General features: G+C 64.4%; 52 protein-coding genes and 1 tRNA gene (1 of these 53 only partly in view). 30 read left to right on the plus strand and 23 right to left on the minus strand.

Going from position 1 to position 57363, the window contains the following annotated elements:
* Positions 1-192 precede the first annotated feature (192 nt).
* Positions 193-279, plus strand: a tRNA-Leu gene (locus AAEZ08_RS03075).
* Positions 280-448: 169 nt separating this feature from the next.
* Here the strand turns inward: AAEZ08_RS03075 and AAEZ08_RS03080 are convergent.
* The 11 genes from AAEZ08_RS03080 to AAEZ08_RS03130 form a co-directional block, all read right to left on the minus strand.
* The gene (locus AAEZ08_RS03080; RefSeq protein WP_500123694.1) at positions 449-1744 is read right to left on the minus strand and encodes an adenylosuccinate synthase; all 1296 of its coding nucleotides are present in this window, start codon (positions 1742-1744) and stop codon (positions 449-451) included.
* Positions 1745-1831: 87 nt separating this feature from the next.
* Positions 1832-3019 carry an ATP phosphoribosyltransferase regulatory subunit gene (locus AAEZ08_RS03085; protein WP_058065087.1) on the minus strand — a complete coding sequence of 396 codons (1188 nt, stop codon included), beginning with the start codon at positions 3017-3019 and terminating at the stop codon, positions 1832-1834.
* Positions 3020-3302: 283 nt separating this feature from the next.
* Positions 3303-4169 (minus strand): protease modulator HflC, encoded by an 867-nt coding sequence (hflC, locus tag AAEZ08_RS03090; RefSeq protein ID WP_003283101.1) that lies wholly within the window; start codon positions 4167-4169, stop codon positions 3303-3305.
* Positions 4169-5350 (minus strand): FtsH protease activity modulator HflK, encoded by a 1182-nt coding sequence (gene hflK, locus AAEZ08_RS03095; protein ID WP_482694406.1) that lies wholly within the window; start codon positions 5348-5350, stop codon positions 4169-4171. The genes hflC and hflK overlap by 1 nt, the downstream gene beginning before the upstream one ends.
* A gap of 98 nt (positions 5351-5448) precedes the next feature.
* The gene (gene hflX / locus AAEZ08_RS03100; RefSeq protein ID WP_003283099.1) at positions 5449-6750 is read right to left on the minus strand and encodes a ribosome rescue GTPase HflX; all 1302 of its coding nucleotides are present in this window, start codon (positions 6748-6750) and stop codon (positions 5449-5451) included.
* Between the two features lie 11 nt (positions 6751-6761).
* Positions 6762-7016, minus strand: coding sequence for an RNA chaperone Hfq (gene hfq / locus AAEZ08_RS03105; protein ID WP_003283098.1), 255 nt, complete (start codon positions 7014-7016; stop codon positions 6762-6764).
* A gap of 92 nt (positions 7017-7108) precedes the next feature.
* Positions 7109-8080 (minus strand): tRNA (adenosine(37)-N6)-dimethylallyltransferase MiaA, encoded by a 972-nt coding sequence (miaA, locus tag AAEZ08_RS03110; RefSeq protein ID WP_003283096.1) that lies wholly within the window; start codon positions 8078-8080, stop codon positions 7109-7111.
* An 82-nt stretch (positions 8081-8162) separates the two neighbouring features.
* Entirely contained in the window at positions 8163-10040 is a 1878-nt protein-coding gene (gene mutL, locus AAEZ08_RS03115; protein WP_427702073.1) for a DNA mismatch repair endonuclease MutL, read from the minus strand.
* On the minus strand, positions 10037-11464 hold the full coding sequence (locus AAEZ08_RS03120; RefSeq protein WP_202799056.1) for an N-acetylmuramoyl-L-alanine amidase: 1428 nt from the start codon (positions 11462-11464) through the stop codon (positions 10037-10039). Before AAEZ08_RS03120 ends, mutL begins: the two co-directional genes overlap by 4 nt.
* A gap of 5 nt (positions 11465-11469) precedes the next feature.
* Positions 11470-11940 carry a tRNA (adenosine(37)-N6)-threonylcarbamoyltransferase complex ATPase subunit type 1 TsaE gene (tsaE, locus tag AAEZ08_RS03125; protein ID WP_003283093.1) on the minus strand — a complete coding sequence of 157 codons (471 nt, stop codon included), beginning with the start codon at positions 11938-11940 and terminating at the stop codon, positions 11470-11472.
* Positions 11928-13418 (minus strand): NAD(P)H-hydrate dehydratase, encoded by a 1491-nt coding sequence (locus AAEZ08_RS03130; protein ID WP_500123695.1) that lies wholly within the window; start codon positions 13416-13418, stop codon positions 11928-11930. Before AAEZ08_RS03130 ends, tsaE begins: the two co-directional genes overlap by 13 nt.
* A gap of 74 nt (positions 13419-13492) precedes the next feature.
* On the opposite strand from AAEZ08_RS03130, the gene queG reads away from it, so the two are divergent.
* A complete protein-coding gene (queG, locus tag AAEZ08_RS03135; protein WP_500123696.1) occupies positions 13493-14566 on the plus strand; it encodes a tRNA epoxyqueuosine(34) reductase QueG in 1074 nt (357 codons plus the stop codon).
* Between the two features lie 21 nt (positions 14567-14587).
* Here queG and ftsH read toward each other — a convergent pair whose 3' ends face one another.
* The 4 genes from ftsH to mpl form a co-directional block, all read right to left on the minus strand.
* Positions 14588-16435 (minus strand): ATP-dependent zinc metalloprotease FtsH, encoded by a 1848-nt coding sequence (gene ftsH / locus AAEZ08_RS03140; RefSeq protein WP_313525425.1) that lies wholly within the window; start codon positions 16433-16435, stop codon positions 14588-14590.
* Positions 16436-16523: 88 nt separating this feature from the next.
* A complete protein-coding gene (locus AAEZ08_RS03145; RefSeq protein ID WP_102821352.1) occupies positions 16524-16814 on the minus strand; it encodes a YceK/YidQ family lipoprotein in 291 nt (96 codons plus the stop codon).
* A gap of 1 nt (position 16815) precedes the next feature.
* On the minus strand, positions 16816-17445 hold the full coding sequence (ubiX, locus tag AAEZ08_RS03150; RefSeq protein ID WP_102821353.1) for a flavin prenyltransferase UbiX: 630 nt from the start codon (positions 17443-17445) through the stop codon (positions 16816-16818).
* Positions 17446-17617: 172 nt separating this feature from the next.
* A complete protein-coding gene (mpl, locus tag AAEZ08_RS03155) occupies positions 17618-18967 on the minus strand; it encodes a UDP-N-acetylmuramate:L-alanyl-gamma-D-glutamyl-meso-diaminopimelate ligase (RefSeq protein WP_500123697.1) in 1350 nt (449 codons plus the stop codon).
* Positions 18968-19171: 204 nt separating this feature from the next.
* Here mpl and yiaY point away from each other — a divergent pair, with 204 nt between their 5' ends.
* The 5 genes from yiaY (at position 19172) to eutC (ending at position 25921) form a co-directional block, all read left to right on the plus strand.
* Entirely contained in the window at positions 19172-20320 is a 1149-nt protein-coding gene (gene yiaY / locus AAEZ08_RS03160; RefSeq protein WP_313477315.1) for an L-threonine dehydrogenase, read from the plus strand.
* A 153-nt stretch (positions 20321-20473) separates the two neighbouring features.
* Complete coding sequence (gene exaC / locus AAEZ08_RS03165) at positions 20474-21994, plus strand: acetaldehyde dehydrogenase ExaC (protein WP_500123698.1); 1521 nt, start codon at positions 20474-20476, stop codon at positions 21992-21994.
* A 197-nt stretch (positions 21995-22191) separates the two neighbouring features.
* Positions 22192-23640, plus strand: a complete 1449-nt coding sequence (gene eat / locus AAEZ08_RS03170; RefSeq protein WP_500123699.1) for an ethanolamine permease — start codon at positions 22192-22194, stop codon at positions 23638-23640.
* Between the two features lie 10 nt (positions 23641-23650).
* Complete coding sequence (locus tag AAEZ08_RS03175) at positions 23651-25042, plus strand: ethanolamine ammonia-lyase subunit EutB (protein WP_102821357.1); 1392 nt, start codon at positions 23651-23653, stop codon at positions 25040-25042.
* 84 nt (positions 25043-25126) lie between these two features.
* Positions 25127-25921: an ethanolamine ammonia-lyase subunit EutC gene (eutC, locus tag AAEZ08_RS03180; RefSeq protein WP_500123700.1), complete on the plus strand. Its 795-nt coding sequence runs from the start codon at positions 25127-25129 to the stop codon at positions 25919-25921.
* Between the two features lie 6 nt (positions 25922-25927).
* Here the strand turns inward: eutC and AAEZ08_RS03185 are convergent, their stop codons facing one another.
* Positions 25928-27481, minus strand: coding sequence for an alkaline phosphatase D family protein (locus AAEZ08_RS03185; protein WP_427702081.1), 1554 nt, complete (start codon positions 27479-27481; stop codon positions 25928-25930).
* A gap of 86 nt (positions 27482-27567) precedes the next feature.
* Positions 27568-27996 carry a RidA family protein gene (locus tag AAEZ08_RS03190; protein ID WP_350601583.1) on the minus strand — a complete coding sequence of 143 codons (429 nt, stop codon included), beginning with the start codon at positions 27994-27996 and terminating at the stop codon, positions 27568-27570.
* Between the two features lie 210 nt (positions 27997-28206).
* On the opposite strand from AAEZ08_RS03190, the gene AAEZ08_RS03195 reads away from it, so the two are divergent.
* Both AAEZ08_RS03195 and ppa read left to right on the plus strand, forming a co-directional pair.
* Positions 28207-29019: a M90 family metallopeptidase gene (locus AAEZ08_RS03195; protein WP_427702082.1), complete on the plus strand. Its 813-nt coding sequence runs from the start codon at positions 28207-28209 to the stop codon at positions 29017-29019.
* Positions 29020-29127: 108 nt separating this feature from the next.
* Complete coding sequence (ppa, locus tag AAEZ08_RS03200; protein WP_003283075.1) at positions 29128-29655, plus strand: inorganic diphosphatase; 528 nt, start codon at positions 29128-29130, stop codon at positions 29653-29655.
* Between the two features lie 105 nt (positions 29656-29760).
* Here ppa and AAEZ08_RS03205 read toward each other — a convergent pair whose 3' ends face one another.
* The gene (locus AAEZ08_RS03205) at positions 29761-31242 is read right to left on the minus strand and encodes a sensor domain-containing diguanylate cyclase (protein WP_170934325.1); all 1482 of its coding nucleotides are present in this window, start codon (positions 31240-31242) and stop codon (positions 29761-29763) included.
* A 295-nt stretch (positions 31243-31537) separates the two neighbouring features.
* Between AAEZ08_RS03205 and AAEZ08_RS03210 the strand changes: the two genes are divergently transcribed.
* From AAEZ08_RS03210 to dxs, 13 genes are all read left to right on the plus strand, one after another.
* Positions 31538-32473 (plus strand): ABC transporter substrate-binding protein, encoded by a 936-nt coding sequence (locus tag AAEZ08_RS03210; protein WP_088137657.1) that lies wholly within the window; start codon positions 31538-31540, stop codon positions 32471-32473.
* Positions 32467-34857 (plus strand): putative bifunctional diguanylate cyclase/phosphodiesterase, encoded by a 2391-nt coding sequence (locus tag AAEZ08_RS03215; protein ID WP_500123701.1) that lies wholly within the window; start codon positions 32467-32469, stop codon positions 34855-34857. The genes AAEZ08_RS03210 and AAEZ08_RS03215 overlap by 7 nt, the downstream gene beginning before the upstream one ends.
* A gap of 86 nt (positions 34858-34943) precedes the next feature.
* Complete coding sequence (locus tag AAEZ08_RS03220) at positions 34944-35441, plus strand: RNA polymerase sigma factor (protein WP_017246489.1); 498 nt, start codon at positions 34944-34946, stop codon at positions 35439-35441.
* Positions 35442-35638: 197 nt separating this feature from the next.
* On the plus strand, positions 35639-37165 hold the full coding sequence (locus AAEZ08_RS03225; RefSeq protein WP_049338947.1) for a pyridoxal phosphate-dependent decarboxylase family protein: 1527 nt from the start codon (positions 35639-35641) through the stop codon (positions 37163-37165).
* Complete coding sequence (locus AAEZ08_RS03230) at positions 37162-38481, plus strand: lysine N(6)-hydroxylase/L-ornithine N(5)-oxygenase family protein (protein ID WP_500123702.1); 1320 nt, start codon at positions 37162-37164, stop codon at positions 38479-38481. The genes AAEZ08_RS03225 and AAEZ08_RS03230 overlap by 4 nt, the downstream gene beginning before the upstream one ends.
* Complete coding sequence (locus AAEZ08_RS03235) at positions 38478-39632, plus strand: MFS transporter (protein ID WP_500123703.1); 1155 nt, start codon at positions 38478-38480, stop codon at positions 39630-39632. Before AAEZ08_RS03230 ends, AAEZ08_RS03235 begins: the two co-directional genes overlap by 4 nt.
* Positions 39629-40216 carry a GNAT family N-acetyltransferase gene (locus AAEZ08_RS03240; RefSeq protein ID WP_126525930.1) on the plus strand — a complete coding sequence of 196 codons (588 nt, stop codon included), beginning with the start codon at positions 39629-39631 and terminating at the stop codon, positions 40214-40216. Before AAEZ08_RS03235 ends, AAEZ08_RS03240 begins: the two co-directional genes overlap by 4 nt.
* Positions 40213-42021: an IucA/IucC family protein gene (locus AAEZ08_RS03245; protein ID WP_500123704.1), complete on the plus strand. Its 1809-nt coding sequence runs from the start codon at positions 40213-40215 to the stop codon at positions 42019-42021. The genes AAEZ08_RS03240 and AAEZ08_RS03245 overlap by 4 nt, the downstream gene beginning before the upstream one ends.
* Positions 42005-42763, plus strand: coding sequence for a siderophore ferric iron reductase (locus AAEZ08_RS03250; RefSeq protein WP_500123705.1), 759 nt, complete (start codon positions 42005-42007; stop codon positions 42761-42763). Before AAEZ08_RS03245 ends, AAEZ08_RS03250 begins: the two co-directional genes overlap by 17 nt.
* A 63-nt stretch (positions 42764-42826) precedes the next feature.
* A complete protein-coding gene (locus AAEZ08_RS03255; RefSeq protein WP_500123706.1) occupies positions 42827-43597 on the plus strand; it encodes a sulfite exporter TauE/SafE family protein in 771 nt (256 codons plus the stop codon).
* Positions 43598-43691: 94 nt separating this feature from the next.
* Positions 43692-43934: an exodeoxyribonuclease VII small subunit gene (locus AAEZ08_RS03260; protein ID WP_023445488.1), complete on the plus strand. Its 243-nt coding sequence runs from the start codon at positions 43692-43694 to the stop codon at positions 43932-43934.
* Positions 43934-44821, plus strand: coding sequence for a polyprenyl synthetase family protein (locus tag AAEZ08_RS03265; protein ID WP_500123866.1), 888 nt, complete (start codon positions 43934-43936; stop codon positions 44819-44821). Before AAEZ08_RS03260 ends, AAEZ08_RS03265 begins: the two co-directional genes overlap by 1 nt.
* 108 nt (positions 44822-44929) lie before the next feature.
* Positions 44930-46828, plus strand: a complete 1899-nt coding sequence (gene dxs / locus AAEZ08_RS03270) for a 1-deoxy-D-xylulose-5-phosphate synthase (RefSeq protein WP_058065063.1) — start codon at positions 44930-44932, stop codon at positions 46826-46828.
* A 201-nt stretch (positions 46829-47029) separates the two neighbouring features.
* Here the strand turns inward: dxs and AAEZ08_RS03275 are convergent, their stop codons facing one another.
* On the minus strand, positions 47030-47506 hold the full coding sequence (locus AAEZ08_RS03275; protein WP_003283053.1) for a LabA-like NYN domain-containing protein: 477 nt from the start codon (positions 47504-47506) through the stop codon (positions 47030-47032).
* A gap of 117 nt (positions 47507-47623) precedes the next feature.
* Between AAEZ08_RS03275 and AAEZ08_RS03280 the strand changes: the two genes are divergently transcribed.
* Both AAEZ08_RS03280 and AAEZ08_RS03285 read left to right on the plus strand, forming a co-directional pair.
* The gene (locus AAEZ08_RS03280) at positions 47624-48304 is read left to right on the plus strand and encodes a YciC family protein (protein ID WP_003283052.1); all 681 of its coding nucleotides are present in this window, start codon (positions 47624-47626) and stop codon (positions 48302-48304) included.
* A gap of 78 nt (positions 48305-48382) precedes the next feature.
* Complete coding sequence (locus AAEZ08_RS03285) at positions 48383-48811, plus strand: VOC family protein (protein ID WP_003283051.1); 429 nt, start codon at positions 48383-48385, stop codon at positions 48809-48811.
* A gap of 10 nt (positions 48812-48821) precedes the next feature.
* On the opposite strand, the gene AAEZ08_RS03290 is transcribed toward AAEZ08_RS03285, so the two are convergent.
* Positions 48822-49652: an SDR family oxidoreductase gene (locus AAEZ08_RS03290; RefSeq protein WP_003283050.1), complete on the minus strand. Its 831-nt coding sequence runs from the start codon at positions 49650-49652 to the stop codon at positions 48822-48824.
* A 119-nt stretch (positions 49653-49771) separates the two neighbouring features.
* Between AAEZ08_RS03290 and AAEZ08_RS03295 the strand changes: the two genes are divergently transcribed.
* Positions 49772-50551, plus strand: a complete 780-nt coding sequence (locus AAEZ08_RS03295; protein ID WP_500123707.1) for a substrate-binding periplasmic protein — start codon at positions 49772-49774, stop codon at positions 50549-50551.
* Between the two features lie 3 nt (positions 50552-50554).
* On the opposite strand, the gene hrpB is transcribed toward AAEZ08_RS03295, so the two are convergent.
* Positions 50555-53080 carry an ATP-dependent helicase HrpB gene (gene hrpB / locus AAEZ08_RS03300; protein ID WP_500123708.1) on the minus strand — a complete coding sequence of 842 codons (2526 nt, stop codon included), beginning with the start codon at positions 53078-53080 and terminating at the stop codon, positions 50555-50557.
* 59 nt (positions 53081-53139) lie between these two features.
* Entirely contained in the window at positions 53140-53640 is a 501-nt protein-coding gene (locus tag AAEZ08_RS03305; protein WP_256332457.1) for a hypothetical protein, read from the minus strand.
* 189 nt (positions 53641-53829) lie between these two features.
* Here AAEZ08_RS03305 and pmcY point away from each other — a divergent pair, with 189 nt between their 5' ends.
* The 5 genes from pmcY to AAEZ08_RS03330 all read left to right on the plus strand — a co-directional run bounded on the left by pmcY (position 53830) and on the right by AAEZ08_RS03330 (position 56943).
* Positions 53830-54246: a periplasmic Zn2+ metallochaperone PmcY gene (gene pmcY / locus AAEZ08_RS03310; RefSeq protein ID WP_106442383.1), complete on the plus strand. Its 417-nt coding sequence runs from the start codon at positions 53830-53832 to the stop codon at positions 54244-54246.
* Between the two features lie 24 nt (positions 54247-54270).
* Positions 54271-55161 carry a cation diffusion facilitator family transporter gene (locus tag AAEZ08_RS03315; RefSeq protein WP_011914730.1) on the plus strand — a complete coding sequence of 297 codons (891 nt, stop codon included), beginning with the start codon at positions 54271-54273 and terminating at the stop codon, positions 55159-55161.
* 367 nt (positions 55162-55528) lie between these two features.
* Positions 55529-56008 carry an Lrp/AsnC family transcriptional regulator gene (locus AAEZ08_RS03320; RefSeq protein ID WP_017246503.1) on the plus strand — a complete coding sequence of 160 codons (480 nt, stop codon included), beginning with the start codon at positions 55529-55531 and terminating at the stop codon, positions 56006-56008.
* A 148-nt stretch (positions 56009-56156) separates the two neighbouring features.
* A complete protein-coding gene (locus AAEZ08_RS03325) occupies positions 56157-56549 on the plus strand; it encodes a globin (protein ID WP_014597796.1) in 393 nt (130 codons plus the stop codon).
* A gap of 175 nt (positions 56550-56724) precedes the next feature.
* Complete coding sequence (locus AAEZ08_RS03330; RefSeq protein WP_003283042.1) at positions 56725-56943, plus strand: DUF2788 domain-containing protein; 219 nt, start codon at positions 56725-56727, stop codon at positions 56941-56943.
* Between the two features lie 21 nt (positions 56944-56964).
* Here AAEZ08_RS03330 and AAEZ08_RS03335 read toward each other — a convergent pair whose 3' ends face one another.
* Positions 56965-57363, minus strand: the 3' portion of a protein-coding gene (locus AAEZ08_RS03335) for a pseudouridine synthase (protein WP_500123709.1). It continues 168 nt past the right edge of the window; 399 of the gene's 567 nt are visible here — the last part of the coding sequence; the start codon falls outside the window, past its right edge — the gene reads right to left on this strand; the stop codon is at positions 56965-56967.

Raw genomic sequence — 57363 nt, forward strand, 5'->3', positions numbered from 1 at the left:
CGGAATTGGTAGACGCACTAGGTTCAGGTCCTAGCGGTGGCAACACCGTGGAAGTTCGAGTCTTCTCCTGGGCACCATTTTCAAATGAAACCCGTCACGCAGTGGCGAGTGTCATGCAAGACGAAGAATGCCAACTTCGACCGATCCAATCGGTGAAATGGCAAAAAAGTCGGTGAGCGATCATCGCAATGTGCCCAGGTGGCGGAATTGGTAGACGCACTAGGTTCAGGTCCTAGCGGTGGCAACACCGTGGAAGTTCGAGTCTTCTCCTGGGCACCACTCTTCAAGAAAAAACCGAGCCTCTGGCTCGGTTTTTTCGTTTCAGCAACACTGAAACGATCAACCGAGACGCTCGCCGACCTCTGCCGAGCTGGAACCTGCCCCTCGCGCTTTTTTATAGCAAAAGACCGCCCGAAGGCGGCCTTTTGTATATTCCGCTACCGCCCTGTCAGGCGTACGGATGACGCAGCACGATGGTTTCGTTGCGATCCGGGCCAGTGGAAATGATGTCCACCGGCGCCTGGACCAACTCCTCAAGACGCTTGATATAGGCGCGAGCATTGGCAGGCAACTCATCGAGCGTCTTCGCACCAACGGTCGACTCGCTCCAGCCCGGCATATCTTCGTACACAGGCTGCAGGCCGTCGTAGCTATCGGCATCGGTGGGCGCATCTACCAACACATCGCCATTGCGATCCTTGTAGCCCACGCAGATACGGATGGTTTCCAGTCCGTCGAGCACGTCCAGCTTCGTCAGGCAGATCCCGGAAATGCTGTTGATCTCGATGGCGCGACGCAGGATCACCGCATCGAACCAACCACAACGACGTGCACGACCGGTCGTCGAACCGAACTCGTGACCGCGCTCGGCCAGGCGAGCCCCGATGTCGTCAAACAGCTCAGTTGGGAACGGACCGGAACCTACGCGCGTGGTATACGCCTTGGTGATACCCAGGATGTAATCCAGATAGAGTGGACCGAAGCCAGAACCCGTAGCAGTGCCACCAGCGGTGGTGCTGGAGCTGGTCACGTACGGGTAAGTGCCGTGATCGATATCCAGCAGCGAGCCCTGGGCCCCCTCGAACATGATGCAGGCGCCCTGCTTGCGCAGCTCATGCAGACGAGCCGTGACATCAGTGATAAGAGTCTTGAGGATTTCCGCATAACCGAGCGCTTCGTCGAGGGTCTTCTGGAAATCAACCGGCTCGACCTTGTAGAAGTTCTCCAACACGAAGTTGTGGTACTCAAGCAGCTCACGCAGCTTGACCGCGAAACGCTCGGGATTGAAAAGGTCGGCGATACGCAGACCGCGGCGCGCCACCTTATCTTCGTAGGCCGGGCCGATACCACGCCCAGTGGTGCCGATCTTGCCCTCCGAGCGGGAAGCTTCGCGCGCCTGATCCAGCGCCACGTGATAAGGCAGGATCAAGGTGCAGGAAGGACTGATGCGCAAGCGCTCACGCACCGGCACACCTTTTTCTTCCAGCTTAGTGATTTCACGCATTAGCGCATCGGGAGCGACCACTACGCCGTTGCCGATCAAGCACTGCACGTTGTCGCGCAGAATGCCGGACGGAATCAGGTGCAGCACGGTCTTCTCACCGTCGATGACCAGAGTGTGACCGGCATTGTGGCCGCCCTGGTAACGGACGACCGCAGCCGCCTGATCGGTCAGCAGATCGACGATCTTGCCCTTGCCCTCATCACCCCATTGGGTGCCCAGGACCACGACATTCTTACCCATAACCCTTTGTCCTCTTCGGCGAAGCATACCGGTCGCAACCGGCGATAATCGAAACCAGGCCAGCACCGCGGCGCGGCACCGTAACCATCAGGAAGCCAGCGAGGCTACCGTCCAGACACCATTACTTAGCAACAACTGTCGATCACAACCTAGCTGCGCGGCGTCGCTGTGCGACTGCCCATCAAGGGCCTGCACTACACGCTCCCCCTCGCGGCGCAGCTGACGGACGGCGCACCACAAACCAGGCTCGTCACCCTGAGGCGCCCAGATACCCGATACAGGCGCCGACAAATCCGCATTACCCAGACTGACCAGTGTCTTCAGATCCGTGGAGAAGCCCGTCGCCGGCCGAGCACGCCCGAAATCGGCGCCGATGTCGTCGTAGCGACCACCTTGAGCGATCGACTGCCCCACACCCGGCACGAACACCGCAAACACCGCACCAGTATGGTAGTGATAACCACGCAGTTCACCCAAATCGAAATACAGCGGCACGCCTGGGTAGCGCATTGAGAGCTGGTCCGCGATTGCCGTCAGTTCTTCGAGCGCCTTCTGCACATCGAGAGGTGCCTTAGCCAATGCGGCACGCGCCTCATCGAGCACTTGGCGACCGCCGCACAGCCTTGCCAGCGCACGCAGCATGCCAGCCAGCGCCGGATCGAGCGCGGCGGTCAGCTCAGCAATTTCATCCATCGCCTTGCGCTGTAGCGCATCGAAGAGACGCTGCTCGGCTTCACGACCCAGCGCCGCAGCCTTGGCCAGCCCCCGATAGATTCCGACATGCCCCAGATCCATGTGCAAGTCCGGCACATCGGCTAGCTCGAGCATGTCCAACATCAGACTGATCACCTCAATGTCACTGGAGGTAGACGCATCGCCGTACAGCTCAGCGCCCAGCTGGATTGGACTGCGCGAGGTGGACAAGGCCTGCGGCTTTGCATGCAGCACGCTACCGGCGTAGCAAAGGCGGCTAGGCCCATCACGACGCAGGGTGTGAGCGTCTACTCGCGCCACTTGCGGGGTGATGTCCGCACGCAACCCCATCTGCCGACCGGAGAGCGGATCGATGACCTTGAAGGTACGCAAATCCAGATCTTGCCCAGAGCCTGTTAGCAGCGACTCGAGAAACTCCACATGCGGGGTGATGACCAGCTCGTAGCCCCAGCGCTGGAACAAGTCCAGCACGCGCCGGCGTGCCGTTTCGATACGCGCCGCCTCTGGCGGCAGCACCTCTTCGATGCCATCTGGCAATAGCCAGCGGTCTACCGTTGCCATTCGCGAAATCACCTCTCGTTCCGGTAAGCCCAGACGAAAACCGCAGCAGCAGCCTTAGCTGGCCATCGGTCGCGTGCAGTTGTATTCGAATCATGGCATCCGAGCCACGCCCCTAAGGGGATCGGCATGACCACTGCATGCCTGGGATCGCCTGCAACCTCTGGGGCACAGACGCAAAAAAGCCGGGATTTTCCCGGCTCGCGGATCATAGCAATCTTTTCCCTACCGGTCACCCGACGACACTCTCGTGTCACCGGGAAACCCGCTGGGTCGCCATGAAGCGCTACTTGCTGCTTTCCAGATAGCGGAAGAAGTCGCTCTTGGCGTCAAGTACCAACACGTCTTCTTTGCTGGAGAAGCTTTCTCGGTAGGCCTGCAGGCTGCGATGGAATGCGTAGAATTCCTGGTCCTGCCCATACGCCGCAGCGTAGATCGAGGCAGCACGCGCATCACCGTCACCGCGCAGCTCTTCAGCCTCACGGAATGCCTCAGCCAGCAGTACTCGACGCTGACGATCAGCATCGGCACGGATGCCCTCGGCAAGCTCCTTACCCTTGGCACGGTGCTCACGAGCTTCACGCTCACGCTCGGAGCTCATGCGCTCGAACACGCTACGATTCACCTCGCGCGGAAGATCAATGCCCTTGACGCGAACGTCGACGACTTCAACACCCAACTCCTGCTGAACGGCGCGATTCAGGCTGGTGGTGACCTGAGCCATCAGCTCATCACGCTGACCAGACACCGATTCGTGCAGCGTGCGCTTACCGAACTGGTCGCGCAGAGCCGCCTCAAGACGACGAGCCAGACGCTCGTCGGCAATCTGCTTCACACCTGAGGTTGCGGTGTAAAAACGCTCGGCATCATCCACACGCCACTTGGCATAGGAGTCGACCATCAGTGCTTTCTTCTCCAGCGTAAGGAAGCGTGAAGTGGTCGTATCAAGCGTCAACAGTCGTGCATCGAACTTGCGCACCGAGTTCACGTACGGAATCTTCATGTGCAGACCTGGCTTCACGTCAGGCTCGACGATCCGACCGAAGCGCAACATAACAGCACGCTCTGTCTGAGAAACAATGTAGAAACTGTTCCACAAGACGATTGCCAGCACCACGCCCACGATAAGGGCCGTAAGGGATTTATTGCTCATCAGCGACTCTCCCTCGTACGAACTTCACGCGGATCCAGCTCCGGCGGCAAGCGAGTGCCCTGGGTCGCCGCACCAGACGCCACCCCCGCAGGAGCCGGCGTGCTTGCACCACGACTGTTGATCATCTTGTCCAGCGGCAGATAGAGCAGGTTCTGTCCACCATCGCCACTAACCATGACCTTGCTGGTATTGCTCATGACTTCCTGCATGGTTTCCAGATACAGACGCTCACGCGTCACATCCGGCGCCTTGCGGTACTCGGAGACGAGCTTGCTGAAGCGGTCCGCCTCACCCTGGGCACGAGAAATAACTGCATCGCGATAACCGCTGGCCTCTTCCAGCATCCGCTGGGCCTGACCACGAGCCTCGGGAATGACACCGTTGGCGTAGGATTCGGCCTGATTCTTCTCACGCTGCTCGTCTTCACGCGCGCGGATCACGTCATCGAACGCTTCCTGCACTTCACGAGGCGCCGCCGCGCTCTGCAGGTTGACCTGCGTCACGACGATACCGGTGCTGTAGTTGTCAAGGAACCGCTGCAAACGCTCCTTGACCTCACTGGCCATGACTTCACGACCTTCGGTGAGCACCTGATCCATGGCGGTCGAACCCACCACGTGGCGAACAGCACTGTCGGTGGCATGTTGCAAGCTCACCTCAGGCTGATCGACATTGAGCACGAAGGACTGCAGATTGCTGACCTTGTATTGAACAGTTAGCGGCACCTCGATGATGTTCTCATCTTCGGTGAGCATCTGACCCTGCTTGCTGTAGGAGCGCTCGCGAGTGACGTTTTCCTGGAACTTGCGATCGATCGGCGGGAAATAGATATTCAGGCCCGGACCGACAGTCTCGTGATACTTGCCGAAGCGCAGAACCACTGCCTGCTCCTGCTCGTCAACGATATAAATGGCATTGAACAGCCATACGGCCAGCAACACGACCAAGGCGACCCAGACCAAGCCGAAACCGCCACGCTTGCCACTGCCGCCGAAGCTGCCGCCACTGCCACGCTTCTTGCCACCGAACATGCCGTTCAGACTGTCCTGCAGTTTGCGGAAAGCTTCATCGAGATCCGGTGGGCCTTTCTGGTCGCCACCGCCACCGCGACGACCACCGCCACCACCACTTCCCCAGGGATCCTGGTTGTTCGAGTTGCCACCCGGCTCATTCCAAGCCATAGCGCTCTCCATTCTAATAAAGCTAAAGGCGCGCCCACGGCGCGCCCGCCAATGCTACAGAAAGCCCCGAACGACCGGCGAAATTGCCGGCCGAGGCTTTATTGCAAAGTGTGTTGCGCGATGAACTCATCCACGCGCAACCCTTCGCGACTGATCAAACGATTCAATTCGATTCGCGGCAGACGCACTTCCAGCAGACTGCCACCTTCTTCATCATGTGTCTCGCGCTGGACCGCACTGAGCTCGAAGAACTGCGCACGCAGTCGGCCGAGCCGCTGCGGCAAGCACAGGGTACCGACAAATAGATCATTACCCAGCAGCTCGGAGATCGCCTGGCGGACCAGGTCAAGGCCCAGCCCATCACGGGCAGATACCCATACACGCTGCGGGCGACCATCAGCGTCACGCTGGATTTGCGGCTCGATGCCTTCCATGAGGTCGACCTTGTTGTAAATCTCCAGCATCGGCAGCTCGTGCGCGCCGATCTCGCCCAGCACTGCAAGCACCTGCTCGATCTGTTGATCCCGTTCAGGCTCGTGCGCGTCGATGACATGCAGCAGAAGATCGGCGTTGCTCGACTCCTCGAGCGTCGCCCGGAACGACTCCACCAGCTTGTGCGGTAGATGGCGGATGAAGCCCACCGTATCAGCCAGAATCACTGGGCCGATATCATCCAGCTCAAGCCGACGCAGTGTAGGATCGAGCGTCGCAAACAGCTGATTGGCTGCATACACATCGGACTCGGTCAGCGCATTGAACAGCGTGGACTTGCCGGCGTTGGTATAACCGACCAGAGAAACGGAAGGGATATCGGCCCGACGACGGCCACGTCTAGCCTGCTCGCGCTGCCCGCGAACCTTCTCCAGGCGCTGCTTGATCTGCCGGATGCGCACACGCAACAGACGGCGGTCGGTTTCCAGCTGGGTTTCACCAGGGCCGCGCAGACCAATACCGCCTTTCTGCCGCTCCAAGTGAGTCCAACCTCGGACCAGGCGCGTGCTCATATGCTCAAGCTGCGCCAGCTCGACCTGCAGTTTGCCCTCATGGGTACGGGCGCGCTGGGCGAAGATATCCAGAATCAGGCCAGTACGATCCAGCACGCGACACTCAAGAGCACGCTCGAGATTGCGCTCCTGACTGGGCGTCAGCGTGTGATTGAAGATCACCAGTTCGGCCTCGCCATCCTTGACGAGATCATGCAGCTCATCGACCTTGCCGCTACCGATCAGGAACTTGGCGGATGGCTGATGCCGGGGCACGTTGACGAAGCCAACCGCCTCGGCACCAGCCGAGCGCGCCAGCTCCTGGAATTCCTGAGGGTCCTCGCGCGCCGCGGGATCCTGGCCATCCAGGTGCACCAGGATAGCCCGCTCCCCACCACCGGGACGTTCGAAGAACAAAGAAACCTACCTCAGTCGTTGCCCGACTCGGATTGCTCGGCATCACCGGCGGTCGGCAGGCGCACTGGGCGGCCCGGAACCACGGTGGAGATGGCGTGCTTGTAGACCATCTGGCTGACGGTATTTTTCAGAAGAATGACGAACTGGTCGAAGGACTCGATCTGACCCTGCAGCTTGATGCCGTTGACCAGATAGATGGAAACCGGGACGCGTTCCTTACGCAGTGTGTTGAGGTAAGGGTCTTGTAGCGAATGCCCTTTTGACATGTGCCGCACTCCTTAGAGGATCTGTTTTCATTAGTGTTCTAAAAGTACAACCGACGATCCACGTGTTGAGAATAGACGGTCAATTCGCAGTGTCAGCTCAATATGGAGAGCGATTGCAGGTATTTCAATGCGCGCGGCAGATTGTCGCGGGACAAACTGTCCAGCCAGTGTACCTCCCCCCAACTGCGCAACCAGGTGAACTGCCGTTTGGCCAGCTGCCGAGTTGCGATTATGCCGCGCTCCACCATTTCCTCTCGGGTCGATGATCCGTCCAGATATTCCCAGACCTGACGATAACCGACCGCACGCATCGACGGCATTCCGGGATGCAGATCACCGCGGCGCATCAGGGCTTCGACCTCTTCGACGAATCCCTGTTCAACCATGTGCCGGAAACGGCTCTCGATACGCTCGTGCAGGATATGGCGTTGCGCAGGGGCGATGCACAGTTGCGCGACAGTATAAGGCAAGACTCCTGAGCCTGGAGCGTCTGCGACGGCTTTTTGCGACCTTTGTCGGGCGCGGTGCTCGCTCATGGTCAATCCGCTGACGCGATACACCTCTAACGCCCGCACCAAGCGTTGCGGATCGTTGCGATGAATGCGCGCGGCGGATTCGGGATCGACCTGCGCCAGCTGATCGTGCAGCACCTGCAAACCTTCCGCTGCGGCCAGCGCCTCAAGCTCGGCGCGCACCGACGGGTCAGCCGCCGGCATGTCAGCGAGACCTTCCTGCAACGCCTTGAAATACAACATGGTTCCGCCAACCAGTAACGGGATACGGCCACCGGCGCTGATCTCGGCCATGGCTTCAAGGGCATCAGCGCTGAACTGCGCAGCGGAATAGCTCTCAGCCGGATCGAGGATATCCACCAGACGGTGCGGAAACTCGGCCAACACCTCAGCCGACGGCTTCGCGGTACCGATATCCATGCCGCGATAGACCAGCGCTGAATCAACGCTGATTAGCTCGCAGGGCAGCACACGCGCCAACTCCAGTGCAAGATCGGTCTTGCCCGAGGCAGTTGGACCCATGAGAAAGATGGCAGAAGGAAGGGCAGACATCAGCGAGCTCGACTGGCTTGGCCGCATAGTTTCCGGCGGTAGCCCCCCGGCTGCAAGCATGGCATGCAGCCAGCGAAAGCGTTCAGCGACCGCGCAGGAACAGCTTGTCCAGCTCGTCCATGCCCAGCTGCGTCCAGGTCGGGCGGCCATGGTTGCATTGCCCGCTGCGCTCGGTGTGCTCCATGTCGCGCAACAAGGCATTCATCTCCGGCAGCGTCAGTCGCCGATTGGCACGCACGGCGCCGTGGCAGGCCATGGTCGCCAGCAGCTCGTTGAGATGCGCCTGAATGCGGTCACTGGTGCCGTACTCCAGCAGATCCGCGAGCACGTCACGCACCAGCTGGGTGGCTTGCGCCTGCTTTAGCAGCGAAGGCGTCTGCCGGATCGCTAACGTCTCTGGCCCCAACCGCTGCAGTTCAAAACCTAATTTTTGGAACCACTGGCCGTGCTCTTCGGCACAGTCGGCCTCACGCTGACTGACCGCGATGGATTCGGGTACCAGCAGCGGCTGACCGCGCAGACCTTCACTGGCCATTGCGGTCTTCAGTCTCTCGTAGGTGATGCGCTCGTGGGCGGCGTGCATATCCACCAGAACCATGCCCTGGGCGCTCTCGGCGAGGATATAGACCCCCTTGAGCTGAGCCAGGGCATACCCCAATGGCGGCACGTCATCCTGGCTTGCCGGCAATGCAGCAGGACCGTTTTCAGGTAGCGGCGTGAAGAACTCGCGATAGGCGCCCTGGGCCTCGGCGGTGTAGCCAGCAGACGCAGGCCTTGGCGCCTGATAGCCGGCCCCAGCGCCGCGCCAAGCCGCCGCCTCGCCCTGCGGGCGCTCCAGAACGCTCGCAGCCAGGCTCATTTCGTTTTGCCCAGCGAACTCGCCAGCAGCCTGTCCTGATACCCGGGTCATTGGCGTGACATTGGCCGGCGCAGCCAGCTGATCTTCCGGTCGAACATCCCCTAAGGCGCGATGCAGCGTGCCGTAGAGGAAGTCATGCACCATGCGGCTGTCGCGGAAACGCACTTCGTGCTTGGTGGGGTGCACATTAACGTCCACCACCGCCGGATCAACATCGAGGAACAACACGAAGGTCGGGTGCCGGCCATTGAACAGCACATCGCGATAAGCCTGGCGCACGGCATGGGCTACCAGCTTGTCGCGCACCATGCGGCCGTTGACGTAGAAATATTGCAGATCTGCCTGGCTACGCGAGAAGGTTGGCAGTCCGACCCAGCCCCACAACCGCAACCCATTGCGCTCGATCTCAATGGGCAGTGCCTGCTCAAGAAACGCCGAGCCGCAAACCGCAGCCACCCGTCGTGCGCGCGCCGCGTCGTCGCCGGCCTGATGCAGCGCCAGCACCGCCTTGCCGTTATGCCGCAGATGGAAAGCGACGTCGAAACGCGCCAGCGCCAGGCGCTTGATCACTTCCTGCAAGTGATCGAATTCGGTCTTCTCGGTGCGCAGAAACTTGCGCCGCGCCGGTGTATTGAAGAACAGGTCGCGAACCTCCACGGAGGTGCCGACCGGATGCGCTGCAGGCTGCACGCGCGCTTCCATTTCACGGCCTTCGGTTTCCACCTGCCAGGCTTCGCTGGCGTCGGCGGTGCGCGAGGTCATGGTCAGACGCGAGACGGAACTGATTGAGGCCAGCGCCTCGCCACGAAAGCCGAGACTCATGACCCGCTCGAGATCCTCCAGGTCGCGAATCTTGCTGGTGGCATGACGAGCCAGGGCCAGCGGCAGATCGTCCGGCGGAATGCCGCAGCCATCGTCGCGCACGCGCAGCAGCTTGACCCCGCCCTGCTCGATATCCACGTCGATTCGCGTCGCCCCCGAATCGAGGCTGTTTTCCAACAGCTCCTTGATCACTGACGCTGGGCGCTCGACCACCTCCCCTGCGGCAATCTGGTTTGCCAGCCGCGGGCTGAGCAGCTGGATGCGTGGTGCGCCGGTCATGGCTGGGAGGCCAGCGTAGTCGCTGGAATGTTCAAGGTTTGACCGACTTTTATCACGTCGTTGCTCAGTTTGTTGGCACTGCGCAGCGCCGCGAGACTGACCTGATAGCGCTGGGCAAGCAGCGCCAGACTCTCTCCGGAGCGTACGACATGCTCACGTGGGCCGTTGGCAATCTTGCCCGAGTCACGCAGCCAGGCGATGTAAGTCCCTGGCGGCGGGTTTTCATGGAAGAACTGCCGCACGCCGCTATGTACGGAGCGCGCCAGAGCTTGCTGATGGCTGGCGGTCTGCAGCTTCTTGGCCTCGGAGGGGTTCGAAATGAAGCCCGTCTCCACCAGGATCGACGGGATGTCAGGCGACTTCAGCACCATGAACCCGGCTTGCTCCACACGGCTTTTATGAAGTCGAGTGATGCGCCCCATGTTGCTGAGCACCTTCTGCCCGACGTTGAGGCTGGAGGACAATGAGGCGGTCATCGACAAGTCCAGCAGCACTCCAGCGAGCATCTGGTCCTTGTCGCCCAGGCTGAGATTGCCCGCGCCACCGATCAGGTCCGAGCGGTTTTCGCTGTCGGCCAGCCAACGCGCAGTTTCCGAGGTAGCGCCGCGGTCGGACAGGGCAAACACCGAAGCGCCATACGCTGCAGTACGCGGCGCCGCATCCGCATGGATCGAAACAAACAGATCAGCGCCTTTCTTACGGGCAATCTCGGTACGCTTGCGTAACGGAATGAAGTAATCGCCCGTACGCACAAGCTCAGCACGGAAGCCTTTCTCGGCGTTGATCTGACGCTGCAGCTCCTTGGAAATCTGCAGTACCACATGTTTCTCGTAAACCTTGCCTGGCCCGATAGCACCGGGGTCCTCGCCACCATGTCCGGCGTCGATCGCGATCACGATGTCACGTTTTCCGCCAGGCGTTGCGGGCAGCTTTACTGCCGGCAGGGTGGGTGAGACCGGCGCGACCGGCGTGGACGGTGTAGCGGTGGCCGGCGGCAGGGTTGCTGTACGAGCAGCGGTGGCCTGATCGAACAGATCGACAACCAGGCGATGGCCGTACTGCTGATTGGGCGCAAGGCTGAAGCTCTTCGGCGAAACGGGCGCGTGCAGATCGACGACCACGCGCAGCGTATTGGCATCATGCTGGCCAGCGCGCAGGGCAGCGACCGGGGTGTTCTTCAGCGCAAGCTGGTCCAGTTGGGCCTTGAGGTTGGCACCGGTCACATCGATGACCAGCCGATCGGGCGCGGTGAGCGTGAAGATCTTGTGCTCGACCGGGCCGGACAGATCGAACACCAGGCGGGTGTTATCCGGCGCGCGCCATAGACGCACACTCTGCACATCGCTGGCCGCGAAAAGGTCCGCTGCCACGAGCAACAGCGCCAAGCCGCCAATCAGGGTGCGAATGCGCATACCCAAACCCATGTTATTCATAGTTCTCCGTCGGTCAGGGCGGCACACCAAGCTTCGCCCCGCACAGTGTGGGGCGACAGGCGCAGCGTACGGCCGGCCTCATGCGGCGTAATGGTAATGTCCATGTCGGCCTTTGGCAAAACGCCGGCACCGCGCTCCGGCCACTCGATGAGACACAAGGCGCTGCCTTCGAAATAGTCGCGAATGCCAAGAAACTCCAACTCCTCGGGATCGACCAGGCGATAGAGGTCGAAATGGAAAACCTGCACCTCACCCAGCTCGTAAGGCTCGACCAGGGTGAAGGTTGGGCTCTTGACCTTCCCTTCATGCCCGAAGCCGCGAATCAGCCCCCGCGACAGCGTGGTCTTGCCCGCACCGAGATCACCATGCAAATAAATGATGCCGCGCCCGCCGGTGGCCAGGGCAATGCGTGCGCCTACCTCCAGCATGGCAGCCTCGTCCGCGGCGTAGAGGTTCACTTCAGGCATGGAGACTGCTCCTCAAGCAACTGACGGATCACGGGAATCAGATCGCCGGCGGCTAGCCCCCGGCCTTGCTGGCCGATACGTTCGCCAGCGGCGGCATGCAGCCAGGCGCCCAGGCAGGCTGCATCGAATGGCGCAAGCCCCTGCGCCAGCACGGCACCGATCACCCCTGCCAGCACGTCACCGAGGCCGGCACTCGCCATCGCCGGATGGCCGCGATCACAGAGCGCCAGTCGGCCATTTGAATCGGCGATCAACGTACCCGCGCCCTTGAGCAGCGCCACACAAGCGTAGCGACGGGCCAGCGCACGCGCCGCAGCGGGGCGATCAGCCTGTATCTCGGCCACCGAGCATTGCAACAGACGCGCAGCCTCGCCCGGGTGCGGCGTGATTACGCCCGCTGCCGGCAATTCGATGCTGCCAGCCGCCAGCAGGTTAAGCGCATCGGCATCCCACACTTGGGGCGACTCATGTTGGGCCGCCAACGACAGCAGGCTACGCCCCCAGGGCGCCTGACCCATTCCAGGGCCGACCACCAATACATCGGCGCGCTCGACCAGCGCCGTCAGCGCATAAGTCGATTCGACGCCACTGCACATGATTTCCGGGCGGCGCACCAGCGAAGCGGTGACATGCTCTGGGCGTGTTGCCAGCGTCACCATGCCCGCACCGCAGCGCAATGCCGCCTCGGCGCTAAGCAGTGCGGCGCCGCCAGTTCCCAGATCGCCGCCAATCACCAGCACCTGTCCGAAGCTGCCCTTGTGCGCTACTGGCGAGCGCGGCGCGACACGTATGAGCGAGCCGTGGTCCAGGCGCACGGCCTCGCTCGCCACCTGCGCGACGATCGCCGGATCGGCCTGCAGATCGTCGAACACCAGGGTGCCGACGCGATCAGGACCGTCGGCGGTAAACAGGCCGAGCTTGAGGCCGGTAAAGGTAACACTGATGTCGGCACGCACCGCATGGCCCAGCACCCGCCCGCTGTTCGCACACAGACCGGACGGCAGATCGATGGCCAGCACCGGCAATTCGCTGGCATTGATCGCCTCGATCGCGGCGACATAGGGCTCGCGCACGTCACCGGCAATGCCGGTGCCCAGCAGCGCATCCACCAGCACGCCCTGCAGCGGCGCCTCGGAGTGCCAGCGCTCGACGGCCACGCCGCTTGCCCGTGCCTCGGCCAGGGCCTGCGCGGCATCGCCTTGCAGCGTTTGCGGATCGCCCACCGCCAGCACCCGAACCTGCCAGCCGGCGCGCTGCGCCAGCGCTGCCAACAGGTAACCATCGCCGGCGTTATTGCCACGTCCGGCCAGCACGGTGACGGCACCCGCATCAGGCCAGCGTCGGCGCAACGCGCGCCAGGCAGTATGGCCGGCACGCTGCATAAGCTCGAAACCGGGAGTGCCGCCGGCAATCAGGTGCGCATCGAGTTCGCGCACCTGTGCGGCGGTATACAGAGCGACTGGCAGGGAATCGGTCATCGGTGCAGGGATCATCGCGGCAGAATGTCTGGCAGAATTATACGCACCCGCCCGCCAAGCCGCCCTACTCTCCGATGTCCGACCCAGCCCTCGATCCAGCCGCCCTCGCCCAGTCCATCAAGGAGTGGGGCCGTGAGCTCGGCTTTCAGCAGGTCGGCATTACCGATGTTGACCTCGGCGAGCACGAAGCGCACCTGGAGGCCTGGCTGCAAGCCGGTTATCAGGGCGAGATGGATTACATGGCCGCCCATGGCAGCAAGCGATCCCGACCGGACGAGCTGGTCCCCGGCACGCTCAGAGTGATCTCGCTGCGCATGGACTACCTGCCCGGCGACACGCGCATGACGCAGCAGCTCGCAAGCCCGGAGAAGGCCTACGTGTCGCGCTATGCGCTGGGCCGCGATTACCACAAGCTGATCCGCAAACGCATCCAGCAACTGGCCGAGCGCATTCAGCAGACGGTTGGCCCATTCTGCTTTCGCGCCTTCGTCGACAGCGCACCGGTGCTGGAGAAGGCCGCCGGGCAGCAGGCCGGGCTCGGCTGGATCGGCAAGAACACCCTGCTGCTCAACCGCAAGGCCGGCAGCTGGTTCTTTCTCGGCGAATTGTTCGTCGATATCGCGCTGCCGGTCGACAAGCCAACGACCCGCGATCACTGCGGTAGCTGCCACGCCTGCCTGGACGTCTGCCCCACCGAGGCTTTCGTCGGCGAACGGCTGCTGGATGCGCGGCGCTGCATTTCCTATCTCACCATCGAGCTGAAAGGTGCGATCCCCATCGAACTGCGCGACAAGATCGGCAACCGCGTATTCGGCTGCGACGATTGCCAGATCGTCTGCCCGTGGAACCGTTTCGCCCGCCCCACCGAGCAAAGCGACTTCCAGCCGCGCCACAGCCTGGACAACGCCGATCTGGCAACGCTGTTCCGCTGGACAGAAGAAGAATTTCTCAGCCGCACCGAGGGCTCACCGCTGCGGCGCGCCGGTTACCAGCGATGGCTACGCAATCTCGCGGTCGGCCTGGGCAATGCGCCGTCGAGCATCCCGGTGCTGGAAGCGCTCCAGGCGCGCCGCGACGACCCGTCGGAGCTGGTGCGCGAGCATGTCGAATGGGCGCTGGCGAAGCATGCCCAGCGCCAGCCCGACTGACTCACCAGCCCTGAGGCCCCATCAGGCCTGAGGGGATGTCTGCGCCGGATCACTGGTCGGAGCAGCGCTGAGCTCACGCAGCTGCTCGGCATCCAGAGTCTCCTGCTGTAGCAAACGCCGCGCGCACCGCTCGAGCAATTCATGTCGTTCTTCAAGCAACCCCAGGCTGCGCTGGAATGCAGACTGCACCAGCTCCTGCACTTCCTCATCGATAGCGGTTGCCGTGCTCTCCGCATAGTCGTGTTGCGGCTTGAGGCCGAGCATCGCCTCGTTGCCAAGGAACGAGTTCGGCTCACGCTCCAGCGCCAGATGCCCGAGACGCTTGGACATGCCGTAACGGGTGACCATGGCCCGGGCGATATCGGTGACCTTGGCCAGATCGTCCGCGGCGCCGGTGGACAGATGCGCATACACCAGCCACTCCGCCGCACGCCCGCCGAGCAATACAGCCATCTTGTTTTCCAGCTCGTCGCGGGTCATCAGGAAGCGATCCTCGATGGGGCGCTGGATGGTGTAACCCAGCGCGCCCATGCCGCGCGGAATGATCGACACCTTGTGCACCGGATCGACCCCCGGCAGCGCCATGGCCACTAGCGCATGGCCCATCTCGTGATAGGCGACGATCTCGCGTTCGCGCGGGTTGAGCAGGCGGTTGCGCTTCTCCAGCCCGGCGATGATCCGCTCGATGGCCGCGGTGAAGTCTTCCATGGCCACCGCTTCGGCATTGCGCCGGGTCGCCAGCAGCGTCGCCTCATTGACCAGATTGGCCAGATCGGCACCGGTAAAGCCCGGCGTCAGCGCGGCGATGGCCTGCGGGTCGACATCGATACCCAGACGCGACTTCTTCAGGTGCACATTGAGAATCTGCACCCGCCCGACCTTGTCCGGCCGATCGACCAGCACCTGGCGGTCGAAACGGCCGGCGCGGAGCAGCGCCGGGTCGAGAATTTCCGGGCGGTTGGTGGCCGCCAGCAGGACCAATCCGCTGGAGGTATCGAAGCCGTCCATCTCCACCAGCAGCTGGTTGAGCGTCTGCTCCTTCTCGTCATGCCCGCCGGACAATGGTCCGGCGCCGCGGGCGCGGCCGAGGGCATCCAGTTCGTCGATGAAGATGATCGCTGGCGCCTGGGCCCGCGCCTGTTCGAAGAGATCGCGCACCCGCGCGGCACCGACGCCGACGAACATCTCGACGAACTCGGAGCCGGAAATGGAGAAGAACGGCACTTTTGCCTCGCCGGCCACGGCCCGCGCCAGCAGCGTCTTGCCTGTGCCCGGGGGCCCGACCAGCAGCACGCCTTTCGGCATGCGCCCGCCGAGACGACCGTACGTCTGCGGGTCGCGGAGGAACTCGATGATCTCCTTGAGCTCGTCCTTGGCCTCGTCGACCCCGGCAACATCGGCGAAGCTCACCTTCATGTCGGTCTCGACGTAGACACGCGCCTTGCTCTTGCCGATCTGCATCATGCCGCCGCCGCCCAGGCCGCTGCCGATGCGCTTGAGCAGGAACAGCCAGATGCCGAAGAAGAGCATGGCCGGCACGATCCACGACAGCAGGTCACGCACCAGCGTGCTTTCCACCTTACCGGTGTAGCGCACCGGGTACTGCTGCAGATGCTCGGCCAACTGCGGTTCGACGCGATTGCTGATGAACCGCCGCTGACCGCTGGCCAGCGGCTCCTTGAGCAGGCCCTCGATGCGTCGCTCGGTGATCGCCAGCTCTTCGACGCGGCCCTCCTTGAGGTGCTGCTCGAACTCGCTGTAGGGGATGGTCGCCACCTCCTGCTGGATCGACAGCAGGTACTGCAGGCCGAGAAACACCAGAATGGCGATCATCCAGTAATTCATGTGGAACTGAGTTCGGTCTTTCACACCTGTTCTCCTTGTGCCGCAGACGGGGAAATTATGCCTGCTGCACGGGAGGCCAGCCTGAACCCAGATCAGTAATAAGGCGCGCCGCTCAAAGACCGCCGCGCACGCCGAGGCCGACACCCAACTCCGCCGCCACGGCGAAGGGCAGCAGCAGCGTATCCACCAGGGCGCTGGCGGGCAGATCCAGCGCGGCATATTTCGGCGGCATGGCACCGAATCGATCCACGGGGCAGCAGCCGCCGTTGAGGCTGTACCAGTCCAGGCGCGTGCCGGAATAAATGATCGGCGCGCCAGGCTTGGCGGCGTCCAACGTGCGCACGCTGGCACAGCCGCCGAGCAGGCTCAGCGTCGCCAGGACTAGCAGCGCTCGGCCGAGCATGTCAGTCGTCGCTGACGATATGGTGCTCACCCCAGCGCGGCAGCATGTCCTGCGGGATGTTGAGCAGATTGAGGATGCGCGCGACGACGAAATCGACCAGGTCGTCGATGGTCTGCGGCTGATGATAGAAGCCTGGCGAGGCCGGCAGGATGGTTACGCCAAGGTTGGACAGCTTGAGCATGTTCTCCAGGTGGATGCTCGAATACGGCGCCTCGCGCGGGACCAGGATCAGCTGGCGGCGCTCCTTGAGGGCAACGTCGGCGGCACGCTCAATCAGGTTGTTGCAGGCGCCGGTGGCAATTGCCGACAGCGTGCCAGTGGAGCAAGGCACCACCACCATGGAGGTCGGTGCACCGGAGCCGGAGGCCGGTGGCGCCATCCAGTCCTCCTTGGCGAACACGCGGATCTGCCCGGCGGCGGCACCGGTGTATTCCGAGAGGAATGCCTGCATCGCCTGCGGCTTGGCCGGCAGCACCACGTCAGTCTCGGTGGCCATGACCAGCTGCGCGGCCTTGGAGATCAGGAAGTGCACCTCGCGGTCTTCCTGGATCAGGCAATCGAGCAGGCGCAAACCATACTGCGCGCCGGAGGCGCCGGTCATGGCCAGGGTGATGCGTTCCGGTCCGCTCATGTATCTGCTCCCTTTGTAGCCGCTTGGTCGTGTTCGGGTAGGCTGAAGCGGAACGCCGCCCGACCCACCCTGCTTGCTGATGCGATCCGCGTGGAAATGCCTTCGGCGATTTCCACCCTGCCCACGGTCATCGTCGGGTGGAAAACCGCGAAGCGTTTTCCACCTTGAGCAATCAGCTCAACGCCTCGGCCAGCTTGTTGTGCAACCCGCCAAAACCACCGTTGCTCATCACCACCACTTGGGTGCCCGGCACGGCGTCAGCTTTCACCTTGGCGATGATCGCCTCCAGCGAATCGCAAACGGTGGTCGGCACCGGCGAGCCGGCGACGGTTGCGGCCAGATCCCAGCCAAGATTGGCGGGTGCGTACCAGATCGCCTGGTTGGCCAGCGCCACGGATTCAGCCAGGCCCTCGCGGTGTGCGCCCAGCTTCATCGAGTTGGAGCGTGGCTCGATCACCGCGATGATCGGCGTATCGCCCACACGCTTGCGCAAGCCGTCGAGCGTGGTGGCGATGGCGGTCGGGTGATGGGCGAAGTCATCGTAGATGGTCACGCCATTGACCTCGGCGACCTTCTCCATGCGTCGCTTGACGCTTAGGAACTCGCTCAGCGCCTCGGCGCCCTGCTTTGGCAGCACGCCGACATGTCGTGCCGCCGCCAGCGTGGCCAGCGCGTTGTTGACGTTGTGCTGGCCGGTCAGCGCCCATTCCACCACGCCTTGTACGGCGCCATCGAAGATCACCTCAAAACGCGAACCGTCGGCGCTGAGCAGCTTGGCCTGCCACTCGCCGCCGTCACCGGTGGTCTGCACTGGCGTCCAGCAACCCATGCCGATCACGCGCTTGAGCGCGGTCTCCGACTCGGGATGGATGACCAGCCCTTCGCTCGGCACGGTACGCACAAGATGGTGAAACTGCCGCTCGATAGCCGCGAGATCCGGAAAAATGTCCGCGTGATCGAATTCGAGATTGTTCAGGATTGCCGTGCGCGGGCGGTAATGGACGAATTTGCTGCGCTTGTCGAAGAAGGCACTGTCGTACTCGTCGGCCTCGACTACGAAGAACGGAGTGCCACCCAGGCGCGCGGAGATGCCGAAGTTCTGCGGAACCCCACCGATGAGGAACCCCGGGCTCATGCCCGCGTGCTCCAGTACCCAGGCGAGCATGCTGCTGGTGGTGGTCTTGCCATGGGTGCCAGCCGCGGCTAGGACCCAGCGCCCCTGCAGCACATGATCGGCCAGCCACTGCGGGCCGGAGACATAGGGCAGACCCTTGTTCAGCACGTACTCCACGGCAGGGTTGCCACGCGACAGCGCATTGCCGATCACCACCAGATCCGGCGCCGGCTCGAGCTGGCTCGGCTCGTAGCCCTGGGTCAACTCGATGCCCTGGGCTTCGAGCTGGGTGCTCATCGGTGGATAGACGTTGGCGTCGGAGCCGGTGACGCGATGCCCGAGCTCCTTGGCCAGCACCGCAAGCGACCCCATGAAGGTGCCGCAGATGCCGAGAATATGGATATGCATGGATGCCCTCAAAACCGGTGAGACCCACTGAAAACTGCGGCGCAGGTTAGCACAGCAGGCCATCCCAGCCGACCAGGCGCCGTTAGTCAGACGCAGGGCCGAAACGCGACTGATCGGTCACCTTCTTGAGCCAGATCATTTCGCCCCCCGGTCCAGATGCGATGCTGCAAGTACCACTTTCAGACAATCACAAGGGAATTCTCCATGAGCAGCACCTTCTTCATCCCCGCAGTGAACATGATGGGCGCCGGTAGCCTCGATGAGGCGATGGTCGCTATCGCCAACTACGGCTTTCGCAAAGCGCTGATCGTCACCGACGTTGGACTGGCACGCGCTGGAGTCGCCGAAAAGGTTGCCGCGCTGCTGGCCACCCAGGACATCCAATCGGTCGTATTCGATGGCGCCCAACCCAACCCAACCGTCGGCAACGTTGAAAAGGGCCTGGCCCAGCTACGCGACAGCGCTTGCGATTTCATCATCTCCCTCGGCGGTGGCTCGCCCCATGACTGCGCCAAGGGCATCGCCCTGTGCGCGACCAATGGCGGACAGATCGCCGACTACGAGGGCGTGGACCGCTCGGCCAAACCACAAATGCCACTGGTAGCGATCAATACCACCGCCGGCACCGCCAGCGAGATGACGCGCTTTTGCATCATCACCGACGAAACCCGTCACGTGAAAATGGCCATCGTCGACCGCAACGTCACACCGCTGCTGTCGGTGAACGACCCGGCACTGATGGTCGCAATGCCCAAGGGACTGACCGCAGCCACCGGGATGGATGCGCTCACCCACGCGGTTGAGGCCTATGTCTCGACCGCCGCCACGCCGATCACCGACGCCTGCGCGCTCAAGGCCATCGAGCTGATCTCGATAAATCTGCGTACCGCCGTCGAGAACGGCAGCGACATGCCCGCCCGCGAAAACATGGCCTACGCGCAGTTCCTCGCTGGCATGGCGTTCAACAACGCCTCGCTGGGCTACGTGCACGCCATGGCTCACCAGCTCGGCGGCTTCTACGATCTGCCGCACGGCGTCTGCAACGCCGTACTGCTGCCCCACGTGGAGAGCTACAACGCCAGCGTCTGCCCCGAACGCCTGCGCGACGTTGCAACCGCGATGGGCGTGGAGACCCGCGGACTTGACGCCGCGCAGGGTGCCGAAGCCGCACTCGTGGCAATCCGTACCCTGTCGCAGGCAATCGGCATTCCGGGCGGCCTGGCCGAGCTTGGCGCCAAGGCCGATGACATCCCGACGCTGGCCGCCAACGCCATGAACGATGCCTGCGGCCTGACCAACCCGCGCCGCGCCACGCAAGAGGAAATCGAAGCGATCTTCCATAGCGCCCTCTGAGCCCCTGGGCCGGGGCTTCTGCCCCGGCCCGACCGCGCGGCAGCGCTCGCTATGCCGCCACGAAAAGCGCCCCTGGCCACCGCGACAGTATTCAAGTCGTGATCTACGCTTTATGCAGCGAATCTCCATCCAAGAACAAATTGGAGCCCCCCCATGATCTACACACCTCCCGGCACCGAAGGTGCCCTCGTTACCCTCAAGGCCCGCTACGGCAACTTCATCAATGGCGAGTTCGTCGAACCCGTCAACGGGCAGTATTTCACCAACCTGTCTCCGGTTAACGGACAGCCGATTGCCGAATTCCCCCGCTCCGACGCCGCCGACATCGAAAAGGCCCTGGACGCCGCCCATGCCGCTGCCGACGCCTGGGGCAAGACCAGCGTGCAGGCGCGCTCGCTGATCCTGTTGCAGATCGCCGACCGCATCGAGCAGAACCTGGAGATGCTCGCCGTCACCGAAACCTGGGACAACGGCAAGGCGGTGCGCGAGACGCTGAACGCGGATATCCCGCTGGCCGCCGACCACTTCCGCTACTTCGCCGGTTGCATCCGTGCCCAGGAAGGCACCAGCGCCGAGATCGACGAACACACCGCGGCCTACCATTTCCACGAGCCGCTGGGCGTGGTCGGGCAGATCATCCCGTGGAACTTCCCGATCCTGATGGCCGCCTGGAAGCTCGCCCCGGCGCTGGCCGCGGGCAACTGCATCGTGCTCAAGCCGGCCGAGCAGACCCCACTGGGTATCAGCGTACTGATGGAGGTCATCGGCGACCTGCTGCCCCCGGGCGTGCTCAACGTCGTACAGGGCTATGGCCGTGAAGCCGGCGAAGCCCTGGCCTCGAGCAAGCGCATCGCCAAGATCGCCTTCACCGGCTCCACCCCGGTGGGCTCGCACATCATGAAGCGCGCCGCGGAAAGCATCATCCCGAGCACCGTGGAGCTGGGTGGCAAGAGCCCGAACATCTACTTCGAAGACATCATGCAGGCCGAACCGACCTTCATCGAGAAAGCCGCCGAAGGCCTGGTGCTGGGCTTCTTCAACCAGGGCGAGGTGTGCACCTGTCCGTCCCGCGCACTGGTGCAGGAGTCGATCTACGCGCCGTTCATGGAAGCGGTGATGAAAAAGGTCGCGCAGATCAAACGCGGCGACCCGCTGGACACCGAGACCATGGTCGGCGCCCAGGCCAGCCAGCAGCAGTTCGACAAGATCCTGTCCTACCTGGAAATCGCCAAGGGCGAAGGTGCGGAGGTACTGACCGGCGGCGCCGCTGAAAAACTCGAAGGCTCACTGGCGACCGGCTATTACATCCAACCGACCCTGCTCAAGGGCACCAACGAGATGCGCGTGTTCCAGGAGGAAATCTTCGGCCCGGTGATCGGCGTCACCACCTTCAAGGACGAGGCCGAGGCGCTGGCCATCGCCAACGACACCGAATACGGCCTCGGCGCCGGCGTCTGGACCCGCGACATCAACCGCGCCTACCGCATGGGCCGGGCGATCAAGGCCGGGCGTGTGTGGACCAACTGCTACCACCTCTATCCGGCCCATGCCGCGTTCGGTGGTTACAAGAAGTCCGGCGTAGGTCGCGAAACCCACAAGATGATCCTCGACAGCTACCAGCAGACCAAGAACCTGCTGATCAGCTACGACATCAACCCACTGGGCTTCTTCTGATGGATCGGCGCGGGTGGCACACGCCACCCGTGCCTTGAACAAGACACCTGCCGGGCTCCGCCGTGGTGCTGTGGAGCACGCAAAAGGTGCGTTCCTGCTGAACTTGGCTGACAAATCACTGCAAACAACCCGTTTGTAGCGTGGGGCATGACGCTTGCTAGGGAGAGACTTGCCAACCTATCCAAGAGGATTCCCCCATGGCTCTCGAACACAGCCGTTCAACGCCACCGCACCATGCAATCGATTTCGAAACCGTTGGCAGTAGCTATTTCCAGGAACGCGAACTGAAGAAAGGCGCCGCCGGCTGGGTGCTGCTGGTCGGCCTCGGCGTCGCCTACGTCATCTCCGGCGACTATGCCGGCTGGAACTTCGGCCTCGCCCAGGGTGGTTGGGGCGGGCTGTTCATCGCCACGTTGCTGATGGCGACCATGTACCTGTGCATGTGTTTCTCGCTGGCCGAGCTGTCCTCGATGGTCCCGACCGCGGGCGGCGGCTACGGTTTTGCCCGCACCGCGTTCGGCCCGCTGGGCGGCTTTCTCACCGGCACGGCGATCCTCATCGAATACGCCATCGCGCCGGCGGCCATCGCCGTATTCATCGGCGCCTATTGCGAATCGCTGTTCGGCATCGGCGGCTGGGCGATCTACCTCGTCTTCTACATCGTCTTCATCGGCATCCATATCTTCGGCGTCGGCGAGGCGCTGAAGCTGATGTTCATCATCACCGCCGTCGCCGCCCTGGCGCTGGCCGTGTTCATCGTCGCGATGGTGCCGCACTTCTCGGTGGACAAGCTGCTCGATATCGCGCCGACCACCGCTGCCGGTGCCAGCAACTTCCTGCCCTACGGCTACGTCGGCATCTGGGCGGCGATTCCCTACGCGATCTGGTTCTTCCTCGCTGTGGAAGGCGTGCCGCTGGCCGCCGAGGAAACCAAGAACCCGCAGCGCGACATGCCACGCGGGCTGATCGGCGCCATGCTGATACTGGTCGCCTTTGCCGGCCTGATCTTGCTGGTCGGCCCAGGCGGCGCCGGCTCCAGCACCCTGGTGGCATCCGGCAACCCGCTGGTGGAAGCACTGACCACGGCGTACGGTTCGTCCACCTGGATGAGCGGCTTCGTCAATCTGGTCGGCCTGGCCGGGCTGATCGCCAGCTTCTTCTCGATCATCTACGCCTATTCACGGCAGATCTTCGCGCTGTCGCGGGCCGGCTATCTGCCGCGCAAGCTATCGCTGACCAACAAGAACAAGGCGCCGGTGCTGGCCCTGGTGATTCCCGGTGTGATCGGTTTCCTGCTGTCGCTGACCGGCCAGGGCGACCTGCTGATCCTCGTCGCGGTGTTCGGCGCGACCATCTCCTACGTCTTGATGATGGCCTCGCACATCGTCCTGCGCCTGCGCCGGCCAGACCTACATCGCCCGTACAAGACACCCGGCGGCATCGTCACCTCGGGCGTGGCGCTGGTGCTGGCCTGCATAGCGGTCATCGCGGGTTTCCTGGTCGATCCGCGGGTGGTGATCGGCGCCGCGATCATCTACGGGATCTTCATCGCCTATTTCGCGATCTACAGTCGACACCATCTGGTGGCCGGCACGCCGGAAGAGGAATTTGCGGCGATCGAGCAGGCCGAGGCCACACTCAAGTAGGGAGAGCAGCATGACGTACTCGCACAGCGTGGGCGGCACCACCTGGCGCTTCGACGATCTGCGCGAGGTGATGGCCAAGGCCAGCCCGGCGCGCTCCGGCGACCAGCTCGCCGGAGTCGCGGCGGGCAGCGACGCCGAACGCGTGGCGGCGCAGATGTGCCTGGCCGCGGTGCCGCTCAAGCGCTTTCTCGAGGAAGCACTGATTCCCTACGAAAGCGATGAAGTCACTCGGCTGATCATCGACAGCCATGACGCCGCTGCCTTCGCCCCGGTCAGCCATCTGACCGTGGGCGATTTTCGCAACTGGCTGCTCGGCGAGGAGGCGGACGAGTCGTCGCTAAAGGCTCTGGCACACGGCCTGACGCCGGAGATGGTCGCCGCGGTGTCGAAGATCATGCGCGTGCAGGACCTGATCCTCGTCGCGCAGAAGGTCCGCGTCGTCACCCGCTTTCGCAACAGCATCGGTCTGGCCGGACGCATGTCCACCCGGCTGCAGCCGAACCATCCCACCGACGACGGCGCCGGCATCGCCGCGAGCATTCTCGACGGCCTGCTCTACGGCAACGGCGACGCCGTGATCGGCATCAACCCGGCCACCGACAGCACCGCCGGCATCTGCGAGCTGCTGAAGATGCTCGACGCAGTGATCAGCCGCTACGACATCCCGACCCAGGCCTGCATCCTCACCCACGTCACCACCTCCATCGAGGCGATCAATCGCGGCGCGCCGCTGGATCTGGTGTTCCAGTCCATCGCCGGCACCGAGGCGGCCAATGCCAGCTTCGGCATCAGCCTGGCGACGCTGCAGGAAGGCTACGAGGCCGGTCTGTCGCAGAAGCGTGGCACCCTCGGCGACAACCTCATGTATTTCGAGACCGGCCAGGGCAGCGCGCTCTCGGCCAACGCCCACCACGGCGTCGACCAGCAGACCTGCGAAGCCCGCGCCTACGCCGTCGCACGCCGCTACAAGCCGCTGCTGGTGAACACCGTGGTCGGCTTTATCGGCCCGGAATACCTCTACAACGGCAAGCAGATCATCCGCGCCGGGCTGGAGGACCACTTCTGCGGCAAGCTGCTCGGCGTGCCGATGGGTTGCGACATTTGCTACACCAACCACGCCGAAGCCGACCAGGACGACATGGATATGCTGCTGACCCTGCTCGGCACGGCGGGCATCAACTTCATTATGGGCATCCCGGGCTCGGACGATGTGATGCTCAACTACCAGACCACCTCCTTTCACGACGCCCTTTACGTGCGCCAGGTGCTTGGCCTGCGGCCCGCGCCGGAGTTCGAGGAATGGCTGGCGAAGATGCAGATCCTCCGGCAGGACGGCAATCGCCTGCAGCTCGGCCGCGAGCTGCCCGAAGCCTTCCGCCGGGCGCTGGAGAAAATGGCATGAAGCCGCTCGCGTAAGCTCGCCATCCTCAGGTGGAAAACGCTGCGCGCTTTTCCACTCGCTTGCCCGTCACACTCCGAGGTAGCCATGCACGACCGCTCCCCCACCACCGACAATCCGTGGCAGCACCTGCGCCAGCTGACCCCGGCGCGCATCGCCCTTGGCCGGGCTGGTGTCAGCCTGCCCACCGACGCGCAGCTGGATTTCCAGTTCGCCCACGCCCAGGCGCGCGACGCCGTGCATCTGCCGCTGGACTGCGAGGCGCTGGCTGCCGAGCTGGAGAAACATGAACTTGGCTGCCTGCACCTGCGCAGCGCCGCTTCAGACCGACAGATCTATCTGCAGCGTCCCGACCTCGGTCGGCGCCTCGACGAAGCCAGCGCAACCACGCTCGACGAGCATGCGGGAGACGGCTGCGACCTGGCGCTGGTGATCGCCGACGGCCTCTCCGCCCTGGCCGTACAACGCCACGCCGCACCGATGGCCTTGAAGATCGCCGAGCACTGTCAGGCCGAAGGCCGGTCGCTCGGGCCGATCACCCTGGTCGAACAGGGCCGCGTGGCGATTGCCGACGAAATCGGCCAGCGCCTCAAGGCGCGCATGGTGGTCATTCTGCTCGGCGAACGCCCAGGGCTCAGCTCGCCGGACAGCCTGGGCCTGTACTTCACCTGGGCGCCGCAGGTCGGCCGGCACGATGCGCAGCGCAACTGCATTTCCAACATTCGCCCAGAAGGCCTGAGCTACAACCTCGCCGCGCACCGCCTGCTCTATCTGATGCGTGAAGCCAGCCGCCGGCAGCTCTCCGGCGTACAGCTCAAGGACGAAGCAGAAGTACCGGCGCTCGAAGGCGAGCCTCGCGCCGGCAACTTCCTGCTCGGCTGAGCCGGTTCAGGCCTGCTGCCAGGGCTCAAGCGTCTGGCTGTAGACCACCGTGCCGTCGATGTCGCGCAGGCTGACCTGCAACGCAGCGGTCTGCGCGTCGATCTCCACCTCGCCGAAGAACTGGAAGCCTGCCCGCGGCGAGCTGTTCGCGGTCGGCGGCGCCTTCTGGAACACCACCTCTGGGCCGAAGGTGCCATCCAGCGGATTCGGTCCGAAGCTGCCGGCGTTCAGTGGCCCGGCGACGAACTCCCAGAACGGCTCGAACTGCTGATAGGCCGCCCGATTCGGGTGGTAGTGATGCGCCGCGCAATAGTGCACATCGGCGGTCAGCCAGACGGTATTGCGCACCCGCGCGCGCTGGATGAAGGTCAGCAGCTCGGCAATCTCCAGCTCGCGGCCAAGCGCTTCGCCGTCATGGCCGTTGGCGATCGCCTCCCAGCGCGGACCGTCCGGTACGTGCAGGCCGATGGGCATGTCGGCGGCGATGACCTTCCAGGTTGCGCGCGAGGCCCGCAGCTCGCGCTTGAGCCAGCGCAGCTGCTCGCGGCCGAGAAACGCCGTGTCGGCGCCCTGCTCCGCTTGCAGGTTGTGGGTGTTCGGCCCGCGATAGCTGCGCATGTCCAGCACGAACACATCCAGCAGCGGCCCATAGCTGACCTTGCGGTAGATGCGCCCCTCGGTGTCGCCGCGGGCCATGCGCATCGGCGCGTATTCGAGATAGGCCTGACGTGCGCGCTGCACCAGGGTGTCGATGTCACGCACCTGCTGGTAACGGTCGTCCAGCTCCTTGCTCGGCGACCAGTTGTTCGTCACCTCGTGATCGTCCCACTGCCAGATCTGCGGCACCTCGGCGTTGAAGGCCCGCAGGTTCTCGTCCAGCAGGTTGTAGCGGTAGTTGCCGCGAAACTCGTGCAGCGTCTCGGCAACCTTGCTCTTCTCTTCGGTAACCAGGTTGCGCCAGATGCTGCCGTCCTCAGCGGTTACCTCGGCGGGGATCGGCCCGTCGGCGTAGATCACGTCGCCGCTGTGCAGGAAAAAGTCCGGCCGGCGCATGCGCATGCTTTCGTAGATGCGCATGCCGCCGAAGTCCGGGTTGATGCCGTAACCCTGGCCGCAGGTGTCACCGCCCCAGACGAAGCGAATGTCGCGCGGGCGCGTTGGTGCGCTGCGCAGATGGCCGAACCAGGGCTCGCTGAGCATGCCGCTGCGGGCATCCTCGAAACGCGCGCGGTAGAAGATCGACTGATCCGCCGGAAGCCCGCGCAGATCGACACGGGCAGTGAAGTCCTGGCTAGCGTCGGTGATCAACGAGGCCATGCGCCGTGGATTGCCGAAACGGCTGCGCGTATCCCACTCGACGATCAGTCGGCCGGGCCGGTCGCAGCGGCTCCAGATCAGCGCGCGGTCGCCCGCCACGTCACCGGACTGCACGCCGTCGAGCATCTGCGGACGCTCGCGCGGCGCGGCGATGATAGCGGGCGCAACGCCCAATGCCGGCAGGGCGAGGCCGGCGCCGATGCCCTGCAGCAGTTGGCGGCGTTTCTGATCCGGTGCGGTCATGACGGGGTCTCCTTGCGAGTGGGTAGTGCTCCTGATGTACCCACCACGCTTGACAGTCCCATGACGCGCCGACCGGCGGTACTCAGCTAACCCTCTGCCAACAACACCACCGCCTCGACTTCGAAGAGCATGCCGTCCAACGCCAGGCGCGGCACCGGAGTCAGCGTACAAGCAGGCTTCGGTCCCGGCCCCAGCGCACGTTCCAGCTCGTCGCCAAAAATGTGCAGGCGAGTTTCACTGTGGTCGACGATCAGCACGCCGAGCTTGGCGATCTGCGCCGGCGTCCCGCCTGCGCCCTCGATGGCGATGCACAGGTTGCGCAGCGCCTGGCGCACCTGTTGGCGAAAATCGACTGACAGCTGGCCATCAACCGCCTCACCACCCTGCCCGGCGATGAACGCCATCCGCACCCCCGCCGGCAGCACCGCAACGTGGGAATAGCCGTTGGATGTTGGGTCATAGAGGCCGGGCGGATTGATCAGTGAAAGCCCCTTGCATCCGGTTTGTTCTGTCATGACCTGTTCCTCGTTCGTGCGTAGTGGCAACACGGCAGCCCCCCCACCGTGGCGGACCTGATCAGCAGCTCAACTTAGCAGCACTCGACCATTGCGCAAGATTCCGGCTCGCAGCTGCGTTGCCACTGCGCTCCGGCCAGATGGTACCCAGCTTGCCGCACGGGACGGCCACGCTTAATGTGAGCGCCCACCTAGCTGGAGCCTCCGCCCATGTGGTCCATCCGCGCCTGGCAGCGCAAACGCATCCTTGCCCGCAATCCGGTTGCTCCAGAGCTATGGCAGCAGGTGCTCGACAGCCTGCCGATACTCGATGGCCTGAGCGAGGACGAGTTGAACCGCATGCGTGAGCGCGCTGTGCTGTTCCTGCATGAAAAGCGCCTGACGCCTCTGGCAGGAGTCGAGCTGCAACCCCAGGACCGCCTGCGCCTGGCGCTACAGGCGCAGTTGCCGCTGCTGCACCTGGCCGAGCTTGGCTGGTATCGCGGCTTTCACGAGATCGTGATCTATCCCGATGACTTCCTCAGCCCGCAGAAGCACCGTGATGCGGCCGGCGTCGAGCATGAATGGGACGCCGAGCACAGCGGCGAAGCCTGGCTGCAGGGCCCGGTAATTCTCGCCTGGCCCGGCGTGCAGGAGAGCGGCGGCTGGGAGGCCTACAACCTGGTGATCCACGAATTGGCGCACAAGCTGGACATGCTCAACGGCGACGCCAACGGCCTGCCGCCGCTGCACCGGCAGATGCGCATCGATGCCTGGGCCAGCGCCATGCAGAGCGCCTACGACCAGCTCGACCGCATGCTCGACGCCAACCCCGATGCCGAAACGCCGATTGATCCGTACGCCGCCGAGAACCCCGCCGAGTTCTTCGCCGTCACCAGCGAGTACTTCTTCAGCGCGCCGGATGTGCTGCACCAGGTTTTCCCGGAGGTCTACGCGCAACTCGCCGAGTTCTACCGGCAGGACCCGCTGGCCCGACTGCAACGCCTGCAGGCCGAACATCCGGCGTACCGGGAACCTGCGTAGGTTGTGCACGTCGAACCCCGGCGTGCATTGCGCGCGACATTGCGCCTATAATCGCGCCCACTTTTTTCCGCCCCCAGGCCGCGCTGGCCGATCAGGAGCCCATCGTTCATGAGCTACAGCAAAGTCCCGGCTGGCAAAGACCTGCCGAACGACATCTACGTCGCCATCGAGATCCCGGCCAACCATGCGCCGATCAAGTACGAAATCGATCACGACACCGACTGCCTGTTCGTAGATCGCTTCATGGCCACCCCGATGTTCTACCCGGCCAACTACGGTTTCATCCCGCACACTCTGGCCGATGACGGCGACCCCCTCGACGTGCTGGTCGTGACCCCATATCCGGTTGCCCCGGGATCGGTCATCCGCTGCCGTCCGGTTGGCGTGCTGAACATGACCGACGAAGCCGGCGGCGACGCCAAGCTGATCGCCGTCCCGCACGACAAGCTCTCCCAGCTGTATGTGGACGTTAAGGAATACACCGACCTGCCTCCGCTGCTGATCGAGCAGATCAAGCACTTCTTCGAGAACTACAAGGATCTCGAGAAGGGCAAGTGGGTCAAGGTCGAGGGCTGGGGCAACGCCGACGAAGCCCGCGCAGCAATCACCAAGGCGGTTGCGGCTTACCAAAAATAAGCCAACGCCACCCCATGAAAGCCGGCCACAAGCCGGCTTTTTATTGCCTGCGATTTATGTTTCGGTCAGCCATCCGCTGGCTGCGAAACCCGCGCAGCCGCCCAATTAGGCCGGATACGCGGATGAGCGATCGGCGTGCACCTGATTCCTGCCGCCATGCTTGGCCTCGTAAAGCGCCTTGTCCGCTTGGGCAATCAGGTGATCCACATCGCCCTTCCTCGCATCGGCTTGAGCCACCCCGATACTGACCGTAATGGCGATGTCACCAGCGACAGTTGCAATAGGCGCGTGAGCGACGGCAGAACGGATCTTCTCTGCGACGGTACGTGCGCCCTCGGCGTCTGTATGGGGCAAAGCGACGGCGAACTCCTCGCCGCCAAGCCGACCGAACAGGTCGTGCGCCCGCAGCATACCGGCGCAGGTGGCCGCAAACTGTTTGAGCACTGCATCGCCTATCGGATGGCCGTGCGAGTCGTTGACGCGCTTGAAATGATCGATATCGAGCATCAGCACACTCAGGCTGCCCCCGTGACGGCGCGCCCGCGCAAGCTCGGCCTCCAGGCTACTGAGGAACGAGCGCCGATTACTCACGCCGGTCAGCACATCAGTACTGGCTAGCTGAGCCAACTGATCGTGAGCCTGACGGAGCATGGCCGTGCTCTGGAAGTACCTGCTGGTCAGCACGAATACCAAGACCGCTACAGCAGAAAGCAGCAGCGAGATGATGCCAGCCGAAGCGATCAGCAGCTCTCGGCGCGCGTGGTAGGCCGCCATGAAATCCTTGGGCGACAGCAGCACAACCACCACAACCCCGTCAGAGATCAAGCGCCGATAGGCCCCCAGGCGATACTCACCATCAATAGCGCTGACACCTTCGTAGTACCCCCGCGCGGGGGCGCTCGGGTCGAAATAGGGCTTGTCCTCGGGCATCTTGAACCGCCCGTAGCGCCCGGCGATTGGCGTCCCAGAGGCAATGGCGCGCAAACTGCGATCAGTGCCGAGCAACGCGATACTGCCATTGGGGCCGACGTCGATCTGCTGGTAATAGTCGGCAAAAAAGCTCATCGGCACCGAAAGAACCAACACGCCGGCGAACTCACCGTCCTGGTGGATCGGTCGGGTGAACTGGATGGTCCACTGCTTCGACACCTTGCCCAATACGGGCTTGCTGATGAAGAGGCGATCCTCCCCGGGGTTGTCACGGTGTACGCGGAAATGCTCCCGATCGCTCAGGTCCACAGGGTGGATAGACGCGTCGAGGTTGGAGAAAACCAACCGCCCATCCTTGTCTATCACTGCGAGCTGGGTGACGAAGCTGCCGTAAGCCTTCAACTCCTCGTTCAGGTGACTTCGAAAGTCAGCGTGCTCAAGTACGTCCTCGCGCATGTCCAGCAGCACGATATCCATCAGCCTAATCGTGCTTCGTACGTGCGCCTCGAACGCCGTCGCCAGGTTCATCGCATCATGACGCGCCGCCTCCTCGGTCAAGGCACGCTCGTGTTTGATTTGGTCAAGCACGAAGGCCCACATCGGCAGCAACGCGAGCGTCAGTACGAGAGCAGCCAGTAATCCTGCCTTGCGATTCAATCGTTCACTCCGTCTCTTCCTACGCGAAGTTCTTGTTTTCGAAGCTACCAGACGCCCTGCCTGGCCAGCCAGACACGTTACGGCAAGGGAATTCAACGCGCTGCAGGCTCAAACGTAACACCAAACCGCAGTGAGGCCCCGCCCTAAAAGAGGCAAAAAGCCAGTATTTGCAAGCCCTTGAGGGCATGTCATCGCTAAGAGCAAGACGAAATAAATAATATCCACTGCTTTAGCAGGGATTCCCGTGACCGTACGGTTTCGCTATGGTGGCAAACAGATATCGCGGAGCGATCACATGATCCGGGCTCTTACCCTTGCGCTGCTGTTCGTTGCCTTGCTTGGCTGCCAGCCTGACCCGGAAGCGCTTCGGGTGGGCGGCAATCGTTGGCTGGGTTATGCCCCGCTCTACCTGGCGGATGATCTCGGCTGGACGGCACCCAGCGGTATTCGCCTGGTGGAATATCCAAATGCCACCGGCGTGCTACGCGGTTTTCGCAACGGCATGCTGGACGCGGCCCTTTTGACGCTCGACGAAACCCTTGCACTACAGGGCAGCGCGACCGATCTCGATCTGGAAATAATCCTGATCACCAATGTCTCCGTCGGCGCCGATGCGCTGTTCGCGCGCGCACCAGTGACCAGTATTACGGAGCTTGCAGGCCGTCGGATCGGCGTGGAGAACACGGCACTGGGCGCGTACCTGCTATCGCGCGTACTGGACCAGGCTCAGCTGGACATCAGCGAACTGCACGTCGTCAGCCTGCCTATTCACGAGCAGGTCGAGGCCTTCGGTGCCGGAACGGTGGATGCGGTGATCACCTTCGCCTCGGAAGGCCCGCTTCTGGAGGCACAAGGCGCACGCCGCATCTTCGACAGCCGACAGTTACCGGGCGAGATCGTCGATGTGCTGGTGGTCGATCGACACAAGGTAAACCCAGAGCAACGCCAGCGCCTCCGAGCGCTGTGGTTCGACGCACTTCACGCCTGGCGGGAAAACCGATCCGCAACCGACCCACGTCTTCACGCCCGTCTGGGCCTGACGGCCGAGACACTGGAGGTCACCTTAGGTGGGCTCTTGATGGGCGACGGCAGCGTCAATCGCGACTGGTTCGACGGCGGTCAGCTGACGCAGAGCATTGAGCGGATGAGCCAGTACATGACGGAAAAACACCTGCTCAACGGAACACGCCACTACGGGCTGCTGCCCGGCTGCGAGGTGCTCGGATGCTGACCAGACTGTCGTTGCGCAGGTCGCTGCCGCTACTGCTCGGACTATTCGGGTTGTTGTTCACCGTCCTGCTGACCGTATGGCACCTGCCGACGCGCATCGAGGAAACGCTGGCTGGCTGGCGCAGCCACACCCATCAGCACCTCGCGCTCCTGCAGAGCAGCCTGAGCGACCACCGCCGTCTGGACCGCGATGCCGAGCTGGAAACCGAGCTGGCGGACCTGGCGAGTCTGAATGGCGTGCGCTGGGCCATGGTGGTCGATCATGACCTGCAGATGATCGCGGCCACTCGCCTGGGCCTGATGGCCGAACAGCTTCAGCTGATCAGCGCTGCAGAGCTGAAGTCGTATGTCGGTAGCGGACGCGCAGGCTGGATCGGTGAAGGGCCCACACAACTGGCAGTCTATCCACTGGATCGAGTCGCCCAGGATGGCACGCCGTTGCGTGAAGCGCTGTTGGTGGAATACGACTTCGCGCCGATGCTTGCGCAGACCAAACGCGAAGCCTGGTTCTATCTGGCTCAAACGCTGACGTTGCTGCTGTTGCTTGGCGTGATTCTCAACCGGCTGTACGGTCGGCTGCTGACGCGGCGCCTGGCCCTTATCGATCAAGCGGCCCGCCAGTTCGCCATCGACCAACAGCCCCGGCCCCTCGCGGTCGGTGGTCGCGATGAAATCAGTCGGCTGGCCGTCACCCTCAACCGCATGATGAGCGAGCTGCACGAGCGCCAGCTGGCGCTCAGCGAGAGCGAGCATCTGCTGCGCAATCTGATCGAAACGGCACCGGTCGGTATGCTGGTGGTTGATCACGACTTACGCGTGCTGCAGGCCAACCCGGCCGCCGCCTGCCTGTTCGGCTGCTCACCAGACGAGCTGCGCGGCACGTTGCCCGGCGAGCGCCTGGCCGAGAGCGACGCCACGGCACGCCTGCGCAGCACGCCGCCGAACACGACGCTGGAATTGACCGGGCGGCGCAACGGCCGGGACGTGCCACTAGAGGTCAGCTGTACGCCCTTTCATCGCTACGGCGAGCAGCATTTTCTCGTGCTGCTGCGCGATATCAGCGATCGGATGCGCGCCGAACAGCGCCTGCGCTTTCTCGCCCACTTCGATCCGCTGACCCAACTGGCCAATCGCAACTACCTGATGCAGCGCCTTGACCAGTTGCTGGCTGCGCGCCTGCCTCTGAGCCTGCTCTATCTGGATCTGGACCACTTCAAACGCATCAACGACAGCCTGGGTCACGAGATCGGCGACAAGCTGCTGATACAGATCGGCGATCGCCTCGGCCAGCTGATGCCCGAACATTCGCTGCTATCGCGTACCGGCGGCGACGAATTCATGCTGCTGCTGGACAGTGACGACGTCGCCGCAGCCGAGCAGCTGGCCCGACGCATCATCGAAGGTTTTCAGTTGCCCGTACGCATCGGCCAGTACGAGTGTTTCGTCAGCCCCAGCATCGGCGTCGCCGTCAGCGACGGACGGCACAGCGCCACCGATCTGCTCAAGCAGGTGGACCTGGCCCTGTATGCGGCCAAGGACGCCGGGCGCAACTGCACGGTGATCTACAACGAAGCGCTCAGCGATGCCGCCGCCGGCCGCCGCGCCCTCGAGCAGGCTCTGCGCCGGGCGCTGGACCGGGACGAGTTCGTGCTGCATTACCAGGCCCAGGTCAATGCCCAGGGCGAGCCCGAAGTCATGGAGGCGCTGCTGCGCTGGAATTCGCCGGAGCGCGGACTGGTACCGCCCGGAGAGTTCATCCCGGTGCTGGAAGAGAGCGGCATGATCATCGAGGCGACCCGCTGGGTGGTCCGAGAGGCCTGCCGCCAGGCCTGCCGCTGGCACGCCATGGGCCATCCGCTACGCATCGCGATCAACCTGTCGCCGCTGGACTTCCGCCAGGCCGATCTGGCGGGCAGCCTGCTGGCGATCCTCGCCGAAGAGGGTGCGTCGCCCGACATGCTGGAGCTGGAGATCACCGAAAGCGCGCTGCTGGAGGCCGACGAACATGTGCAGCAGACCCTCGGCCGTCTCAAGGCCGCCGGTTTGCCACTGCTGCTCGATGACTTCGGCACCGGCTATGCCTCGCTGACGTACCTGCAGCGCTTCCGCTTCGACGGTATCAAGATCGACCGTGAATTCGTCAGCGGGCTGCCGGACAGCGAGCAATCGGTAGCCCTGGTGCGGGGCATCCTCACCATGGCCAGCCACCTTGGGCTGCATGTGGTGGCCGAAGGGGTGGAGAACGAGCGTCAGGCGGCCTTCCTGCGCCTCAACGGCTGCCCCAGCCTGCAAGGCTTCCACTATGCGCGACCGCAGCCGGCAGCGCAGTGCCGTCTGCAGCTGAATGGCCGGCCGGTCAATCTGCAGCTGCCGCTGGACGGCTGATCGGCATCGATAGCGGCAAAGCGCCTGCAATTGCGAAGCGTTCGCATCTGAGTTAGGTTCGTGCCCCCTTCCGGTGGCACGCACCCATGCGCGACAACAACAAGATTCCCGATGCCTGTCTGCAATGCTATGTCCATCACCGCCAACGGCTGGTAGCCCATCTGACTCGCCTCGGCGGCTGCCGAGCACTGGCCGAGGACCTGGCCCAGGATGCCTGGCTGAAACTGGCGCAGGTCATGCCCGAGCAGAGCCTCGCCAACCCCAAGGCCTATCTCTTTCGCATCGCCACCAATCTCTTGCGTGATGCCCTGCGCCATCGCGCGCTTGTCGGTGCCGGCGACGAGGCACCGCTGGAACTGATCGAGGCCGTGCAGGCCGACCCCTGCGGGCTGGTGGAACACCAGTGTGCGCTGCGATGCGTCCTACGCCAGCTCGACGACTTGCCGCCACGCTGTCGCCAGGTGTTCGAACTGGCGCGGCTGGAAGGGCTCAGCCAGGCGGAGATCGCCGAGCGTCTGGGCATTTCGGTGAACACCGTGATCGCTCAGCTGGCCAAGGCGCGCCAGCGGCTGGAGCGCCCGTAATTTTTTTTCTTCGACCCCGTAATGGTTTTTCCGCGCTGATTCGTCTTGCCTGTGCCCTTGCGCAATTGAGAGTAATTCTCGATTAAACGGCATCCTCGCAGATGCTTTCGTGCGGCCACGCCGCCAGACAAGAAACCACCGACGCCGCGAAAACGGCCCGCTCCGGGTCGCGGCCGCGCTCGGCCCGAGGAATGTGCATGACCCCGTCCAGTACCGTAGTGCCCTTCGCCCCCGGCCCCGCCAGCAACGGGCTGTTCACCCGCAGCAATCATGATGACTACCGCCGGCTCCTGCAGCAGGGTCTGAACCTGGTGCAGCAGTGCCTGCAGCGTCAGCAGCAGCCGTTCAGCGGCATCCTTCCGCAGGAGCTGGCCGCCGACTTCGAACGCGTCGATCTCGAGCGCCCGCTGGGCGACGCCGGTGCCGCGCTGCGCGAGCTGGATCAGCTCTATCTGCGCGACGCGGTGTATTTCCACCATCCGCGCTACGTCGCCCATCTCAACTGCCCGGTGGTGCTGCCGGCGCTGCTCGCCGAAGTGCTGGTGTCATCGCTCAATTCCTCGCTCGACACCTGGGACCAGAGCGCCGGCGGCACGCTGATCGAACAACGCCTGATCGACTGGACCTGCGCGCGCATCGGCCTCGGCAGTCAGGCCGACGGCGTCTTCACCAGCGGCGGCACCCAGTCCAATCTGATGGGGCTGCTGCTGGCCCGTGAGCACGTCTGCAACCGTTTGTCCGGCCACGGCGGCAACCTCCAGCACGGGCTACCGCCGGACGCGGGCCGACTGCGCATCTTCGCCTCCCGTGCCAGCCACTTCAGCGTGCAGAAATCCGCCGCGCTGCTGGGGCTGGGCTACGACGCCGTGCGCAGCATCGAAACCGACAGCGCCCAGTGCATGAGCGTGCCGGCGCTGGCCCAGGCGCTGGCGGACTGTCAGCGCCTGGGCGAGCTGCCCATGGCCGTAGTCGCCACCGCCGGCACCACCGACTTCGGCAGCATCGACCCGCTGCCGGAGATCGCCGCGCTGTGCCAGCACTACGGCCTCTGGTTGCACGTCGATGCGGCCTATGGCGGCGGCCTGCTGGTCGCGCCGCGCTACCGCCACTGGCTAGCCGGCATCGAACACGCCGACTCGGTCACCGTGGACTACCACAAGTCGTTCTTCCAGCCGGTCAGCTGCAGCGGCTTCTTCGTTCGCCAGCGTCAGCACCTGAGCTACATCACCCACCACGCCGACTACCTCAACCCGCGCAGCCAGACCCGCGAGGGCACGCCGAACCTGGTCAACAAAAGCATCCAGACCACCCGCCGCTTCGACGCGCTGAAGCTCTGGCTGACCCTGCGCATCCTCGGTGCCGAGCATCTCGGCGCGATGTTCGAGGAGGTCATCGATCGCGCCGCCGACACCCATCGCCTGCTCGCCGACGACCCGGCCTTCGAAGTCTTCGCCCCGCGCCTGAGCACGCTGGTGTTCCGCTTCGTCGCCGCAGGCGTGGCGGACGAGCGCCTGGACGAGATCAACCGCGAGATCCGCAAGGCGATCTTCCGCTCCGGCGCGGCGGTCATTGCCGCCACCGTGGTCAAGGGTCGGCAGTACCTCAAGTTCACCCTGCTCAACCCGGAAACCACGCTGGACGACCTGCGCGCCATCGTCGAGCTGATTCGTGACCACGGCGCCCGCCTGCTCGACGACCGTCAACCAGTAGGAGATCGCTCATGAACAAGATCTACGACTTCATAGGCATCGGCATCGGCCCGTTCAACCTTGGCCTGGCCTGCCTGGCAGAGCCCATCGACGGACTCGACTGCCTGTTCCTCGACCGCGCCGAGGGCTTCAACTGGCATCCCGGCATGATGCTCGACAGCGCCACCCTGCAGACGCCGTTCATGGCCGATCTGGTGACCCTGGCCGACCCCACCAGCCGTTTCAGCTTTCTCAACTACGCCAAGCAGATCGGGCGGCTGTACGCCTTCTACATCAAGGAAGACTTCTTCCTGATGCGCCGCGAATACAACCAGTACTGCCAGTGGGTGGTGGAGCAGCTCGACAGCCTGCGCTTCGGGCATTTCGTCCAGCACGTCGACTACCTCGACGAGCGTCGCTGCTACCGCGTGCGCGGGGTGCATGCGCGCAGCGGCGAGGGTTTCGAGTTCCTCACCCGCCGCCTGGTGCTCGGCACCGGCACCACGCCCTATCTGCCGACCTGTTGCGAGGCACTGGCCGAGCACGTCAGCCACAGCGGCAACTACCTGCAGGACAAGCCGCGCCTGCAGGGCAAGCGCTCGATCACCGTGGTCGGCAGCGGCCAGAGCGCGGCAGAGATCTACTACGACCTGCTGCAGGAAATCGACCGCCACGACTATCAGCTGAACTGGATCACCCGCGCGCCGCGCTTCTTCCCGCTGGAATACACCAAGCTGACGCTGGAAATGACCAGCCCGGAGTACATCGACTACTTCCACAGCCTGCCGCGCAGCACCCGGGAAAAGCTCATCGACAGCCAGAAGGGCCTGTACAAGGGCATCAACGCCACGCTGATCAACGCCATCTACGACGAGCTGTACAACCAGAGCCTCAAGGGCGAGGTACCGACCCAGCTGCTGACCAATGCCGAGCTGCGTCGCTGCCAGCGCCTGGGCGATGGCACGCTGGAGCTGGAGTTCTTCCAGCATGAGCTGGAGCAGAGCTATCGCCACCGCTGCGATGCACTGGTGATGGCCAGCGGGTATCAGTACCGCCTGCCGCGATTTATCCAGCCGATCGCCGAACGTATCGCCTGGCAGGCACCGGAACGCTTCGCCGTGGCGCGTAACTACAGCATCGACCGCAACGGCGGCGAGGTCTTCGTACAGAACGCCGGACTGGTCGATCATGGCCTGGTCACGCCGGATCTCGGCATGGGCTGCTACCGCAACGCCTGCATCCTGCGCGAGATTTGCGGGCACGAGCACTACGCGGTGGAAACGAAGATCGCCTTCCAGCAGTTCAGCCTGCCGCAATCGCTGGCACCGCAGGGCGCGGTGGCGGCGCGATGACGCTGCGACGTGCGCTGATCGGCATGACGCTGCTGGCAGTGCTCGGCGATAGCCTGCTGATGCCGTTCTACCCGCAGTACTTCGCCGAGCGCTTCGGCGAACTGCGCAGCGAGCAGGTCGGGCTGTACCTTGCCGCGGTTTGCCTGGTGGCGATGCTCGCCCTGCCGCTGTGGGTACGCCTGTCCAGGCATGCACATCCGCTGCGGCTGCTGATCTTCGGCCAGCTGATGGCCGGACTGCTGGCACTGGCCTGCGCAACGATCGAGCAGCAATGGCTGTTCTGGCCGGTATCGCTGACGATGATCGCCTTCAAGGCCAGTTACCTGCTGATGTATCCCTACGTGATGGGCCTGGTGGGCGCCGACCAGCAGGTACGCACCATCGGCCTGCTCTCGGTAGTCGTGCACCTGGGCGCAATTGCCGGCGCGACGCTGGGCGGCGGGGTGCTGCACTACCTCAGTCCGGCGCGGATGTTCGTGCTGATGGGCCTGATGGACTTCGTGCAGATGGCCGTCAGCCTGCTGCTGTTGCGCCATGCGCCGCAGCCCACCCGGGTCGATGCAAGCACACCACCGAGGCCACGGGAAGAACATCTGGCCATTGCCCGACTGTGCCTGCTGATGCTGGCGTTCTACTTCTGCATCTACCTGGCGCGGCCGTTCTTCACGCTGTACTGGGAGCAGCTCGGTGGGCCTCAGGCCAGCTGGATCACCGGTCTGGTCTATGCCATTCCCGGCATGCTGGCGCTGCTAGCCCTGGCCCTGCACTACCACGCAGGGCAGCACCTGACCGCCTGGCTGCTGCTGGGGGCCGCCGGGCTGGCGTTGCAGGGCATCGAGCAGATGCCGACGGTGCTCGCCGGACGTGTGCTGTTCGGCTGGGCGCTGTACCAGCTCACCGTCGCGCTGGATGCGCGACTGTTCGCTCTTAGCCGGCCGGAGCATTACGGCCGCGACTACAGCCTGATCAACATCTTCCAGAACCTCGGCGTGCTCGCCGCTTCGTGGCTCGCCGGATTGGTGGTGCGCGATGCCGGCCTCGCCGCGCCGTTCTTCCTTTCCGCCCTCGGCCTCGTTCTCACCGCCTGCGTGCTGCGCTGGCTGCTGGTTTCAGCAGCGACGCGTGCGCCCCTCTGTGGAGCCAAATCATGAATACCGCTCTTTCCCGCGCGGATGGTCCGCGCTTCGTTCGCTACTGCGCGCTTGGCGCCATGCACTTTGAAACCGTGCAGCCAGAACATTTGCCGTTACTGCATGACTGGCTGCGCCGCGACTACGCGCGCTTCTGGGCCATGGGCCATTTGAGCTTGGCTCAGTTGACCAATTACGTCGACGAAATCCAGCGCAGCAGCCATCGCGACATTGCCCTCGGCATGTGCAACGGCGAGCCGGCGTTCCTGTTCGAGGGCTATCACCCGGCCCACGACCGCCTCGCCGACCACTACCAGGTGCGCCCCGGTGACCGCGGCATGCACCTGCTGCTCGCCCCCTGCGAGCGCCCGGTGCACGGCTTCAGCCTGGAAGTGATGCGCAGCATTCTCGCCTATCAATTCGCCGACCCGTTCGCGCGGCGCATCGTCGTCGAGCCCGACGCGCGCAACGCCAAGGTGCATGCCTTGAACCAGCGCGTCGGCTTCGTCTACCAGCGCCTGCTGCACCTGCCGGAAAAAGACGCCTGCCTGGCGTTCTGCACCCGCGCGCAGTTCCTCGCCACCCTTCAGGAGAATCCGCAATGAATCAGCTCGTGCAACTACCAACGGTCCCTGCCGACCTGGCCACCGAACACCTGCAGGCCGAACATTGGGCCCGCGCCAATCGCCTGCTGCTGAAGAAAGCCCTGGCCGAGTTCAGCCACGAAAGGCTATTCAGCCCCGAGCCGCTGGGTGACAGCCACTACCGCGTCGCAGTGCCGGACAGCTCGACCGAGTACCGCTTCAAGGCGCGACGACTGGCGCTGGATCACTGGTCCATTGTTACCGACTCCATCGAGAAACTCAGCGATGGCGTGCAACAACCACTGGACGCGCTGAGCTTCATCATCGAGTTCGCCGACACCCTGGGCATCTCGGAAAACAACCTGCCGGTCTATCTCGACGAGATCAGCAGCACCCTGTTCGGCAGCGCCTACAAGCTCGCCAACAGCCCGCTGAGCGCCGCCCAGCTGGCCCTGGCGGACTTCCAGCAGATCGAGACCGGGATCCGCGAAGGCCACCCGGGCTTCGTAGCCAACAACGGGCGGATGGGCTTCGACGCCCAGGATTACCGCGCCTACGCGCCGGAAGCGGCGAGCCCGGTGCGCCTGGTCTGGCTTGCCGTGCACCGCAGCCGCGCCAGCTACAGCGCCATCGACGGGCTCGACCAGCCGACCCTGCTGCGCGAGGAGCTGGGTGGTCAGCTCGACGTGTTTCATAACCAGCTGCGGGCGCTGCAGCTCAACCCCGACGACTACCTGCTGATGCCCGCGCACCCCTGGCAGTGGCACAACATCCTGGCCATCGGCTTCGCCGCGGAGATCGCCAACCGGCACATCGTCCATCTCGGTCTGAGCAATGACCGCTACCTGGCGCAGCAGTCGATCCGCACCTTCTTCAACCAGAGCCAGCCGCAGCGGCGCTACGTGAAGACCGCGCTCTCGATCCTCAACATGGGCTTCATGCGCGGGCTGTCGCCCTACTACATGCAGGCGACCCCGGCGATCAACGCCTACCTCGCCAAGCGCGTGGCCAGCGACCCCGTGCTGCGCGACTGCGGCTTCCAGTTGCTGCGCGAAGTGGCAGCGATCGGCTATCGCAACCCTTACTACGAGCAGGCGCTGCCGGCCAGCAGCCCCTACCGCAAGATGCTTTCAGCGCTGTGGCGCGAGAGCCCGCTGGGCCACATCGAACCCGGCCAGCGGCTGATGACCATGGCCGCGCTGCTGCACAGCGACGGCGACGAGCGCGCCCTGCTGCCGACGCTGATCAGCGCCTCGGGGCTTACCGCCGACCGCTGGCTGCGCCTTTACCTCAATGCGTACCTGAGGCCGCTGCTGCACTGCTTTTATGCCCACGACCTGGTGTTCATGCCACATGGCGAGAACCTGATTCTGGTGCTGGAAGATCACCTGCCGGTGCGCGTTCTGATGAAGGACATCGGCGAGGAAGCGGTGATTCTCGATGGTGAGGCGCAGATTCCCGAGGCTGTGGGTCGCCTGGCGGTATCGGTGCCGGACGAGCTCAAGGTGCTGTCTATCTTCACCGACGTGTTCGACGGCTTCTTTCGCTACCTCAGTCAGATTCTCGATGAGCAGGTCGGCCTGCCGGAGCAGCGCTTCTGGCAACAGGTGGCCGACTGCATCGCCGACTACCAAGCGAGCCAGCCGCAGCTGCGCGACAAGTTCGTCCGCTACGACCTGTTCACCGAGGAATTCGCCCGCTCCTGCCTGAACCGTCTGCAACTGGGCAACAACCGGCAGATGCTCGACCTGACCGATCCGGCCGGTGCGCTGAAATTCGCCGGCACCCTGAAAAATCCCGTCGCGCCCTATGCTCCGGAACGCTGAAACCCAATGGGCGGATGACGAGGCGCTGAACGACCTGCTGCTGCGGGTGCGCAGCGCCCTGCCGGGACTGGACGGTCGCGTCGGCTCGCCAGGACCCGACGAGCTGATGCTGGATCGCCCGCAGTCACTGGTGGCCTTGCTGGCGCACTGGCAGACGGCGCATCCGGAAGCGGGCCGCCATTACTGGGCCGCGCGCTGCTGGACACTGTTGGTCTGGCAGCCGATCTATCTGCAGGTGCTGGCCGTGCAACTCGACGGCCAGTCACCCGAGCTGGACGGTATCGCGCAAGGTATGCAGCAAGGCTTCGTCGCCGGCTTCTGCCTGCCGGATCATCAGCCGCTGCGCGCCGACGCCCAGCACCTGCTGCGCCATGCCGGGCAGCAGATCCGCCAGTTCTGCGCCCAGGCCCATGCGGCTTGCGGCGCGTTGCTCGGCCTGCATCCGAAGCTCGCGCAGCGTCTCGCTGCGGACTGCGTGATGGCCGCGCTGCTGCACGCGCAACGGACCGATGGTTGCGGCAACCTGCAGCTTTGCCGTCGCGCCGATGCCTGGCTGGACGCCTGCGCCATGCCTGGTGCCAGCGGACTGCTGGCGGTGCAGCTGGCCGATGGCAGCACCCGCCTCGGTTTGCAGCGCAAGGCCTGCTGTCAGCATTTCCGCCGCGCCGACGGTGAGCTCTGCGACAGCTGCCCGAAGCTCTCGGCAAACGAGCGCAGCAGGCGCCTACTCATACAGGGCTGAACGACCCGCTAGCCGACGCGCAGCGGCTTGGATACTCTGCATCTTTTTGGTGCAGGCCCACCCATGACGCTGTTCGAGATTCTGCTGCTGGTCGCTGCCGGCTTCGCCGCTGGCGGGATGAATGCGCTGGCTGGTGGCGGCACCTTCTTTTCCTTCCCCGCTCTGCTGGCCATCGGCCTACCGCCGGTGACAGCCAACGCCACCAATGCCGTCGCGCTCTGGCCGGCGAGCCTCGCCGGCGCTTGGGCCGCGCGTTCGAGCCTGCGGCCGCTGGGGCCGTATCTTCTGCCCTTGCTTCTGGCGGGCCTGGCCGGTGGGCTACTCGGCGGCCTGCTGTTGCTGGCCGGCGGCGACGACGTGTTCAGCCTGCTGATCCCCTGGCTGCTGCTGTTGGCCACCGCCCTGTTCGCCGCCAGCCCATGGCTCAGCCGCTGGCTGGCGGCGCGGCGCAAGGAAGAAACTGCCGTGCCACCGCACTCCCCTGCGTCGATGGCCGCCCACGGCCTGGTGTCGATCTACGGCGGCTACTTCGGTGCCGGCATGGGCATCCTGCAGCTGGCTGCGTTCTCCATCGAAGGCCATGCGCTGGTACGCGCCAACGCCCTGAAGAACCTGATCTCGGCTGTGATCTACAGCGTCGCCAGCCTGACCTTCATCATCGCCGGGCGCGTCAGCTGGTACGAATTGCTCATCCTGCTCACCGGCGCCACGCTGGGTGGCTATGCCGGCGGAGCGCTGAGCCAGAAGCTGCCGGCGGCCTGGCTGCGTGTCTTCGTCATCCTGGTCGGCGCCAGCATGACGGTCTATTACTTCTGGGCGACCTACGCCGCCTGATACCCGCCGCGCCGGCGAACCTTGTGGCTGCGACGGGCCTTTCTTTGCTAATGTCGCGCCCGTTTCCGACTCGCTGCCGACGACAGGTTCCCGCATGGCCCGCAAGAAAGCTGCCCTCGATTTCGAACAATCCCTCGCCGAGCTACAACAGCTGGTTGAGCGCCTGGAAAGCGGCGAGCTGTCGCTGGAAGACTCGCTGATCTGTTTCGAACAGGGCATCGGCCTGACCCGCGACTGCCAGGCTGCGCTGAGCCAGGCCGAGCAGAAGGTACAGATCCTTCTCGAACGCGACGGCAGCCTGCAGGAAGCCCCCTTCGAGTCGGACCCCGAAGCATGATGATTGGCGACTACCAGAAGAGCTGTCAGCAGCGCGTCGACGGCTGCCTCGAAACCCTCTTCGCCCCGCCACTGCCGCAGCTCGAACGCCTCTATCAGGCCATGCGCTACAGCGTGATGAACGGCGGCAAGCGCGTCCGCCCGCTGCTGGTCTACGCCGCCTGCGAAGCACTGAACGGTGACAAGGCCAGCGCTGACGGCGCCGCCTGTGCCGTCGAGCTGATCCACGCCTACTCGCTGGTGCACGACGACCTGCCAGCCATGGACGACGACGACCTGCGCCGCGGCCAGCCCACCACCCACAAGGCCTTCGACGAAGCCTGTGCGATCCTCGCCGGCGACGGCCTGCAAAGCCTTGCCTTCGAGGCCATGGCCCAGGCCGAGCACAATCCACAGGACGCCACGCTGCGCCTGCGCATGTTCGCCGTGCTGGCCCGCGCCGCCGGGCCGGCTGGCATGGTCGGCGGCCAGGCCATCGATCTCGGCTCGGTCGGTCTCAAGCTCGATCGCGACGCTCTGGAGCTGATGCACCGACACAAGACCGGCGCACTGATCGAAGCCAGCGTGCAGCTCGGCGCGCTCGCCAGCGGCCATGCCGACGCCGATAACCTCGCCTCGCTGAGCCAGTACGCCCGCACCATCGGCCTGGCCTTCCAGGTCCAGGACGACATTCTCGACGTTGAAAGCGACACCGCGACCCTGGGCAAGCACCAAGGCGCCGACATCGCCCGGGACAAGCCGACCTACCCGGCGCTGCTCGGAATGGACGCGGCCAAGGCCTACGCGCTGGAGCTGCGCGATCAGGCTCTGCACGCCCTGCGGCCGTTCGATACCGCCGCCGAGCCGCTGCGCGAGCTGGCGCGCTATATCGTCGAACGACGCAACTGAGCCTTTTGCCGAAATAGCAGTCAAACCCCTACCGGACCCGGGGCCGTTCTTATCGAGGGGCCCATCGGGTAAACTGCCGCTCTTTTTTCAACAACAACGATCCGCCTGATGCCCAAGACTTTTCACGAGATCCCTCGGGTTCGCCCCGCGACGCCCGTTCTTGACCGCGCGGCGACCCCCGAACAGCTGCGCCGACTGGGCGAGGCGGAACTCGAAGAGCTTGCCAACGAACTGCGCCAGGAGCTGTTGTACAGCGTCGGCCGCACCGGCGGGCACTTCGGCGCCGGCCTCGGCGTGATCGAACTGACCATCGCCCTGCACTACGTCTACGACACGCCGGACGACCGGCTGGTGTGGGACGTGGGCCACCAGGCCTATCCGCACAAGATCCTTACCGGCCGCCGTGAGCGCATGGGCACCCTGCGCCAGAAGGACGGTCTGGCCGCCTTTCCGCGCCGCGTGGAAAGCGAGTACGACACCTTCGGCGTCGGTCATTCCAGCACCTCCATCAGCGCCGCCCTGGGCATGGCGGTCGCCGCGCGTCTGAAAGGCGAGCAGCGCAAGTCCATCGCGGTGATCGGCGACGGCGCTCTGACCGCCGGCATGGCCTTCGAAGCGCTCAACCACGCTCCGGAAGTCGGCGCCAACATGCTGGTGGTGCTCAACGACAACGACATGTCGATCTCGCGCAACGTCGGCGGACTGTCCAACTACCTGGCCAAGATTCTCTCCAGCCGCACCTACTCGAGCATGCGCGAAGGCAGCAAGAAGATCCTCTCGCGCCTGCCGGGTGCCTGGGAAATCGCCCGCCGCACGGAGGAATACGCCAAGGGCATGCTGGTGCCGGGCACGCTGTTCGAAGAGCTGGGCTGGAATTACATCGGCCCCATCGACGGCCACGACCTGCCCACGCTGATCGCCACCCTGCGCAACATGCGCGACCTCGACGGCCCGCAGTTCCTTCATGTGGTGACGAAGAAGGGCAAGGGCTTTGCCCCGGCCGAAGCCGACCCGATCACCTGGCATGCGATCAGCAAGCTGGAGCCGGTCGGCGCCCCGGTCAAACCGAAGAAGCCCTCAGGGCCCAAGTACTCCAATGTGTTTGGCCAGTGGCTGTGCGACATGGCCGCCGCCGACCCACGCCTGACCGGCATCACGCCGGCGATGAAGGAAGGCTCCGACCTGGTGGCCTTTAGCGAGCGTTACCCGGAGCGTTACTTCGACGTCGCCATCGCCGAGCAGCACGCGGTGACCTTGGCCGCCGGCATGGCCTGCGAAGGTATGAAGCCGGTGGTGGCGATCTACTCGACGTTCCTCCAGCGCGCCTACGATCAGCTGATCCATGACGTCGCGGTGCAGAACCTCGACGTGCTATTCGCCATTGACCGCGCCGGGCTGGTCGGCGAAGACGGCCCGACCCATGCCGGCAGCTTCGACCTCTCCTACCTGCGCTGCATCCCCGGCATGCTGGTGATGACGCCGAGCGACGAGAACGAGATGCGCCGCATGCTCACCACCGGCTACCACTTCGAAGGCCCGGCCGCAGTGCGCTACCCGCGGGGCAGCGGCCCCAACGCCGCCATCGAGCCGGGGCTGGAACCGCTGGAGATCGGCAAGGCCGTGGTGCGCCGCAAGGGGAGCAAGGTGGCGCTGCTGGTATTCGGCGTGCAGCTGCCGGAGGCGCTGCAGGTCGGCGAGGCGCTAGACGCCACGGTGGTCGACATGCGTTTCGTCAAACCGCTAGACGAAGCCCTGCTACGCGAATTGGCGGGCAGCCACGAGCTGCTGGTGACGATCGAAGAGAACAGCATCATGGCTGGCGCCGGCAGCGCGGTAGCCGAGTTCCTTACGGGCGAAAGCATTCTCAAACCGATGCTGCATCTGGGCCTGCCTGACTACTACGTCGAGCACGCCAAGCCGAGCGAAATGCTCGCCGAGTGCGGCCTGGATGCAGCCGGTATCGAAGCGGCCGTGCGCAAGCGCCAGGCGGCACTCGGCAAAGCCTGACGTCGTTCTGGTGGATGGGTGAAGCGTCATCCACCCTACGATCACAGCGCCGCTGAGTGGGAGGCGTAGGGTGGAAAACTGCGCAGCATTTTCCACGACGTGGCTCCGCTGCGGTGGATGGGTGGAGCATCATCCACCCTACACTGGCAACTCCGAGTGGCCCCGTTGGCAGACAATCCCGTTCTCTCAAAGCGGCGGATTTCAGCCACGCAACAACAAATCACCTTCGATCGGCACGTAACGCGTTGCGGCACGGATCAGCGATTGGGCGGTGAGCCCAGGCACGCCGTAGGCCGTCGCTTCGGCGCCACCGGCACGCACCCGCTCGAGCAGCAGGTCGAAATCGCCGTCGCCGGAAGCCAGCACCACTTCGTCGACCCGCGCCGCCGCGTCCAGCACGTCGATGGTGATGCCCACGTCCCAGTCGCCCTTGGCCGAGCCGTCGCTGCGCTGAATATAGGGCTTGAGCTTCACTGTGAACCCCAGGTTGCGCAGGATCTGCTGGAATTGCTGCTGGCGCGCATCGCCACGTTCGATGGCGTAGGCGTAGGCCTCGACGATGGTGCCGCGCCGACTGACGTCAGCCCACAGCGCCGCATAGTTGAAGTGGCAGCCATGGGCCTGACGCACGGTGTAGTAAAGGTTCTGCACATCGGCGAACAGAGCGATCTTCTTCACGCGGCAGCCTGAGTCTGGAATGGGCCACCAGTATGGACGGCGAAATCACGCATGTCCCGCCCTCGCCGCATCCGTTACAGTGACGCCCCGAAACGACTCCCTCACCTTCGGTCTGCAATGAACGTTCTTGCCATCCTGCGTGACGCCTGGTTCTTCTACTCCCGCCATTTCCTGACCATCGTCCGGCTCTGCCTGCCGCTGATCCTGCTCGAAAGCATCACCCGCCTGGCGCTCGATCACTGGCTCGGTGAGAACGCACCGCCCGCGCTGGACCTGCTGGTGGGTCTGATCTTCTATCCGCTGTACGTCGGCGCGCTGATCCTCTATCTGGATGCACGCAGCCGCGGCCATGATCCGGCGCTGCGCGCGGTATATGCCCGAGTACTGCCGCTGTGGCCGGCACTGGCGGTGCTCTCGGGGCTGGGCTCACTGCTGATCCTGCTTGGTGCTTCGCTGTTCGTGCTGCCGGGCATATGGGTGATGGTCAAGATCGCCTTCGCCGAGTACCTGCTGGTACTGCGCGGTCTGTCGCCACTGGCAGCGCTGAAGCAGAGCTTCCTCCTCACCCGCGGGCATTTTCTGCTGGTACTCGCCTGCGTGATGACCGTGCTGTTGCCGATCTGGATACTTGAAGTCTGGATAGCTGCTCAACTGTTCGCCGAGCAGACGCCACCGCTGCTACCGTCGATGTTGCTGGATGGCGTAGTCGGCCTGCTGCAGCTGCTGCCGACGATCATGCTGTTCCGTTGCTTCATGCTTTGCACCGAGCCGCCAGCACGCGCGCCAGATGCCGAATGAGCCAATCTCCCGGCTAACGCTCCGGCGCAGCGCTCTGGGCCTGCTAGGCTTGGTCCGGCTACATCAGGAGATGCCGCAATGACCGAACAGAACCCAAGCATCCTTTCGCACATTTCCCTGGGCAGCAATCGCTTCGACGAAGCGGTTGCCTTCTATGACCAGGTCCTCGCCCCCCTTGGCTGCAAGCGCATCCTCGAACACCCCGGCGCGGTTGCCTGGGGTCGCGAATACCCGGAATTCTGGATTCAGCGCCCCATCGATGGCGGCAGCGCATCCGTGGGCAACGGCACCCATGTCGGCTTTTTCGCCGCTGCTCAGGCGGAGGTAGACGCCTTCCATCGCGCGGCAATCGCCGCCGGCGCAGCCGACGAAGGCGCACCCGGCCCGCGACCTGAATATGGCGAGCCCTACTACGGCTGTTTCGTGCGCGACCTGGACGGCCACAAGATCGAGGCGTCGTATTGGGACATGGCGCTGATGCAGGAGCTATACGGCAGCGACGCCTAGCGGGCCGTATTCAGGAGGCGCGCCCGCCGAGCAGGCGCGGCAGCAGCAAACTCTGGTACAGCCGCGGGAAACAGCGCGCCAGCAGTTGGGCCTTCCAGTCCAGGTTGGACAGCACCAGCAGCCGGCGCCGGCGAAGCGCGCCCTGATAGATTGCCTCGGCCACATCCTGCGGCGATGCCACCCGGCCAATATCCAGCACCGGCTGCGGCGCGGTGGAGCCATCGCCGACCAGCACGTTCTTGCGCAGATCGGTGGCGGTGTAGCCTGGACAGACCAGCATGACGTTGACATCGGTATCGCGCAGCTCGCAACGCAGCGTTTCGAATAACCCGTGCAGGGCATGCTTGCTGGCGTTGTAGGCGGCACGGTCAGGAACTGGCGCATATTGCGAAAGCGAACTGAGCACGATGATCTGCCCGTCCCGGGCAAGCAGGCTCGGTAGCGCGGCCTGAGTACAATTCAGCGCGCCATAGAAATTGACCGCCATGACCCGCTCAAAGACTGCCAGGCTGGTGGTCGCTACCGGGCTGCGATGGGTAATGCCGGCGTTATTGATCAGCACGTCGATGCCACCATAACGCTCGACCACCAGAGCCACTGCGCGCTGCACCGCTTCTGCATCGCTAACATCGCAACAAAGACCTAGCGCGTCGGTATTGTGGTGATCGGCCAGATGCTGCACCAGGCCATCCAGCGCATCCTGTTGCAGATCGAAGATAACCAGTCGCGCGCCTGCCTGAGCCATGCGCACTGCCAGTGCGCGACCGATACCGGCGCAGCCGCCGGTGATCACCACCACCTTGCGGTTGAATACCTTGCGATCGAACACCTTGCGCTGCATGGGCTACTCCTTCGTGTCGCATTCTTCGCGTCGTGGTTTGAGCATAGGTCGATATATACGGACATTCCTCACGCCGCAGCAATATGGCTCATGGACAACCGGGCATCGCCTGAGCATCCTTGTTGGAACAACGCAAGGCAGCGATTGATCCATTGAAAGCACTTCTCTATCTGGCCGTGACGGTGATCCTGGGCGTACCTGCCGCGTCCTTGGCCGAGCCCACTGCTCCGCGCATCCTCAATGTCGGTTATTACGAATTCGCCCCCGCCATTTACACCGATGCCCATGGCACTGCACGCGGCGAGCTGGCCGAACTGACGCGGCGTGTCGCGCGGCAGGCAGGCTACGGGGTGCGCTTTCGTGCACTACCCAGTGCGCGCCTCTACGGCGCATTGGAGAAGGGCAGCATTGATTTATGGCCCGGAGCCCAAGGCAAGCCGGAGCTGGCGGCACATACGCTGGAAGGCCGACACATGCTCAGCCAGATCAATCTCAATCTGTATCACCGTGCGGGTACGCCAGCACCGCGCATACCTGAAGACCTTGCGGGCAAGTCGCTGATCCTGATCGGCGGCTACAGCTACTGGCCCAACATCAACGCACTGCTCGACGACCCCGGCCTGGACCTGCGCGTGCTGCGCACCAGCAATCACCTTTCTGCGCTGGAAATGTTGCGACGCAACCGTGGCGATTACCTGCTCGATTACCAGATTCCGGTCGAGCAGGCCCGCCAGCGGCTGCAGATGGAAGAATTGCCCTACCAACGCCTGACCCAGGTCCCGATCCACTTCATCGTTTCACGCCATGCGCACGACGCCGAAACCATCGTCGATGCACTGGATCAGGCCTACGAAACGCTGCGCCAGGCCGGCGAAGACCTCAGCCTGCCCTCCGACTGAGCCTCACTGCCCGCGTGGCTTGGCCCGGGCGGTGGGCTCGGCGACCAGCGGATCGTCCGGCCAGTAGTGCTTGGGGTAGCGCCCCTTCAGATCCTTCTTCACCTCGGCATAGGTATTGGCCCAGAAGCTGGCAAGGTCCTGGGTGACCTGTACCGGCCGGCGCGCTGGCGACAGCAGGTGCAGCTTGACGACCTGCCGGCCGCCGGCGATACGCGGCGTGTCGGCCAGGCCGAACAGCTCCTGCAGGCGCACCGCCAGCACCGGCGGCTGCTCGCTGTAGTCCAGCCTGATGCGCGAGCCGGAGGGCACCGTCACGGCCACCGGTGCCTGCTCCTCCAGGCGCTGCGGCAGCGGCCAGGGCAGCAGGGTGGCGAGCATCGCGGCGAGATCGAGCTGGGCGAAGTGCGCCAGCCGCGTGACCTTGCCCAGATAAGGCAGCAGCCAGTCCTCCAGGCGTGCCAGCAACGCGGTGTCGCTGACGTCCGGCCAGTCGCTGGTGTCGCCCGCAGCCAGATCGAGCTGGCGCAGCAGGCCGATGCGCGCCTGCCACTGGCGCAGCTCCGGCGTCCAGGCCAGCAGCTCCAGCCCCTTGCGCCGCACCAGCGCGAGCAGCGCCTTGCCACGTGCTTCTTCGTCCAGCGTCGGCAGCGGTTCGCGACTGAGCACCAGCTCGCCGACCCGCCGCTGCCGCTCGGCACGCAGCACGCCCTCGCGCTCGTCCCATTCCAGCTCGTCGCGCACGGCGACCTGCTCGGCCAGCGCGCTCTCGAACAAGGCCGGGTCCAGCGCCACGGCGCGATAGATGCGCTCCTCGCGCTGGCCCTGGTGACTGCCCAGCTCGGCGATCACCAACCAGGATTCCTTCATCAGCGGGTCCGGCTCGCCGAACTGCGCCGCGCGGCCGTTGGCCAGCCGATAGCCACCGCCGCCCTCGCGGCGCTGGCGGGCCACCCGGTCCGGATAGGCGAAGGCCAGCAGCGCGGCCAGCGCGTGTTGCTCATCGAGTTCAGCAGCCGGCGCCGCCGCGGCAGCGCGCAGCAAGCTGCGAAACTGCCGGGCCAGTTGCCGGACGCGCTGCACCCCAGCTCCACGACCATCCTGCAACTGATGCAGGCGCAGAGCGAGATCGGCTCCGCCGCCGCGCTGCCCGCCGGGTTGAATGTCACGCTCGACCAGCAGCGCCGCCACGTCGGCAGCCAAGGCAGCCACACCCAACGCCTGCCCGCGCAGCAGCATGTGCGCCAGGCGCGGATGCACCGGCAGCCCGGCCATCGCCTGGCCGTGACGGGTCAGCTGCCAGCCGCCGTGCTCGCTGCGCTGCAGCGCACCGAGGCGCTCCAGCAGGGCCTGCGCCTGACCGTAGGCGGCGGCCGGCGGACGATCGAGCCAGGCCAGCTCGTCGGGCTCGACGCCCCAGCGCGCCAGCTGCAGCGCGACGCCGGCAAGGTCCGCCTGGAGAATTTCCGCCTCACCGTAGGCCGCCAGCTGCCCGTGCTGCTCCTCCGACCACAGCCGGTAGCAGGCGCCCGGCTCCAGCCGCCCGGCCCGCCCCGCCCGTTGCGTGGCCGAGGCGCGGGAGATGCGCCGGGTTTCCAGGCGGGGCATGCCACTGCCGGGATCGAAGCGCGGCACCCGCGCCAGCCCGGCGTCCACCACCACCCGTACACCTTCGATGGTCAGACTGGTCTCGGCGATATTGGTCGCCAGCACCACTTTGCGCAGGCCCGCCGGTGCAGGCTCGATGGCCGCACGCTGCTGGGCCAGCTCCAGTTCGCCATGCAGCGGGCAGAGCAGGATGTCGCCGCGCCCCTCCAGCTGTTCGGTCAGCGCTTCGTTCACCCGACGGATCTCGGCCTGCCCCGGCAGGAACACCAGCACGCTGCCGCGCTCGTCCTGCAGCGCCTGCAGCACCGTCTGCACCACCCGCGGCTCGATGCGCTCGCCCGGCGCCAGCGGGCGGCCCCAGCGCTGCTCCACCGGGTGCATGCGCCCCTCGCTGCGCACCACCGGTGCCTCGTCGAGCAACGCCGACAGGCGCTGGCCCTCCAGCGTCGCCGACATCAGCAGCAGCTTGAGCGGCTCGTCGCGCAGCAGCTGACGCGCATTGAGCGTCAGCGCCAGGGCCAGATCGGCATCCAGGCTGCGCTCGTGGAATTCGTCGAAGATCACCAGCCCGACGCCTTCCAGTGCCGGGTCGTCCTGCAGGCGGCGCGCAAGGATGCCCTCGGTGACCACCTCGATGCGGGTGTTCGGCCCGACCTTGCTGTCCAGGCGGATGCGGTAGCCGACCGTCTCGCCGACCCGCTCGCCCAGCTCGCTGGCCAGGCGTTCGGCGGCGGCGCGGGCGGCCAGCCGGCGCGGTTCGAGCATGATGATGGTCTGCCCAGCCAGCCAGGCTTCGCCGAGCAGCGCCAGCGGCACGCGGGTGGTCTTGCCGGCGCCGGGCGGCGCCTCGAGCACGGCTTCGTCGCGCTGCTGCAGGGCCTGGCGCAACGCAGGCAGGGCTTCGTCGATGGGTAGGGAATTCATGAGCACTCGCTTCGGGCAGACGATTCAACAACCGAAGCGCCCGCCCGAAGCTGGGCGCATCAGTTGACGCTGTAGCCGCGTCCGGTCAGGCAGGCACCGAGGGCGCGCTTGTAGGTGTCGGCAACGCTGGCCGCCGGGGCCGTCCGGGCGCTGGCCGGGTCGAAACCGCTCTGGCTGACCGCCCAGCTATGGCACTCGTAGCGGTCGCGGCTCTGCTGCTCGGCACTCTGGCCCTTGGCCGGATAGGCGATCACATCATATCGCGTGGCCTCGCTGGCCGGCAGCGGCGGCTGGCTGACGGGTTCGTAGACGTTGCGCTCGGCATTCCACAGGTAATAGGTTCCGGCGGCGACGAAGTAGAGCATGCTGCCGATCCACACTTCCCGCGCGCCGGCTGGCAGTCCGTGCCCATGACGCGGCCCTGGCGCAGGGTAGGGCCCCGGGCCTCCCGGCCCACGCTGCATGCCCGAACCCGGCCCGGGCGGTGCAGCAAGGGCGGTCGCTGCAACGCAGAAGGAAAGGAACGCGCCGAGCGCGGCGCGCGGCAATGATCCGAACATGGTGGTGCACTCCGAGTGAGAGGAATCGCCACGCGATTATCCGCCTGAGCCGCGCAGGGCTCCGTCAATGCTCGGTAAGGACTGGGTAAAGCTGCCGGGTACCGAACACCCGTGCGTGCGGCATGGTCTGATGTCGAGAAAACATCATCCAGCCCTTGTATAGTTGCGCCACTTTTCCCGGAGGTCTTTATGCGTACCCGTAACCGAATCATCGGCGGCGTGTTGGCCGCTTCCCTGTTCACCCAGCTGACCGCCTGCGGCACGCTGTTCTATCCCGATCGCCGCGGGCAGATCGAAGGCCGCATCGACCCGGCGATTGCGGCTCTGAATGCAGTCGGCCTGATCTTCTACCTCCTCCCTGGCCTAATTGCTTTCGGTATCGACTTCGCCACTGGCGCGATCTACCTGCCCGACGACCAGTACTCCGTTGCGCCGGAGAAACTGCAGGAAGCGATCGGCGCCGATGGGCAGATCGACCAGGCCCGCCTGAAAGCCATCATCGAGGCGGAAACCGGCCGCAGCCTGCCGCTGGACGACCCACGACTGATCCAGCACAACGGCAGCGTCGAGCAGCTGGCCGCTTTCGGCCTGCGCCCGGCCGCCTGACGCGCACAGGGATAGCCGCCGCCGATGAGCATCAATCGCGACCACGCCCGGCTCATGCGCCGGGCCACCGCCGCGGCATTGGCGACGGCCATCCTGCTGGCGCTGAGCAAGGCCGTCGCCTGGTGGCTGAGCGGCTCGGTGAGCCTGCTGGCCGGCCTCACCGACTCGCTGCTGGACGGCGCCGCCTCGCTGCTCAACCTGCTGGCGGTGCACTACTCGCTGCGCCCGGCGGACGACGATCACCGCTACGGCCATGGCAAGGCCGAGGCACTGGCCGGGCTGGGGCAGGCGGCATTCATCTGCGTCAGCGCGATCCTCGTCGGCGTGCAAGGCGTCGACCGCCTGCTGCATCCGCAACCGTTGGGCGCGCAGGGTGTAGGTATCGCGGTGATGATCTTCTCGCTGGTGATGACCGCCGTGCTGCTGACCTACCAGCATCACGTGGTGAAAATCACCGGTTCCACCGCCGTTCGCGCCGATTCGCTGCACTACCGCTCCGACCTGCTGCTCAACAGCAGCATCCTGCTCGCGCTGGTCCTCGCCAGCTTTGGCTGGGAGCGTACCGACGCGTTGTTCGGCATCGCCATCGCCTTCTACATCTTCTGGAGCGCGATCAGCATCGTCCGCGAGGCCGGGGCCGTGCTGATGGATACCGAGCTGTCGCCGGAGATCAGCGAACAGATGCAGCAACTGGTCTGCGAAGTGCCCGGGGTACATGGTTGCCATGACTTCCGCACGCGGGTTTCCGGCACGCGCTGGTTCGTCCAGTTGCACCTGGAACTGCCTGGTGAACTGCCGCTGTCGCAGGCACATGATCTGTGTGTGGCGGTGGAGAATGCGATTCACGACCGCTATCCGAACGCGGAGGTGCTGGTGCATGCCGACCCGCTTGAGGTGGCGCCGCCGAGGCGGTGAGCCTTCGACCAGTGTGAGGCGTCGGGACGAGAGCCCCTGTCGATCACATCCAAACCCCACAACGCCCACAACGAAAAAGACCACGCCTGGGCGTGGTCTCTTCGATTCGTCTGGCCGATGGTAACGGCTGCTTCGCACGGTGCCTCGTGAGCGCCGGAGGCCCGGACCGTCGGTCTCGGTAAGACTTTCGGTGACCGCGGCGGGGATCGCGTGCCGTGGTCGTTCTGCCGGGGGCTGAAGTTGAGATAAAGCTTACGCCGCCCCGACCGGCACCGGATTGCGAAGATTGCTGATCAAGGCACCTCTTGCGCAATCAACAGCCCTGGATCCATCATCACGCGCAATCCGACCCCAAAGGCATCCCTCCATGAGCAAACTCGACCGCTACGACCTGCGCATTCTCGCCGAACTGCAGCACGACGCCCGCATCTCGAACCAAGAGTTGGCCGAACGCATCGGACTGTCGCCCTCGCCCTGCTCACGCCGCGTCAAGCAACTGGAAGACGACGGCTATATCGCTCGCCAGGTAGCCCTGCTCGACCGCAAGAAGCTCGGCCTGACGCTGACCGCCTACGTGCTGATCGGCATGGACCGGCACACCCCGGAGCGCTTCGAGCACTTCGAGGGCGTGATCGGACGCTGCCCGGAAGTGCTGGAATGCAGCCTGGTCACCGGCATGGATGCCGACTACCAGCTCAAGGTGGTGGTGCCGGACATGGACCACTACCAGCAGTTCCTGCTCGGTACCCTGACGCGTATCGAAGGCGTCTCCAGCGTGCGTTCCAGCTTTGTCCTGCGTCAGGTGGCATCGAGCACCGAGCTGCCACTGGAGCATTTGCGCAGCTGAGACGCAGCGCACAGGCTGTACCCTACTTTCCGAAGGGTTACTGCCTATAATCCGCGCCCTTGTATCCGGTGTCGCCAGGCGCGCCGGACAGCCGAATGCGACGCTCCGTACAGGCGCCGCTCCCGAACCTTCGTGCCAGGGATGCCCCATGAACGACACCAACCGCGTCATGCAGAGCTATGGCCGCTGCTGCGCGAGCCCCCGCTTCTTCGATGACTTCTACGCCACCTTTCTCGCCAGCTCGCCAGCGATACGGGAGAAGTTCGCCCGTACCGACATGACCGCGCAGAAGCAGCTGCTGCGCGCCGGCATCCTCAACCTGGTGCTGTTCGCCCGCGGCATGCCGGATACCAAGCTCCGTGCGCTGGGCCAGAGCCATTCGCGGGCACAGCTGGACATCCATCCGGAGCTCTATGACCTGTGGATCGATGCCCTGCTCAAGACCATCGGGCAACACGACGAGGACCTGCAGCAGGCGGACCTGCAGGCCTGGCGCGCGGTGCTGAACAAGGGCATCGATGTGATCAAGGCGGCCTACTGAATTCGGGCGAGACATTTCGCCGCACCGGCGCCCGGTCGGCGCGATCCGAACGCTTTGCGAGCACGACCGTCCAACCAGCGGTGGCACACGCGCCGCTTTGCGCAGGCGTATACTGCCCCGCTTTCGCGCCCGGCCTGCCACGGGCGCATTCGTCGAAGTCACTCAGGAGATCCCTGTGGAGCCCGAAGTTTTCGAAAAGTGGATGATGATCGTGCTCGTCGGCGGGCTGATGGCCTTCATGGCGTTCATCATCTGGGACCTGGCCAAGAAGTCGAAGGCCGGGCGCCTTGGCACCGCCATCCTCTTCCTCGGTCTCGGCCTGTGCCTGTTCGCCTTTCTCGCCAAGCCGGTCATCGGATACATCATCGAAGTGACTCAGGGCATCCCGCACTGAGTTGAGGCACCGGCCGGCGCGCTACAGCTGCGCCGGCACTTCCCGCCACTCGCCCGGCTGCAGGCCGTCCAGCGCCCAGGGGCCGATGCGCACCCGTACCAGGCGCAAGGTCGGCAAGCCAACCGCCGCCGTCATGCGCCTCACCTGGCGATTGCGCCCTTCGCGAATCACCAGCTCCAGCCAGCTGGTCGGTACGCTCTTGCGAAAGCGCACCGGCGGATTGCGCGGCCACAGCTCGGGCTCATCGAGCTGCCGCGCTTCGGCCGGCAGGGTCATGCCGTCGTTGAGTTCGACGCCATCGCGCAAGCGCTGCAGCTGCTCGGCGCTGACCTCACCTTCCACCTGCACCCAGTAGGTCTTCGGCAGCTTGTGCTTCGGGTCGGCGATACGCGCCTGCAGCTGGCCGTCGTTGGTCAAGAG

The sequence above is a fragment of the Pseudomonas sp. E45-MNA-CIBAN-0222 genome (assembly GCF_040310405.1).
Taxonomy (GTDB): Bacteria; Pseudomonadota; Gammaproteobacteria; order Pseudomonadales; family Pseudomonadaceae; genus Stutzerimonas; species Stutzerimonas stutzeri_AC.

Bases quoted from the DNA above. Each gene is read 5' to 3' on its own strand.
- AAEZ08_RS03080 (WP_500123694.1), bottom strand. From the start codon at position 1,744: ATGGGTAAGAATGTCGTGGTCCTGGGCACCCAATGGGGTGATGAGGGC.
- AAEZ08_RS03085 (WP_058065087.1), bottom strand. From the start codon at position 3,019: ATGGCAACGGTAGACCGCTGGCTATTGCCAGATGGCATCGAAGAGGTG.
- hflC (WP_003283101.1), bottom strand. From the start codon at position 4,169: ATGAGCAATAAATCCCTTACGGCCCTTATCGTGGGCGTGGTGCTGGCA.
- hflK (WP_482694406.1), bottom strand. From the start codon at position 5,350: ATGGCTTGGAATGAGCCGGGTGGCAACTCGAACAACCAGGATCCCTGG.
- hfq (WP_003283098.1), bottom strand. From the start codon at position 7,016: ATGTCAAAAGGGCATTCGCTACAAGACCCTTACCTCAACACACTGCGT.
- miaA (WP_003283096.1), bottom strand. From the start codon at position 8,080: ATGTCTGCCCTTCCTTCTGCCATCTTTCTCATGGGTCCAACTGCCTCG.
- mutL (WP_427702073.1), bottom strand. From the start codon at position 10,040: ATGACCGGCGCACCACGCATCCAGCTGCTCAGCCCGCGGCTGGCAAAC.
- AAEZ08_RS03120 (WP_202799056.1), bottom strand. From the start codon at position 11,464: ATGGGTTTGGGTATGCGCATTCGCACCCTGATTGGCGGCTTGGCGCTG.
- tsaE (WP_003283093.1), bottom strand. From the start codon at position 11,940: ATGCCTGAAGTGAACCTCTACGCCGCGGACGAGGCTGCCATGCTGGAG.
- AAEZ08_RS03130 (WP_500123695.1), bottom strand. From the start codon at position 13,418: ATGACCGATTCCCTGCCAGTCGCTCTGTATACCGCCGCACAGGTGCGC.
- queG (WP_500123696.1), top strand. From the start codon at position 13,493: ATGTCCGACCCAGCCCTCGATCCAGCCGCCCTCGCCCAGTCCATCAAG.
- AAEZ08_RS03145 (WP_102821352.1), bottom strand. From the start codon at position 16,814: ATGCTCGGCCGAGCGCTGCTAGTCCTGGCGACGCTGAGCCTGCTCGGC.
- ubiX (WP_102821353.1), bottom strand. From the start codon at position 17,445: ATGAGCGGACCGGAACGCATCACCCTGGCCATGACCGGCGCCTCCGGC.
- mpl (WP_500123697.1), bottom strand. From the start codon at position 18,967: ATGCATATCCATATTCTCGGCATCTGCGGCACCTTCATGGGGTCGCTT.
- yiaY (WP_313477315.1), top strand. From the start codon at position 19,172: ATGAGCAGCACCTTCTTCATCCCCGCAGTGAACATGATGGGCGCCGGT.
- exaC (WP_500123698.1), top strand. From the start codon at position 20,474: ATGATCTACACACCTCCCGGCACCGAAGGTGCCCTCGTTACCCTCAAG.
- eat (WP_500123699.1), top strand. From the start codon at position 22,192: ATGGCTCTCGAACACAGCCGTTCAACGCCACCGCACCATGCAATCGAT.
- AAEZ08_RS03175 (WP_102821357.1), top strand. From the start codon at position 23,651: ATGACGTACTCGCACAGCGTGGGCGGCACCACCTGGCGCTTCGACGAT.
- eutC (WP_500123700.1), top strand. From the start codon at position 25,127: ATGCACGACCGCTCCCCCACCACCGACAATCCGTGGCAGCACCTGCGC.
- AAEZ08_RS03185 (WP_427702081.1), bottom strand. From the start codon at position 27,481: ATGACCGCACCGGATCAGAAACGCCGCCAACTGCTGCAGGGCATCGGC.
- AAEZ08_RS03190 (WP_350601583.1), bottom strand. From the start codon at position 27,996: ATGACAGAACAAACCGGATGCAAGGGGCTTTCACTGATCAATCCGCCC.
- AAEZ08_RS03195 (WP_427702082.1), top strand. From the start codon at position 28,207: ATGTGGTCCATCCGCGCCTGGCAGCGCAAACGCATCCTTGCCCGCAAT.
- ppa (WP_003283075.1), top strand. From the start codon at position 29,128: ATGAGCTACAGCAAAGTCCCGGCTGGCAAAGACCTGCCGAACGACATC.
- AAEZ08_RS03210 (WP_088137657.1), top strand. From the start codon at position 31,538: ATGATCCGGGCTCTTACCCTTGCGCTGCTGTTCGTTGCCTTGCTTGGC.
- AAEZ08_RS03215 (WP_500123701.1), top strand. From the start codon at position 32,467: ATGCTGACCAGACTGTCGTTGCGCAGGTCGCTGCCGCTACTGCTCGGA.
- AAEZ08_RS03220 (WP_017246489.1), top strand. From the start codon at position 34,944: ATGCGCGACAACAACAAGATTCCCGATGCCTGTCTGCAATGCTATGTC.
- AAEZ08_RS03225 (WP_049338947.1), top strand. From the start codon at position 35,639: ATGACCCCGTCCAGTACCGTAGTGCCCTTCGCCCCCGGCCCCGCCAGC.
- AAEZ08_RS03230 (WP_500123702.1), top strand. From the start codon at position 37,162: ATGAACAAGATCTACGACTTCATAGGCATCGGCATCGGCCCGTTCAAC.
- AAEZ08_RS03235 (WP_500123703.1), top strand. From the start codon at position 38,478: ATGACGCTGCGACGTGCGCTGATCGGCATGACGCTGCTGGCAGTGCTC.
- AAEZ08_RS03240 (WP_126525930.1), top strand. From the start codon at position 39,629: ATGAATACCGCTCTTTCCCGCGCGGATGGTCCGCGCTTCGTTCGCTAC.
- AAEZ08_RS03245 (WP_500123704.1), top strand. From the start codon at position 40,213: ATGAATCAGCTCGTGCAACTACCAACGGTCCCTGCCGACCTGGCCACC.
- AAEZ08_RS03250 (WP_500123705.1), top strand. From the start codon at position 42,005: ATGCTCCGGAACGCTGAAACCCAATGGGCGGATGACGAGGCGCTGAAC.
- AAEZ08_RS03255 (WP_500123706.1), top strand. From the start codon at position 42,827: ATGACGCTGTTCGAGATTCTGCTGCTGGTCGCTGCCGGCTTCGCCGCT.
- AAEZ08_RS03260 (WP_023445488.1), top strand. From the start codon at position 43,692: ATGGCCCGCAAGAAAGCTGCCCTCGATTTCGAACAATCCCTCGCCGAG.
- AAEZ08_RS03265 (WP_500123866.1), top strand. From the start codon at position 43,934: ATGATTGGCGACTACCAGAAGAGCTGTCAGCAGCGCGTCGACGGCTGC.
- dxs (WP_058065063.1), top strand. From the start codon at position 44,930: ATGCCCAAGACTTTTCACGAGATCCCTCGGGTTCGCCCCGCGACGCCC.
- AAEZ08_RS03280 (WP_003283052.1), top strand. From the start codon at position 47,624: ATGAACGTTCTTGCCATCCTGCGTGACGCCTGGTTCTTCTACTCCCGC.
- AAEZ08_RS03285 (WP_003283051.1), top strand. From the start codon at position 48,383: ATGACCGAACAGAACCCAAGCATCCTTTCGCACATTTCCCTGGGCAGC.
- AAEZ08_RS03290 (WP_003283050.1), bottom strand. From the start codon at position 49,652: ATGCAGCGCAAGGTGTTCGATCGCAAGGTATTCAACCGCAAGGTGGTG.
- hrpB (WP_500123708.1), bottom strand. From the start codon at position 53,080: ATGAATTCCCTACCCATCGACGAAGCCCTGCCTGCGTTGCGCCAGGCC.
- AAEZ08_RS03305 (WP_256332457.1), bottom strand. From the start codon at position 53,640: ATGTTCGGATCATTGCCGCGCGCCGCGCTCGGCGCGTTCCTTTCCTTC.
- pmcY (WP_106442383.1), top strand. From the start codon at position 53,830: ATGCGTACCCGTAACCGAATCATCGGCGGCGTGTTGGCCGCTTCCCTG.
- AAEZ08_RS03315 (WP_011914730.1), top strand. From the start codon at position 54,271: ATGAGCATCAATCGCGACCACGCCCGGCTCATGCGCCGGGCCACCGCC.
- AAEZ08_RS03320 (WP_017246503.1), top strand. From the start codon at position 55,529: ATGAGCAAACTCGACCGCTACGACCTGCGCATTCTCGCCGAACTGCAG.
- AAEZ08_RS03325 (WP_014597796.1), top strand. From the start codon at position 56,157: ATGAACGACACCAACCGCGTCATGCAGAGCTATGGCCGCTGCTGCGCG.